56 protein-coding genes (2 of these 56 running past the window's edge) are annotated in these 55,376 nt (G+C 64.5%); 28 read left to right on the top strand and 28 right to left on the bottom strand.

Annotation, left to right across the window (positions count from 1 at the left end):
• From hisG to AB7Z56_RS38255, 4 genes are all read left to right on the top strand, one after another.
• Positions 1–20 carry the final stretch of an ATP phosphoribosyltransferase gene (gene hisG, locus AB7Z56_RS38240; RefSeq protein ID WP_063985620.1) on the top strand. The gene continues 958 nt to the left of window position 1, outside the view, so only the last 20 of its 978 coding nucleotides appear in the window; its start codon lies off the left edge, out of view; the stop codon is at positions 18–20.
• 85 nt (positions 21–105) lie between these two features.
• Positions 106–1,152 (top strand): glycosyltransferase family 2 protein, encoded by a 1,047-nt coding sequence (locus AB7Z56_RS38245; protein WP_063985621.1) that lies wholly within the window; start codon positions 106–108, stop codon positions 1,150–1,152.
• Positions 1,149–1,994, top strand: a complete 846-nt coding sequence (locus AB7Z56_RS38250; RefSeq protein ID WP_063985622.1) for a ChbG/HpnK family deacetylase — start codon at positions 1,149–1,151, stop codon at positions 1,992–1,994. The genes AB7Z56_RS38245 and AB7Z56_RS38250 overlap by 4 nt, the downstream gene beginning before the upstream one ends.
• 125 nt (positions 1,995–2,119) lie before the next feature.
• Positions 2,120–2,995 carry a DUF2076 domain-containing protein gene (locus AB7Z56_RS38255; RefSeq protein WP_063985623.1) on the top strand — a complete coding sequence of 292 codons (876 nt, stop codon included), beginning with the start codon at positions 2,120–2,122 and terminating at the stop codon, positions 2,993–2,995.
• Between the two features lie 73 nt (positions 2,996–3,068).
• Here AB7Z56_RS38255 and AB7Z56_RS38260 read toward each other — a convergent pair whose 3' ends face one another.
• Positions 3,069–3,884: a L,D-transpeptidase gene (locus tag AB7Z56_RS38260; RefSeq protein ID WP_063985624.1), complete on the bottom strand. Its 816-nt coding sequence runs from the start codon at positions 3,882–3,884 to the stop codon at positions 3,069–3,071.
• A 314-nt stretch (positions 3,885–4,198) separates the two neighbouring features.
• Here AB7Z56_RS38260 and AB7Z56_RS38265 point away from each other — a divergent pair, with 314 nt between their 5' ends.
• Complete coding sequence (locus AB7Z56_RS38265; RefSeq protein ID WP_063985625.1) at positions 4,199–4,978, top strand: protein phosphatase CheZ; 780 nt, start codon at positions 4,199–4,201, stop codon at positions 4,976–4,978.
• Between the two features lie 189 nt (positions 4,979–5,167).
• Here the strand turns inward: AB7Z56_RS38265 and AB7Z56_RS38270 are convergent, their stop codons facing one another.
• Positions 5,168–5,689: a hypothetical protein gene (locus tag AB7Z56_RS38270; protein WP_063985626.1), complete on the bottom strand. Its 522-nt coding sequence runs from the start codon at positions 5,687–5,689 to the stop codon at positions 5,168–5,170.
• A 329-nt stretch (positions 5,690–6,018) separates the two neighbouring features.
• On the opposite strand from AB7Z56_RS38270, the gene AB7Z56_RS38275 reads away from it, so the two are divergent.
• From AB7Z56_RS38275 to AB7Z56_RS38285, 3 genes are all read left to right on the top strand, one after another.
• Positions 6,019–6,315, top strand: coding sequence for a co-chaperone GroES (locus AB7Z56_RS38275; RefSeq protein ID WP_014491914.1), 297 nt, complete (start codon positions 6,019–6,021; stop codon positions 6,313–6,315).
• A 108-nt stretch (positions 6,316–6,423) separates the two neighbouring features.
• On the top strand, positions 6,424–8,055 hold the full coding sequence (gene groL, locus AB7Z56_RS38280) for a chaperonin GroEL (RefSeq protein ID WP_063985627.1): 1,632 nt from the start codon (positions 6,424–6,426) through the stop codon (positions 8,053–8,055).
• A 143-nt stretch (positions 8,056–8,198) separates the two neighbouring features.
• Positions 8,199–9,410 carry a hypothetical protein gene (locus tag AB7Z56_RS38285; protein ID WP_063985628.1) on the top strand — a complete coding sequence of 404 codons (1,212 nt, stop codon included), beginning with the start codon at positions 8,199–8,201 and terminating at the stop codon, positions 9,408–9,410.
• A gap of 146 nt (positions 9,411–9,556) precedes the next feature.
• Here the strand turns inward: AB7Z56_RS38285 and AB7Z56_RS38290 are convergent, their stop codons facing one another.
• Positions 9,557–9,955 (bottom strand): META domain-containing protein, encoded by a 399-nt coding sequence (locus tag AB7Z56_RS38290; protein WP_063985629.1) that lies wholly within the window; start codon positions 9,953–9,955, stop codon positions 9,557–9,559.
• Positions 9,956–10,197: 242 nt separating this feature from the next.
• Positions 10,198–11,862, bottom strand: coding sequence for an L-lactate permease (locus AB7Z56_RS38295; RefSeq protein ID WP_063985630.1), 1,665 nt, complete (start codon positions 11,860–11,862; stop codon positions 10,198–10,200).
• A 307-nt stretch (positions 11,863–12,169) separates the two neighbouring features.
• On the opposite strand from AB7Z56_RS38295, the gene AB7Z56_RS38300 reads away from it, so the two are divergent.
• Positions 12,170–13,933, top strand: coding sequence for an ABC transporter ATP-binding protein/permease (locus AB7Z56_RS38300; RefSeq protein WP_063985631.1), 1,764 nt, complete (start codon positions 12,170–12,172; stop codon positions 13,931–13,933).
• A gap of 258 nt (positions 13,934–14,191) precedes the next feature.
• On the opposite strand, the gene AB7Z56_RS38305 is transcribed toward AB7Z56_RS38300, so the two are convergent.
• The 4 genes from AB7Z56_RS38305 to AB7Z56_RS38320 all read right to left on the bottom strand — a co-directional run bounded on the left by AB7Z56_RS38305 (position 14,192) and on the right by AB7Z56_RS38320 (position 18,676).
• The gene (locus AB7Z56_RS38305) at positions 14,192–15,223 is read right to left on the bottom strand and encodes a TorF family putative porin (protein ID WP_063985632.1); all 1,032 of its coding nucleotides are present in this window, start codon (positions 15,221–15,223) and stop codon (positions 14,192–14,194) included.
• A 452-nt stretch (positions 15,224–15,675) separates the two neighbouring features.
• A complete protein-coding gene (locus AB7Z56_RS38310) occupies positions 15,676–16,050 on the bottom strand; it encodes a histone (protein WP_071909499.1) in 375 nt (124 codons plus the stop codon).
• A gap of 68 nt (positions 16,051–16,118) precedes the next feature.
• Positions 16,119–17,441 (bottom strand): glycolate oxidase subunit GlcF, encoded by a 1,323-nt coding sequence (gene glcF / locus AB7Z56_RS38315; RefSeq protein ID WP_063985634.1) that lies wholly within the window; start codon positions 17,439–17,441, stop codon positions 16,119–16,121.
• Positions 17,438–18,676, bottom strand: coding sequence for an FAD-binding protein (locus tag AB7Z56_RS38320; protein ID WP_063985635.1), 1,239 nt, complete (start codon positions 18,674–18,676; stop codon positions 17,438–17,440). Before AB7Z56_RS38320 ends, glcF begins: the two co-directional genes overlap by 4 nt.
• 221 nt (positions 18,677–18,897) lie before the next feature.
• On the opposite strand from AB7Z56_RS38320, the gene AB7Z56_RS38325 reads away from it, so the two are divergent.
• On the top strand, positions 18,898–19,383 hold the full coding sequence (locus tag AB7Z56_RS38325; protein WP_155794877.1) for a putative quinol monooxygenase: 486 nt from the start codon (positions 18,898–18,900) through the stop codon (positions 19,381–19,383).
• Positions 19,384–19,428: 45 nt separating this feature from the next.
• Here AB7Z56_RS38325 and AB7Z56_RS38330 read toward each other — a convergent pair whose 3' ends face one another.
• Positions 19,429–20,592 carry an acyltransferase family protein gene (locus AB7Z56_RS38330; RefSeq protein WP_063985636.1) on the bottom strand — a complete coding sequence of 388 codons (1,164 nt, stop codon included), beginning with the start codon at positions 20,590–20,592 and terminating at the stop codon, positions 19,429–19,431.
• A gap of 26 nt (positions 20,593–20,618) precedes the next feature.
• Complete coding sequence (locus tag AB7Z56_RS38335; protein ID WP_063985637.1) at positions 20,619–22,112, bottom strand: FAD-linked oxidase C-terminal domain-containing protein; 1,494 nt, start codon at positions 22,110–22,112, stop codon at positions 20,619–20,621.
• Positions 22,113–22,376: 264 nt separating this feature from the next.
• Between AB7Z56_RS38335 and cycA the strand changes: the two genes are divergently transcribed.
• On the top strand, positions 22,377–22,772 hold the full coding sequence (gene cycA, locus AB7Z56_RS38340; RefSeq protein WP_063985638.1) for a cytochrome c-550 CycA: 396 nt from the start codon (positions 22,377–22,379) through the stop codon (positions 22,770–22,772).
• A 118-nt stretch (positions 22,773–22,890) separates the two neighbouring features.
• Here the strand turns inward: cycA and AB7Z56_RS38345 are convergent, their stop codons facing one another.
• Entirely contained in the window at positions 22,891–23,847 is a 957-nt protein-coding gene (locus tag AB7Z56_RS38345) for an alpha/beta fold hydrolase (RefSeq protein WP_063985639.1), read from the bottom strand.
• 328 nt (positions 23,848–24,175) lie between these two features.
• Between AB7Z56_RS38345 and AB7Z56_RS38350 the strand changes: the two genes are divergently transcribed.
• The gene (locus tag AB7Z56_RS38350) at positions 24,176–24,358 is read left to right on the top strand and encodes a hypothetical protein (RefSeq protein WP_063986707.1); all 183 of its coding nucleotides are present in this window, start codon (positions 24,176–24,178) and stop codon (positions 24,356–24,358) included.
• Positions 24,359–24,365: 7 nt separating this feature from the next.
• On the opposite strand, the gene AB7Z56_RS38355 is transcribed toward AB7Z56_RS38350, so the two are convergent.
• From AB7Z56_RS38355 to ykgO, 3 genes are all read right to left on the bottom strand, one after another.
• Positions 24,366–24,626: a hypothetical protein gene (locus tag AB7Z56_RS38355; RefSeq protein WP_063986708.1), complete on the bottom strand. Its 261-nt coding sequence runs from the start codon at positions 24,624–24,626 to the stop codon at positions 24,366–24,368.
• A gap of 124 nt (positions 24,627–24,750) precedes the next feature.
• Positions 24,751–25,407 carry a tetratricopeptide repeat protein gene (locus tag AB7Z56_RS38360; protein WP_094184308.1) on the bottom strand — a complete coding sequence of 219 codons (657 nt, stop codon included), beginning with the start codon at positions 25,405–25,407 and terminating at the stop codon, positions 24,751–24,753.
• A 107-nt stretch (positions 25,408–25,514) separates the two neighbouring features.
• Positions 25,515–25,640: a type B 50S ribosomal protein L36 gene (ykgO, locus tag AB7Z56_RS38365; protein WP_006611362.1), complete on the bottom strand. Its 126-nt coding sequence runs from the start codon at positions 25,638–25,640 to the stop codon at positions 25,515–25,517.
• Positions 25,641–25,969: 329 nt separating this feature from the next.
• On the opposite strand from ykgO, the gene AB7Z56_RS38370 reads away from it, so the two are divergent.
• Entirely contained in the window at positions 25,970–26,854 is an 885-nt protein-coding gene (locus AB7Z56_RS38370; protein ID WP_028147972.1) for an amidohydrolase family protein, read from the top strand.
• Between the two features lie 98 nt (positions 26,855–26,952).
• On the opposite strand, the gene AB7Z56_RS38375 is transcribed toward AB7Z56_RS38370, so the two are convergent.
• Genes AB7Z56_RS38375 through AB7Z56_RS38385 form a run of 3 tightly spaced genes read right to left on the bottom strand, consistent with a single transcriptional unit; the run spans position 26,953 to position 28,750 of the window.
• Complete coding sequence (locus AB7Z56_RS38375) at positions 26,953–27,450, bottom strand: GlcG/HbpS family heme-binding protein (RefSeq protein ID WP_063985640.1); 498 nt, start codon at positions 27,448–27,450, stop codon at positions 26,953–26,955.
• Between the two features lie 38 nt (positions 27,451–27,488).
• Positions 27,489–28,139: a hypothetical protein gene (locus tag AB7Z56_RS38380; RefSeq protein WP_063985641.1), complete on the bottom strand. Its 651-nt coding sequence runs from the start codon at positions 28,137–28,139 to the stop codon at positions 27,489–27,491.
• A 14-nt stretch (positions 28,140–28,153) separates the two neighbouring features.
• Complete coding sequence (locus tag AB7Z56_RS38385; RefSeq protein WP_028147969.1) at positions 28,154–28,750, bottom strand: superoxide dismutase; 597 nt, start codon at positions 28,748–28,750, stop codon at positions 28,154–28,156.
• A 533-nt stretch (positions 28,751–29,283) separates the two neighbouring features.
• On the opposite strand from AB7Z56_RS38385, the gene AB7Z56_RS38390 reads away from it, so the two are divergent.
• The 3 genes from AB7Z56_RS38390 (at position 29,284) to AB7Z56_RS38400 (ending at position 31,584) form a co-directional block, all read left to right on the top strand.
• A complete protein-coding gene (locus AB7Z56_RS38390) occupies positions 29,284–30,015 on the top strand; it encodes a haloacid dehalogenase type II (RefSeq protein WP_231143641.1) in 732 nt (243 codons plus the stop codon).
• 41 nt (positions 30,016–30,056) lie between these two features.
• Positions 30,057–30,524: a YbaK/EbsC family protein gene (locus AB7Z56_RS38395; protein WP_014491890.1), complete on the top strand. Its 468-nt coding sequence runs from the start codon at positions 30,057–30,059 to the stop codon at positions 30,522–30,524.
• 193 nt (positions 30,525–30,717) lie between these two features.
• Positions 30,718–31,584: an adenylate/guanylate cyclase domain-containing protein gene (locus tag AB7Z56_RS38400; protein ID WP_063986710.1), complete on the top strand. Its 867-nt coding sequence runs from the start codon at positions 30,718–30,720 to the stop codon at positions 31,582–31,584.
• A gap of 72 nt (positions 31,585–31,656) precedes the next feature.
• Here the strand turns inward: AB7Z56_RS38400 and AB7Z56_RS38405 are convergent, their stop codons facing one another.
• Both AB7Z56_RS38405 and AB7Z56_RS38410 read right to left on the bottom strand, forming a co-directional pair.
• On the bottom strand, positions 31,657–32,010 hold the full coding sequence (locus AB7Z56_RS38405) for a cysteine rich repeat-containing protein (protein WP_063985643.1): 354 nt from the start codon (positions 32,008–32,010) through the stop codon (positions 31,657–31,659).
• A gap of 95 nt (positions 32,011–32,105) precedes the next feature.
• Positions 32,106–33,092, bottom strand: a complete 987-nt coding sequence (locus AB7Z56_RS38410; protein WP_063986711.1) for a tripartite tricarboxylate transporter substrate binding protein — start codon at positions 33,090–33,092, stop codon at positions 32,106–32,108.
• A 150-nt stretch (positions 33,093–33,242) separates the two neighbouring features.
• Between AB7Z56_RS38410 and AB7Z56_RS38415 the strand changes: the two genes are divergently transcribed.
• On the top strand, positions 33,243–33,500 hold the full coding sequence (locus AB7Z56_RS38415) for a hypothetical protein (protein ID WP_063985644.1): 258 nt from the start codon (positions 33,243–33,245) through the stop codon (positions 33,498–33,500).
• Positions 33,501–33,628: 128 nt separating this feature from the next.
• On the opposite strand, the gene AB7Z56_RS38420 is transcribed toward AB7Z56_RS38415, so the two are convergent.
• Both AB7Z56_RS38420 and AB7Z56_RS38425 read right to left on the bottom strand, forming a co-directional pair.
• Complete coding sequence (locus AB7Z56_RS38420) at positions 33,629–34,150, bottom strand: REP-associated tyrosine transposase (RefSeq protein WP_063985645.1); 522 nt, start codon at positions 34,148–34,150, stop codon at positions 33,629–33,631.
• Between the two features lie 129 nt (positions 34,151–34,279).
• Positions 34,280–35,218, bottom strand: a complete 939-nt coding sequence (locus AB7Z56_RS38425) for a LysR family transcriptional regulator (protein WP_028147962.1) — start codon at positions 35,216–35,218, stop codon at positions 34,280–34,282.
• A gap of 117 nt (positions 35,219–35,335) precedes the next feature.
• On the opposite strand from AB7Z56_RS38425, the gene AB7Z56_RS38430 reads away from it, so the two are divergent.
• The 4 genes from AB7Z56_RS38430 (at position 35,336) to AB7Z56_RS38445 (ending at position 37,863) form a co-directional block, all read left to right on the top strand.
• Positions 35,336–36,088: an SDR family NAD(P)-dependent oxidoreductase gene (locus AB7Z56_RS38430; RefSeq protein WP_441256768.1), complete on the top strand. Its 753-nt coding sequence runs from the start codon at positions 35,336–35,338 to the stop codon at positions 36,086–36,088.
• A gap of 50 nt (positions 36,089–36,138) precedes the next feature.
• A complete protein-coding gene (locus AB7Z56_RS38435; RefSeq protein WP_028147960.1) occupies positions 36,139–36,837 on the top strand; it encodes a pirin family protein in 699 nt (232 codons plus the stop codon).
• A gap of 163 nt (positions 36,838–37,000) precedes the next feature.
• On the top strand, positions 37,001–37,600 hold the full coding sequence (gene wrbA, locus AB7Z56_RS38440) for an NAD(P)H:quinone oxidoreductase (protein WP_063985647.1): 600 nt from the start codon (positions 37,001–37,003) through the stop codon (positions 37,598–37,600).
• 44 nt (positions 37,601–37,644) lie between these two features.
• Complete coding sequence (locus tag AB7Z56_RS38445) at positions 37,645–37,863, top strand: hypothetical protein (protein WP_187388105.1); 219 nt, start codon at positions 37,645–37,647, stop codon at positions 37,861–37,863.
• A 15-nt stretch (positions 37,864–37,878) separates the two neighbouring features.
• Here AB7Z56_RS38445 and AB7Z56_RS38450 read toward each other — a convergent pair whose 3' ends face one another.
• Complete coding sequence (locus AB7Z56_RS38450; RefSeq protein WP_063986712.1) at positions 37,879–38,763, bottom strand: protein-L-isoaspartate O-methyltransferase family protein; 885 nt, start codon at positions 38,761–38,763, stop codon at positions 37,879–37,881.
• 113 nt (positions 38,764–38,876) lie between these two features.
• Positions 38,877–39,353, bottom strand: coding sequence for an Lrp/AsnC family transcriptional regulator (locus AB7Z56_RS38455; protein WP_063985648.1), 477 nt, complete (start codon positions 39,351–39,353; stop codon positions 38,877–38,879).
• Between the two features lie 122 nt (positions 39,354–39,475).
• Here AB7Z56_RS38455 and AB7Z56_RS38460 point away from each other — a divergent pair, with 122 nt between their 5' ends.
• The gene (locus AB7Z56_RS38460) at positions 39,476–40,015 is read left to right on the top strand and encodes an RBBP9/YdeN family alpha/beta hydrolase (RefSeq protein ID WP_063985649.1); all 540 of its coding nucleotides are present in this window, start codon (positions 39,476–39,478) and stop codon (positions 40,013–40,015) included.
• A gap of 21 nt (positions 40,016–40,036) precedes the next feature.
• On the opposite strand, the gene AB7Z56_RS38465 is transcribed toward AB7Z56_RS38460, so the two are convergent.
• From AB7Z56_RS38465 to AB7Z56_RS38475, 3 genes are all read right to left on the bottom strand, one after another.
• Positions 40,037–41,179, bottom strand: a complete 1,143-nt coding sequence (locus tag AB7Z56_RS38465; protein WP_231143642.1) for a GNAT family N-acetyltransferase — start codon at positions 41,177–41,179, stop codon at positions 40,037–40,039.
• A 117-nt stretch (positions 41,180–41,296) separates the two neighbouring features.
• Entirely contained in the window at positions 41,297–42,649 is a 1,353-nt protein-coding gene (locus tag AB7Z56_RS38470) for an O-antigen ligase family protein (protein ID WP_283017735.1), read from the bottom strand.
• 50 nt (positions 42,650–42,699) lie between these two features.
• Positions 42,700–43,767: a glycosyltransferase gene (locus AB7Z56_RS38475; protein WP_441256769.1), complete on the bottom strand. Its 1,068-nt coding sequence runs from the start codon at positions 43,765–43,767 to the stop codon at positions 42,700–42,702.
• Positions 43,768–44,015: 248 nt separating this feature from the next.
• On the opposite strand from AB7Z56_RS38475, the gene AB7Z56_RS38480 reads away from it, so the two are divergent.
• Complete coding sequence (locus tag AB7Z56_RS38480; protein WP_038942514.1) at positions 44,016–45,002, top strand: glycosyltransferase; 987 nt, start codon at positions 44,016–44,018, stop codon at positions 45,000–45,002.
• A 6-nt stretch (positions 45,003–45,008) separates the two neighbouring features.
• On the opposite strand, the gene AB7Z56_RS38485 is transcribed toward AB7Z56_RS38480, so the two are convergent.
• On the bottom strand, positions 45,009–46,037 hold the full coding sequence (locus AB7Z56_RS38485) for a glycosyltransferase family 2 protein (protein WP_063985652.1): 1,029 nt from the start codon (positions 46,035–46,037) through the stop codon (positions 45,009–45,011).
• Positions 46,038–46,433: 396 nt separating this feature from the next.
• Here AB7Z56_RS38485 and AB7Z56_RS38490 point away from each other — a divergent pair, with 396 nt between their 5' ends.
• From AB7Z56_RS38490 to AB7Z56_RS38510, 5 genes are all read left to right on the top strand, one after another.
• The gene (locus tag AB7Z56_RS38490; RefSeq protein WP_063985653.1) at positions 46,434–47,234 is read left to right on the top strand and encodes a class I SAM-dependent methyltransferase; all 801 of its coding nucleotides are present in this window, start codon (positions 46,434–46,436) and stop codon (positions 47,232–47,234) included.
• 282 nt (positions 47,235–47,516) lie between these two features.
• Positions 47,517–49,895 carry an exopolysaccharide transport family protein gene (locus AB7Z56_RS38495; protein ID WP_354098018.1) on the top strand — a complete coding sequence of 793 codons (2,379 nt, stop codon included), beginning with the start codon at positions 47,517–47,519 and terminating at the stop codon, positions 49,893–49,895.
• Positions 49,888–50,694: a WecB/TagA/CpsF family glycosyltransferase gene (locus AB7Z56_RS38500; protein WP_063985655.1), complete on the top strand. Its 807-nt coding sequence runs from the start codon at positions 49,888–49,890 to the stop codon at positions 50,692–50,694. The genes AB7Z56_RS38495 and AB7Z56_RS38500 overlap by 8 nt, the downstream gene beginning before the upstream one ends.
• Positions 50,695–50,713: 19 nt before the next feature.
• Complete coding sequence (gene galE, locus AB7Z56_RS38505) at positions 50,714–51,706, top strand: UDP-glucose 4-epimerase GalE (protein WP_441256770.1); 993 nt, start codon at positions 50,714–50,716, stop codon at positions 51,704–51,706.
• Between the two features lie 223 nt (positions 51,707–51,929).
• Entirely contained in the window at positions 51,930–52,271 is a 342-nt protein-coding gene (locus tag AB7Z56_RS38510) for a hypothetical protein (protein ID WP_063985656.1), read from the top strand.
• Here the strand turns inward: AB7Z56_RS38510 and AB7Z56_RS38515 are convergent.
• Positions 52,245–55,376: the 3' portion of a bifunctional diguanylate cyclase/phosphodiesterase gene (locus tag AB7Z56_RS38515; RefSeq protein WP_441256771.1), read on the bottom strand. The gene runs 984 nt beyond the window's last position; only the last 3,132 of its 4,116 coding nucleotides appear in the window; the start codon falls outside the window, past its right edge — the gene reads right to left on this strand; it ends in the stop codon at positions 52,245–52,247. The two genes, AB7Z56_RS38510 and AB7Z56_RS38515, sit on opposite strands and share 27 nt — an antisense overlap.

Consider the following 55,376-nt stretch of genomic DNA (forward strand, 5'->3'; position numbering starts at 1 on the left):
AGGCATTCCTGCGGCAGTGAGCCTCAGGTCCGTTCAGCGTAGCGACAGCAAACGGCAGCTACCATATGCTGTTGAGAACCATGGACGCCTCTGGAACCTTGATCAATGACGCTGGGCTCTGACGTTTCCGGCATGACGACCACCGCGGCCAGTGCCGCCGCGAAGGGGTTGTCGATTGTCGTCCCCGTCTACAACGAGGCGGCGGGCCTCGCCGCCCTGCACCAGCGCATTTGCGATCTCGCCAAGACCTTGCAGCAGCGCTATCGCTTGCGTTGCGAAGTCGTCTATGTCGACGACGGCAGCGCGGACGCGACGCTCTCGATCGCCCGGTCGCTGCCGGCCGACGCGGTCGACGTTCAGGTGGTGTCGCTGTCGCGCAATTTCGGCAAGGAAGCCGCGCTGATGGCCGGCCTCGACCATGCCCGGCTCGGCGCCGTGATGTTCATGGACGGCGACGGCCAGCATCCGCCGGCCCTGGTCGAGCAGCTGGTGCGGCACTGGATCGAGGACGGCTATGACGTCGTCTATACCGCCAAGGCGCATCGCGACAACGAGCCCTTCCTGCGCCGCGTCGCCGTGCGCGGGTTCTATTCGCTGATCAATTGGGGCGCGCGCCAGAAGATCCCCGAAGACGCCGGCGACTTCCGCCTGCTGTCGCCGCGCGCGGTCGCAGCGCTCAGGCAGCTGCCGGAGCGCAACCGCTTCTTCAAGGGCCTCGCGAGCTGGATCGGCTTCCGCCAGATCCGCGTCGATTACGAGCCCGCGCCGCGCACCCATGGCGTGACGACCTTCAGCGCCGCGCGCCTGCTCGGTCTTTCGATCGAAGGGGTGACCTCGTTCTCGGTGGCACCGCTGCGCTTCGCCAGCCTGCTCGGCGTGATCCTCGCCGGCGGCGCCTTCCTGTTCGGCCTCTCGATCCTCTGGGAAGTCTGGACCACGGGCAAGCAGGTGCCCGGCTATCCCTCGCTCGTGATCGGCCTGATGACCATCGGCGGCGTGCAGCTCATCATGATCGGCATCGTCGGCGAATATATCGGCAAGATCCTGTCCGAGCTGAAGGCGCGCCCGATCTACTTCGTCGCCGAGCACAGCGAAAAGCATTTCGAGACCGGGAAGGCCGACGACGCCTCGAAGAGGACGGCCGCCGAATGAGCGCGGCCGCGGGCCTGCGGCGGATCTGGCTCTGCGCCGACGATTACGGCATCAGCCCGGGCGTCAATCGGGCCATCCGCGACCTGATCGAACGCGGGCGTCTCAATGCCACCTCGGTGATGATGGTGGGACCGGCGATCGAGCGCGGCGAGATCGAGGCGCTCCAGACGGCGGCGAAAGCGAGCCCGCGCTGCGCGATCGGCTTGCACGTGACATTGTCGGCGCCGTTCCGGCCGCTCACCATGCATTTCCGACCGCTGGACGGCGACATGTTCGTGCCGTTCCCGAAGCTGCTGCGCGCCGGCCTTGCGCGCCGGCTCGACCGCGAATTCTTTCGCAATGAGGTCAAGGCGCAGCTGGCGGCGTTCGCGGAAGCATTCGGGCGCGCGCCCGACTTCGTCGACGGCCACCAGCATGTGCAGCTGTATCCGCAGGTGCGTGACGGCTTTGTCGATGCGGTCAGCGAAGCCGCGCCGAAAGCCTGGGTCCGCCAGGGCGGGCGCGACCTGCCGCTCGTGCAGCGGCTGGCCTCACCAAAAGCCATGGTGCTCGATATCCTGAGCGCGCAATTCCGCCGCCGCGCCGCCAGCGCCGGCCTCGGCTTCAATCCCGGCTTTGCCGGCGCCTATGATTTTACGCGCGAGGCCGATTTCGGCGCGCTGATGCGGCAGTTTCTGGAAGGCCTCCCCGATGGCGGCCTCGTGATGTGCCACCCCGGCTTCGTCGACGATGTCCTCACCGGCCTCGATCCGATGACCGACGTCCGCGAACGCGAGCATGCTTATCTTTCAGGCGATGGGTTTGCGCGCCTGCTGGCCGACAGCGGCGTCACGCTGGGGTGAAACCGGCGGAAAGCAAGCCGCTGGGCAGCTTGTCGCATACCGAAATTTAATCCGGCCGGCACTGTTGGGGCCACAATGGAACCCTACATCTGCCTCGCGCTTGGTTTGAGCGAGGGAGACTGATCATGACGCCGCAGGAACGCCAGCTCGTCGACGAGCTTTTCGACCGGCTTTCGAAACTGGAAAATGCACCGCGGGATCCCGACGCGATCGCCGCGATCTCCGACGGGCTGCGCAAGGCGCCCGGCGCGGTCTACGCACTGGTGCAGACCACGCTATTGCAGGACGAAGCGCTGAAGCGTGCTCATAACCGCATCCAGGAGCTGGAAGCGGCCCATGCGCCCGAGCAGGCGCAGTCCGGCGGCTTCCTCGATACCATGCGCGACTCGCTGTTCGGCGGAGGCCCCTCGCGCGGCTCGGTTCCGAACGTGCCGCCGCGTGACGCGCGGCCGGTCTGGAACACCGGTCAGGCGATGCCGCAGACGCAGCCCGGTTACGGCGCGCCGCCTCCTTATGGACAGGCCTACGGCCAAGGCCCAGGTCAAGGTCCCGGTCAAGCTCCGGGTCAGGGCTATGGCGCTCCGCCGATGGGCGGTGGCGGCGGCTCGTTCCTCGGCACCGCGGCGGCAGCCGCGGCCGGCGTCGTCGGCGGCTCGCTGCTGCTCTCCAGCATCCGCGGCATGATGGGCGGATCGCACCAGCAGGCCTTCGGCGACACCAACGCGCTCGGCGACCGCAGCGCTGGTGGAAGTCCCTGGGGCGGCAGTGACCAGTCCGGCGGCTCGCTCGCGCGCGATGCCGGTCTCAACGACATCGGCTCCAACCGCGACCGCGACGACGGTTCCCGCCAGGGCTTCACCGACCAGGCGTCGAACGACCGGGACAACAACAACAACGATCAGAACTACGACGACAACGACCACGACAACGGCAATATGGACGTAGCCGACGACGACAGCGATTTCGGCGGCGGAGACGATGGCGGCAGCGACTACGCGTGAGGCTGCCCGATCAGCGCGACAAACAAAAACGGCCGCCCGGGAGGCGGCCGTTTTCATGTCGAGCGTCAGACGATCACATCACCACGACCTTGGTGCCGACATTGACGCGGCCGTAGAGGTCGATGACGTCCTCGTTACGCATGCGGATGCAGCCTGAGGAGACGTTGGTGCCGATGGTCCAGGGCTCGTTGGAGCCGTGGATGCGGTAGAGCGTCGAGCCAAGATACATCGCCCGCGCGCCCAGCGGGTTTTCCGGGCCGCCTTCCATGTGCCGCGGCAGGTCGGGCCGGCGCGCGATCATTTCCGCCGGCGGCGTCCAGTCCGGCCATTCGCGCTTGGCCGTGATCGACTTCACGCCGGACCAGGTGAAGCCGGGACGGCCGACGCCGATGCCGTAGCGCATCGCCCGGCCGTTGCCCTCGATCAGATAGAGGAACTTGTTCGGCGTATCGACCACGATGGTGCCGGCAGTTTCCTTGCCGCTATAGTCGACGGATTGCTTCTCGAATCTCGGATCGAACGGACGCTGGCGCGGATCGACCGCCTCCTGCTGGAGACCTGCGCCTTGCTGATATCCACCCTGCATCTGCGGCTCGCCCATCGGTGGCAGGCGGCGCTGGTCGTAATAGCCGGGCTGCTGCTGATAAACCGGCTGCTGCGGCGCGTAGGCCGGGCCGCGGCCGGGACCGTCACCGAACAGGAACTCGATGAAGCCGCCGCCCATATTCGCATTGGAGGCGACACGCACCGGCGCCGGCTGCACCTGCGGCTGGTAGAGCACCGCGGGCGGATCGTTCGGCACACTATTGTCGAAGGCGCTGGCGCTGTTCGCGCCGGCAATGAAGGTGCAAGCGCTGCCGAGCAGCGCGACAGACATTTTCTTGAACATCGACGTACTCTGTACTGTTTCGTCTAGATCCCATGCGTCGTGCAGAGCCGATGGCTGACCGGCGACCGCGACGTGGTCAATAAAGAGCAAAAGCCGTTTTGTTTGGTAAACGTATCAGCCGTTTCGATTCACCACGTCGCGAGCGAGGGTGCAATTTGGCGATCAGCGTTTATTTTCCATGAACGCCGCAGGCCCATGGTTAATCGCTTCTTTTCGCGCCGTCGCGTGCGGCCGCGCAACAGTTCCCGCTGTGAACCTCGTGTTAAATTGCTTCTGTCTACAAAGACGCGTGAGTGAGGTGGGGGGAGTTCCTGATGGCTATTCACCGCAAACGTTTTCGTGTCGAGGAGGCTATTGTCGGCGAGATGCCCAGCCCCGAAATGATTGAGGAGGCTGCGCCGATGCATAACGAGATCATGGCGGAGCTGCGTGCGATCCGCGCACAGATGGCGAAGGGCACCGTGCCCTTGTCCGGCAGCGCGGCCATGGCGGCGATCGACGCTTCCACCGCCCACGAGCTCTCCGAAGCTCGTACCATGCTCGATACTTACCGGGCGCAGATCGAGCAGTGCGAGAAGCTGAAGGTCGAGCTCGACCTCATCCACGACGCCATCGACCGCACCAAGCGCGAGATCGCGACGCTGCACGGCAAGAGCTTCGACGGCGGCGAGATGGCCAAGGTCAATGGCGAGCTCGGCGCGGTCGTCGGCGGCACCGAGCAGGCGACCCAGCAGATCCTCGAAGCCGCCGAATCGATCGACCAGGCGGCCAGCGCGATGTCCAAGGTGCAATCGGCCGACCAGCAGAAGCGGCTCGCCGACGACATCCAGGAACGCGTCATCTCGATCTTCGAAGCCTGCAACTTCCAGGACCTGACCGGCCAGCGCATCAGCAAGGTCATGACCACGATGAAGTTCATCGAGCAGCACATCAATGCGATGATGGAGATCTGGGGCGGCGTCGACGCGATCAAGGCCCATGTGCCCGCGCCGGCCGACACCCGCAGCGACGACGAAAAGCTCCTCAACGGCCCCAAGCTCGCCGGCGACGTCGGCCACGCCTCGCAGGACGACATCGACGCGCTGTTCGACTGATCGGGCGCGGCATTACGGAAAAACAAAACGCCGGCGAGAGCCGGCGTTTTTGTTTTTGGGGCCATCCCCTCCACTGTCATCGCCCGGCCTTGACCGGGCGATCCAGTATTCCAGAGGCGGCGGTGATTGAGCCGAGAGGCCGCGGCGTACTGGATGCCCCGGTCAAGCCGGGGCATGACGAAGGAGAAACTACGCCCTTGGCGCGCAGCGGACGTAGACCATGTTGCCGTAGCGGGTGGCGGCGTCCTTGTCGATGAAGCGGGTGATCAGGACGCGGCCGTCGAAGGAGACGATCTCGCGGTCCTGCTCGCCGGGGGTGGGACCCGCCGGGCCGATGTAGTTCTTGCCGCTGGGCGAGCCCTTCAGCCGCAGCTCCTGCGGCGTCGCCTGGTCGGCGAGATGCATGATCACGCCGCCGGAGGAACCGGCGGTGATCACGTAGGGATTCTTGCACTGCGCCCGGGCCGCGGCCTCGGTGCGGGCGCGGTCGGCCGGGTTCTGGAACGAGGCGAGACCCCAGCGGCCGACGATCTCGTCGGCGCGGATGCTCGCCGGCATTTCCGGGCCGGTGCCGGGCTCAGCCTCGGGCGGCGGCGAAGACGACGAGAACGACGGCAGGCTCATACCGCCGCCGCAGGCGCCAAGCAGCAGCGCCAGGCAGGAGGCGGCCGCCAGATTGGCAACCGTGCGTGCGTGAGCTGACCTGATCATGACATTCCCCCGAGCAAACCGTCCCCCAAATGAGACCCCGACCGCATCCCTCCTGCAGCCAAGCGCAAAACCGCTGTCGGAGCAATGACGTCCTTTATACGCCAGCGCGACCAATAAGTTTCTCTAGACACGATCCTATATCCGCCTCACCAATCGCTTAACCACCCTTGCTTGACAGGATCGCGGCCAAGCCATATTTCCGGGCGCACTATTAGCACTCGGAAAGCCCGATTGCTAAGCGCGCCGTTCGATCCTCGGCAAGAGGGTGGACGGACGCCGCCCCTACCCACTTCCATTCCTTCCGAAGCGAGCCTCCAAAGGGAAACGTCATGGCTAAATCCAAATTTCGTCCGCTGCATGACCGTGTCGTGGTCAAACGTATCGACGCCGAGGAAAAGACCAAGGGCGGCATCATCATTCCGGACACCGCCAAGGAAAAGCCGTCCCAGGGCGAGGTCGTCGCCGTCGGCCCCGGCGGCCGCGACGAGGCCGGCAAGCTGATCCCGATCGACCTCAAGGTCGGCGACCGCGTGCTGTTCGGCAAGTGGTCGGGCACCGAGGTCAAGATCGACAACGAAGAGCTCCTGATCATGAAGGAGTCGGACATCATGGGCGTCATGGCCTAAGGCCGTCAGCCTGAACAGCCGCTGAATGTCATGCCCGGATCGCGCGATCCGGGCATTCGGTCATTCCGCAAGCGGCAAACACATCACGAAACACGAGGGATTGAAGAAATGGCTGCCAAAGACGTCAAGTTTTCCGGAGACGCGCGCGATCGCATGCTGCGCGGCGTCGACATTCTCGCCAACGCCGTCAAGGTGACGCTCGGTCCGAAGGGCCGCAACGTCGTCATCGAGAAGAGCTTCGGCGCGCCCCGCATCACCAAGGACGGCGTCACCGTCGCCAAGGAGATCGAGCTCGAGGACAAGTTCGAGAACATGGGCGCCCAGATGCTGCGTGAGGTCGCCTCCAAGACCAACGACCTCGCCGGCGACGGCACCACCACCGCGACCGTGCTGGCCCAGGCCATCGTGCGCGAAGGCGCCAAGGCGGTTGCCGCCGGCATGAACCCGATGGACCTCAAGCGCGGCATCGACATCGCGGTTGCAGCGGTGATCAAGGACATTGAAAAGCGCGCCAAGCCGGTCGCCGCCTCCTCCGAGGTCGCCCAGGTCGGCACCATCTCGGCCAACGGCGATGCCGCCATCGGCAAGATGATCGCCCAGGCGATGCAGAAGGTCGGCAACGAGGGCGTCATCACCGTCGAGGAGAACAAGTCACTCGACACCGAGGTCGACATCGTCGAGGGCATGAAGTTCGACCGCGGCTATCTGTCGCCCTACTTCGTCACCAACGCCGAGAAGATGACCGCCGAGCTCGAGGACGCCTACATCCTCCTGCACGAGAAGAAGCTGTCCGGCCTGCAGGCCATGCTGCCGGTGCTGGAAGCCGTGGTGCAGTCGGGCAAGCCGCTCGTCATCATCGCCGAGGACGTCGAGGGCGAGGCGCTGGCCACCCTGGTCGTCAACCGCCTGCGTGGCGGCCTGAAGGTCGCCGCCGTCAAGGCGCCGGGCTTCGGCGACCGCCGCAAGGCCATGCTCGAGGACCTCGCGATCCTCACCGGCGGCCAGCTCATCTCCGAGGACCTCGGCATGAAGCTCGAGAACGTCACGGTGAAGATGCTCGGTCGCGCCGGCAAGGTCGTGATCGACAAGGAGAACACCACGATCGTCAAGGGCGCCGGCAAGAAGCCGGAGATCGAGGCCCGCGTCGGCCAGATCAAGGCCCAGATCGAGGAGACCACCTCGGACTACGACCGTGAGAAGCTCCAGGAGCGCCTCGCCAAGCTCGCCGGCGGCGTCGCGGTGATCCGCGTCGGCGGCGCGACCGAGATCGAGGTCAAGGAGAAGAAGGACCGCGTCGAGGACGCGCTCAACGCCACCCGCGCCGCGGTGCAGGAAGGCATCGTCCCCGGCGGCGGCGTCGCGCTGCTGCGCGCCAAGAAGGCGGTGGGCCGTCTCACCAACGCCAATGCCGACGTCCAGGCCGGCATCAACATCGTGCTGAAGGCGCTGGAAGCCCCGATCCGCCAGATCTCCGAGAACGCGGGCGTGGAAGGCTCGATCGTGGTCGGCAAGATCCTGGAGAACAAGTCCGAGACCTTCGGCTTCGACGCCCAGAACGAGGACTATGTCGACATGGTCGAGAAGGGCATCATCGATCCCGCCAAGGTGGTCCGCACCGCACTGCAGGACGCCTCGTCCGTGGCCGGCCTGCTGGTGACCACCGAGGCCATGGTCGCCGAAACGCCGAAGAAGGAAGCTCCGCCCGCCATGCCGGGCGGCGGCGGCATGGGCGGCTTCTAAGCCTCCGTTCCGTTACAATGTTGCGAAGGCCGCCTCCGGGCGGCCTTCTTTTTTGCCGACCCTGCCCCTTCTGCTTTCCAATTCAACCGGCGGCCAAAACCCACTACGGTGGCGCGCCGATTCGATTGCGCGAGGATTCATCGATGCGTGCGCTTCTGGTTTGTTCGACAGCCCTTTTGGCGGCCCTGCTTGCCGTCTCGCCCGATGTCGCATCGGCCCAGATGAAGCTGTCGCCGAAGGCCGCGGCGCCGGGCGGGACGGAGACCCGCTATTTCACCTCGATCGACGGCCTGATGGACGGCAATGCCGACGTGATCCTGAAGGAGACGCGGCAGGGCAAGACGGTGACGGCGGCCGTGCTCGACGTCTGCTATCCCGTCGCAAAGAATTCCGACCGCAAGGACCGCTTCGTCGTCAATCTCCAGGTCGCGGGCCAGAACCTGACGGGCACGACGCAGAGCCTCGGCGAGAAGGCGCCCGTCACCGTCAAGCTGCTGCGCAAACAGTCCGGCGACACGTTCGAGTTCCGCGGCCAGATCGCGATCGGCCAGGCCGTGACCGAGGTCACCTCGCCCGACAATTCCGATCTCAGCGAGAAGGAATTTCAGGACAACCAGACCTCCGACGACGGCATCACGCCGCAGCCGAAGGATTTCACCGACGTCTCTCCGGAAGCGATCGCGGTCAAGGTCAAGCTGGATGCGGCGACCGAGTTCCTGAAGAGCCTGAAGGGCCAGGACGTCGAGGTGACGCTGGCGAGCCTGACCGTCGGCTGCGACGCGCTGCGTGCCGGCGAGCAGACCATCAACATGTCGGTCGATCCGGAACGCGCCGGCGCGCTGCTGGCGAAGTTCAAGGCGATGCCCGGCGTCACCGCGGCGGGCTGGACCGCGGGCATGACCGAGATGGACCGCACCATCCGCTTTCCCGCAGCCGACTGGCGCGACGGCGACAAGATCAGCCGTGACAAGCTCGCCTCAGCCGTCGCCGGCGTGATGAGCCGGACGCTTGCGGCAAAGCAGGTCTCGCACAGCTTCAACCCGGCCACCGGCAAGCTCAAGCTCGTCTTCAAGCGACCGAACCAGGATTTTCCGGCACTCGAGCTCACCGACACGATCGAGGTTGCAGGCCTCATCTCGCCCGACAAGCCCGGCACGACCGACAAACTGATGCTTTGGATCGGCAGCCCCTCGACCACGACCGCCGATGAGAGCAGCGGCGCCAAGCTCAATCTCTCGGACGACGCTTCGGCCGACGAGGAAGGCGATCAGCCCGACGACAACGGCTCGATCGAGGCCCTCGCGAAAGAGCTGAAAGGCCAGCGCTGGGACGCCGACAAGTCGGTGTGGAAGTAGGCTCTCGTGCCCCGGACGCAGCGCAGCACGTCAGTGATGCGCTGCTGAGCCGGGGCCCAGAGGCCGCAAGCGAAGTCGCCGATCGAGTCTGGGTCCCGGCTCTGCGCAGCAGCGTTGCACGCTGCAGCGCGTCCGGGACACGAGACCTAATTCCCCGTCGTGCGAAAGCGCAGCGGCTTGGGACCGATCAGTGTCAGTACGTCGCCCTGACGCTTCCAGGTCTCGACGCTGCTGAGCGACGCGACGAGTTCGTCGTCGGCCTGCGCCCTGGCCGGCGGACAGGAACGGTCCTGGATCTGGCCGGGGACGAAGATCACCGTGTTGCCGGCGACCGAGAACTGGCCCTTGCCGCCCTTGCACCAGAGCTCCAGCACGACTTCGCCATTGTCGCCGATCTCGATGTTCGGAATCCGCTTCGATCCCGGCTGCGGCAGGGCCTCCAGCGTCATCTCGGTACCGAACGGAAAACCGTCCTCTGCACGCGCCAGCGTGGACATCGCGAGCATTGCAACCGCCAAACACGCCATCTGCTTTAGCGAAACCATGAGACCTCTCGACCGACCTGATTTGCGGCACCTTCTATAAGACGGCGGCGCCGTTGAGAAGGTTCGCGGAGGCTAAAGCGCGATGAGATTGGGACGAATCGTCATCGTGCTTCAGCTTGTTGTTTGAGCATGATTTTTTCGGAAAACCGCTTCGCACTTTTCCGGATCATGCTTTAGATGCAAAAATCCCCGCAAGGCGGCGAAGCCCTGCGGGGATTTGCGTTGAAGCGTGGCGTGGTCTGCTACTTCAGCACCATCGCCGTGAACGGCCAGACATAGGCCTGCAACGTCACGAACAGGCCGACCAGAGAGGCCAGCACGATCGAGTGCCAGAACACGAAGCGCAGGATCGTGCCCTCATGGCCGTACCAGTTGGTGGCAGTGGAGGCGACGACGATCGATTGCGCGTCGATCATCTTGCCCATCACGCCGCCGGACGAGTTGGCCGCGGCCATCAGGATCGGCGACAGGCCGAGTTGCTCGGACGTGATCTTTTGGAGATTGCCGAACAGCACGTTGGAAGCGGTGTCCGACCCCGTCAGCGCCACGCCGAGCCAGCCCAGCAGCGTGCCGAAGAAGGGATAGAGCACGCCGGTTGCGGCAAAGGCGAGGCCGAGCGTTGCGTCGACGCCGGAGAGCCGCGTCAGCGTGCCGATTGCGAGCATCGCCGAGATCGTGATCAGCGAGATCGCGCAGAGCCGTATGGTGCGGCCGTATTGGATCAGCAGCCTGCCGGGACCGACGCCCATCAGGAAGCCTGAGATGATTGCGGCGATCAACATGCCCGTGCCGGTGAACGAGAGATAGGTGAAGCCGAACACCGCGCTCTCTTTGGTCGGCCCTGGCGCGACCGGCGGCATCTTGTTGATCATCTGATGCAGCTCGGGAACGGGATAGTTCCAGGTGAAGATCGAGTTCGCCCAGGTCTTGAAGCCGCCGTTGCCCCAGACCAGCATCACGATGCAGACGATGATCCATGGCAGCAGCGCGCTGAAGAGCTCGCTCTGCGTCAGCGGCGTCTTATCGAGCGGCTTGGCCGCGGCCATCGTGGCGGCCGATTCATCGCGGCCGCGCAGCGCCGGCGACAGCCAGAGCTGCCTCGGTTGCCAGACCTTCAGGAACAGGATCAGCGCGCCCATAGAGATCAGCGACGCCCCGATGTCGACAATCCAGGGATTGATGAAGTTCGAGATCACGAATTGCGGGACCGCAAACGACACACCGGTGACGAGGATCGCCGGCCAGACATCCTTCATGCCCTTCCAACCTGCGAAGGCCCACACCACCCAGAACGGCACGATCAGAGAGAAGATCGGCAACTGCCGTCCGACCATCGCGCCGAGGATGTAGGGATCAAGCCCGGTGACCGAGGCAAGACCCTGGATCGGCGTGCCCAGCGCGCCAAAAGCGACCGGCGCGGTATTGGCGATCAGCGACAGGCCGGAGGCCGCGAGCGGCGAGAAGCCGAGCCCGATCAGCACGGCGCCCGTGATGGCGACCGGCGTGCCGAAGCCCGAGGCTCCCTCGAAGAACGCGCCGAAGGAGAACGCGATCAGCAGCAATTGCAGCCGCCGGTCCTCGGTGACGCCGCCGACCGCGCGCTTGAGCAGCTCGAAGCGCCCGGTGGTCACCGTCACCTGGTAGAGGAAGATGACGTTGAGAACGATCCAGCCGATCGGGAAGAAGCCGGTCACGATGCCGAGGATCGAGGCGCGGATCGACATGTTCGCCGGCATGGTGAACACGAAGATCGTGATCAGGTTGGCCACGATCACGGCGATGATTGCAGCAATATGGGCCTGGACGCGACCGCTCGCGATCAGGATCAGCAGCGTGACGACGGGTATTGCCGCTGCGATCGTCGACAGCACCGGACTGTGCAGCGGGTCATAGACTTGATTCCACATGGTCTTCCTCCCCCACGCCTGTTGCGGCAGGCGGCCCGCGTGGACAGCCGAGCCTGCTTGACGCTGGAAGCGATAACCCCCGAGCTGGACGCGAATTCCTCGCGAGTGCGGCGGTTCCCGTCCGCTCACAAGCCCGCGAAGTCCCGGAGGCCCCCACCCCGCGCCGTTGTACCCATGCTAGGGTTGCAAGCTGCGACAAGCCAACGCAAATTGCTGAACTTGCGACTTTAGTCTAAGCGCTTTCTGCCGTTGCCACAGCCATTTGGCCTATGGGCGTTGTGCACATCCCCTCAGGAGACAGAGCTCTGTGAAGAACATCAGCGCCACGCTCGCGATCGTCTGGCGAATCGCCGCCCCCTATTTCCGATCGGAGGACAAGTGGGTCGGCCGCGGCCTGCTCGCCGCCGTGATCGCGATCGAGCTGGCGCTGGTCGCGATCGACGTGCTGGTGAACCAGTGGCAGAACCGGTTCTACAGCGCGCTCCAGAACAGCGACTGGGACGCCTTCGTCACGCAGATCTGGATCTTCATCGGCCTCGCCTTCACGGCGATCGCGCTGGCGGTCTACAAGCTGTACCTGAACCAGTGGCTCCAGATCCGCTGGCGGCAGTGGCTCACCCAACACTATCTCCGCGAATGGCTCGACGGCTCGACGCATTACCGCATGCAGCTCAAGGGCGATGCGGCCGACAACCCGGACCAGCGCATCACCGACGACGTCAAGAACTTCGTCGAGCAGACCCTGACGATCGGACTGGGCCTGCTCTCGTCGATCGTGACGCTGTTCTCCTTCGTGATCATCCTCTGGGGCCTGTCCAACGCCGCGCCGCTGCACCTGTTCGGCACCGATCTCATGATCCCCGGCTACCTGTGCTGGGGCGCGCTGATCTACGCGATCTTCGGCACCGCGTTGACGCACTGGATCGGCGCCCCGCTGGTCAATCTCAATTTCGAGCAGCAGCGCTATGAGGCCGACTTCCGCTTCAACCTCGTCCGCGTCCGCGAGAATTCCGAGCAGATCGCGCTGCTCAAGGGCGAGGGTGCCGAACGCGGCGGTCTCTTCCGTCGCTTTGGCTTCGTGATCGGCAATTGGTACGCCATCATGAGCCGGACCAAGCGCCTCACTGCGTTCACGGCGAGCTATCAGCAGGCTGCCGTGATCTTTCCCTACGTGCTGGTGGCGCCAGCCTTCTTCGCCAAGAAGATCCAGCTCGGCGACATGATGCAGACGGCATCGGCCTTCTCGAGCGTCCAGGGTGCGCTGTCGTTCTTCGTGGTGGCCTACCGGGCGCTGGCGGAATGGCGCGCGATCGTCGCCCGTCTCGACGGCTTCGAGATGTCGGTGGCCTCGGCCGCACACCCGCCGACGCATGAGCCGACCATCGGCCTTGCACCATCTGGCAGCACGACGGCGATCGCGCTCAAGCAGCTGCTCGTGAAGCTACCGAACGGTGCGCCTCTGGTCGCAGCCGATGCCTTCACGATCCAACCGGCGGAGCGGGTCTTGGTGACCGGGCCGTCGGGCTCCGGCAAGTCGACGCTTTTCCGGGCCATCGCCGGCGTCTGGCCGTTCGGCACCGGCACCATCGCCATACCCGGGAAATCGAAGCTGATGATGCTACCGCAGCGCCCCTACTTCCCGATCGGCCCGCTAGGCGACGCGGTCATCTACCCGGCAGAACATGGCGCCGTCGCATCGGAGAAAATCCGGGACGCACTCATTGCGGTCGGCATGCCGAAGCTGGCCGAGCGACTCGACGAGGACGGTCATTGGAACAGGACGCTCTCGCTCGGCGAGCAGCAGCGCCTGGGGCTCGCGCGCGCCCTGCTGCACGTGCCGGATTATCTGTTCCTCGACGAGGCCACGGCGTCGCTGGACGAACCATCGGAAGCCCGGCTGTACCGGCTGCTGGCGGAGAAGCTGCCGCAGGCCACCATCGTCTCGATCGGCCACCGCTCGACGCTCGACGCCTTCCACACCCGCAAGGTGGCGTTGGTGAAGGACGGCGAGATCCACGTTCTCGGCAAGGACGGCGAGCCGGCCCAGGCGGAGCCGACCGTGGCGAGCTGAGGCGGCACAACCAAGCCTGAGGCTAGCCTCGACAGGACCTTCGTTGCAGCCATCCTTACGAGACGCCCGCCTCCGGCGGGCTCCTCAGGATGAGGTCTGTCTCGCGGCAAGATCCTAGACCCTCATGGTGGGGAGCGCCGCCCTTACGGCGCGTCTCGAACCAATGCAGGCCGAGCGCTCTCACAGACGACCCTACGCCCAAAGCAAAAGGGCGGCAGATTGCTCTGCCGCCCTCGTTAGGTCGTCTCGGGAAGAAACTTACTTCAGGTTGGTCATCGCCGTCAGGTCGACCGAGAGCTTGGCAACGCCGGCCGCGCTGCACCAGTTGGAGCCGAACGCCGTGCCCGCGTTCGCGCCGCCATTGATCGGCGTCACAAAACCGGGGCTGGAGTTGGTGGCCGAGAAGTCGCTGGTGAAGGCGTTGCAGTTACCCTTCGAGAGGTCGGTGTCGTAGTAGCGCAGATCGAGCGTGAACACCTTGTAGGTGAAGCCGACGCCGACGTTCCAGGTGTTGTAGCTCGGCTCCTTGATGCCGTTGGAGTACAGCGGGTCGCCGGCAATGCCGTAGAAGATGTCGGACGTGCCGAGCCACTGACGGCCGAATTCACCCGACACATACATGCCGACGCCACTGGCACCGAACGTGGTGCTCGGCGCGGTCCACTTGGCGGTGATCGAGGCGTAGTTGCCCCAGGCGCCGAGGTTCAGGAAGTTCGGCGAATAGTACTCGTTGAAGCCAACGACCCACTGATCGTTGATATTGAGATTCAGCTTGGCATAGACTTCGTAGAAGCTTGCGTCCTTCTTGGCGAAGTTGCCGTTGATCGGCAGGCCGATCGCGCCCTGCGAATTGTCGAGGCCGGTGCCGCAATTGCCCTGGGCGAGGGTGCCCTGCGAACCGAAGCAGCTTCCGCCCGGATAGAGGTAGCCCCAGATACCGAAGTCGAAGGCGAACATGCCGAAGGTCGGGCGGATACCGCCGTAGATGTCGACTTCAGCCGCGGCGCGGTTCGGGAACGAGATGCTCTCCGCGGACGCACCGACGTAGAGCTGGAGGTCCTTGTTGACGTTGTAGCGCGGCTCGAAATAGGCGGCGACCGACGGATTGTGGTTCGACTGAGTAACGCCGCGGAAGATGTAATCGCTCATGATGCCGGCGCCGAAGGCGACATCCCAGGGGTCAAAGGCGGGCGGCGGCGGGGCCTTCAGAGCCTTGACCGGCATGTCTGCCGCGAAAGCCGAACCCGTCACCATTGCCAGCGCCGTTGCCAACAAAGCCACTTTTTTCATTTCAATCCCCATCACCAGTTCCACCCAGTCGGTTTCCCGGAAGCCCCCCGGGCCGTACGACCTGACTGCAAAATTTCGTTACCGCGACAATCTGGCTGGGAGGATGCGAACCGTGAAGCAAAAATCACGAGCATCTGCCGACTTTTTAGGCGTTCTGACACTTCTACAAAAGGTTGTCCGCCTGTGTTGCTTCTTGATCACATTATTTGCATTCCAAAGTGCACAGAGCCGCCCGGATTAGTACGGGAGCCGCCGGTGCAGTGGTGCCTGTGCCACGAATCGGACTGACGTGAGAAACGACAACCAGACCGCGACCATTGCGACGATACAAAAAGGCCGCAGCGTCACCGCTGCGGCCTTACTGTTGTCGGTCGTTGTCGTCGGGATGGACCCAGCCTTTGCCCTCACCTTGGACCTGACTTTGGGCCTATCCTTGGACCCTACCTCGGGGCCTAACCTTGCCCCTCAGCCGGCGTCGGCTCCGCAGAAGACGAAGGCATCGCCCAGCTTGTCTCGGCGGCGGGCTCCGGAGCCGGAGCCGCCACCGGCGCTGAGGGCTTCGGCGCAGGAGCTGCCTTCGCCTTCTTCGGTGCCGCTTTCTTTGCGGCCTTCTTCGGTGCAGCCGGCTTGGCAGCCTTCTTGGCCGACTTCTTCGCAGCCTTCTTGGCGGCCTTCTTCGGGGCGGCCTTCCTGGCAGATTTCTTCGCAGACTTCTTGGCAGACTTTTTCGCGGACTTCTTGGCTGCCCTCTTCGCGGTCTTCTTCGCCGCTACAGCCTTCTTGGCCTTTTTGGCCTTCTTGCTTTTTTTCTTCTTCGCTTTCGCCATCGTGGTCCTCCTGTTGCCGCCGAACAATGGTCGATCGGGCGTCTTCAGCCGTCACCTCCGGACGAAGGCTAGCTCGAGGCATTCAATGCCGGCCGCGACCCGCCCGTAGCCCAATCGAGAAGCTCAATCGTGTGTACGACCGGAACTGACGTGCCACTGGCAATCTGCACCATGCAGCCGATATTGCCCGCGGCAATCATGTCCGGCTTGACGCTTGCGATGTTGGCGACCTTGCGGTCGCGCAACCGGCCCGCAAGCTCGGGCTGGAGAATGTTGTAGGTCCCCGCCGAGCCGCAACACAAATGGCTCTCCGGCACATCTTTCACCACGAATCCATTCTTGGAAAGCAATTCTTTCGGAAGGCCCGTGATTTTCTGGCCGTGCTGCAACGAACACGCGGAGTGATAGGCGACGACGATGTTGTCCTGTCGCGTAGTGGTCACGAGCTCGAGGCCGGCGACGAATTCGGTGATGTCCTTGGCGAGCGTGGACACCTGCGCCGCATCGGCGGCAAACGCCGTGTCCTCGCGCAGGAGATAGCCGTAGTCCTTGATCACCGTGCCGCAGCCGGAGGCCGTCACCAGGATGGCGTCGAGCCCCTCGCCGGCCGCTTCCTTTCGCCACGCCGCGACGTTGGCGCGGGCCCGCGCCAACGCATCCTGGTCGTTGCCCAGATGATGGGTCAGCGCGCCGCAGCACTGCTCGTCCCGGACCAGGACAACCTCAATGCCGTGGCGGGTGAGGAGGCTGATGGCGGCCTGGTTGATGCGCGGCGCCAGCACCTGCTGGGCACAGCCCTGCAGCAGCGCGACCCGGCCGCGCTTCTTGCCGAGTGCCGCGAATACGCTGCCGGGGAGCGGGCCCGGCGACGGCAGACGGTTCGGCGCCAGCGCCAGCATCGCCTTGAGGCGCTGGATCAGGCCGGGCGTCGCCGACGGCCGCGGCGTCGGCAGGAATACGGCAAGCGGACGGGCGAGCCGCGCCAGCCACATGCTGGTGCGGAAGAGCTGCGGATTCGGCAGGACAAAGGCCAGCACCTGGCGCAACAGCCGCTCGGTCAGCGGCCGCTGGTAGCGCTGCTCGATCCTGACCCGGGCCTGGTCGACGAGATGCATGTAGTTCACCCCTGAGGGACAGGTCGTCATGCAGGACAGACACGACAGGCAGCGGTCGACATGCTTGACCACCTCGGCCGTCGGGGTCTGGTCCTTCTCCAGCATCTCCTTGATCAGGTAGATGCGGCCGCGCGGGCTATCGAGCTCGTCGCCGAGCAGCACATAGGTCGGACAGGTTGCAGTGCAGAAGCCGCAATGGACGCAGGCGCGCAGGATCTTGTCGGCTTCCGCGATGTCGGGGTCGGCGAGCTGCGCCAGTGAGAATTCGGTCTTCATGCCGCAGCGCCCCGCGTCAGCCGCCCCCGGTTGAGAATGGTTTTCGGATCGAAACTGGCGCGGACCCGATCGCTCAGCGCGGCGACGCCGGGCGCCTGCGGATGGAATACGTCCACACCGCGCCTGACGTCCTCGGCCGCCCGGATCAACGTGGCGTGCCCGCCGACCGCATCCGCGCGCTGGCGCACGGCCGGGGCATGCGCGTCGGCCTTCGGCGGCAGCGCGGCCCAGATCAGGCCGCCGCCCCAATCGTAGATGATGTCGCCGCCGGTCTCGCGCGCCAGCTGGGTCCCGAGCGCCGCGCCGGAAGCCGGCGGACAGACGATCCGCCACACCGGCCAGGCCCCAACTGCACCGCCGGCCGCGAACGGCAGGACGTCGCGGATCGTGGCCCACAATGCGGCGGAGGCCACATCCTCGACCAGCGTCGCGGTTCCGAACGGCGCCAGCAATTCGCGCAGCGAGCCGGCGCGGTGCGCGGCGGACGCCGTGATGCCCTCGAGCCGCAGCACGGTCAGCGCTTCGCCCTGGCTGGCGATGTCGCCAAGCCCGTCGGTCTTCGCCCGGAACGCCGATTTCGGCAGATGCGCGGCAGCAGAGACGTCGAAGGGCGAGCCGAGCGCCGCGGTCATCGCCTTGTTGGCGGCGGCATCGTCGAGCCCGCGCAGCAGCAGCGTCCGCTCCGCTTCGGGCTTCGGCATCACCTTGAGCGTGACCTCGGTCATCACCGACAGCGTGCCCCAGGACCCCGCCAGCAGCTTGCAGAGGTCGTAGCCGGTGACGTTCTTCACCACCTTGCCGCCGGTCTTGAAGCTGTCGCCGAAACCGGAGACGGCGTGCGCCCCGAGCAGGTGATCGCGCGCCCCGCCCGCCTTGATCCGCCGCGGACCGGCGAGGCCGGCCGCGATCATGCCGCCGATGGTGCCCAACGCGGGCGTGCCGAGCAGCGGCGCCGTATTCATCGGCTCGAAGGCGAATTGCTGGTTCTTGGCATCGATCAGCGACAGCACGTCGGCCAGCGGGGCGCCGGCCTGGAGCGTGACGATCAGCTCGTTGGGTTCGTAGGAGGTGACGGCATTCAGCGCGGAGAGGTCGAGCACGGCGTTGGTCGCCATCGTGTGGCCAATGCTGCGCTTGCTGCCATGACCGATGATCTCGAGCGGCTGCTCGTTGGCAATCGCCGCGCGCACCACCTCTTCGACGTCTTTGGCGTCTCTGACCCTGAGCGTATCCACGGGAAAAGGCGGTAGCGAAATTCGCCGCCAAAATCAAATGCGGCGTGACGCTGGCGATCAGCGCCGGTGCAGTCGGGGATCCTGCACGGGCGACCACGACGCCTCGATCATGATCGAAGCGTTCACGACATCGACACTTCGACCAGCGGCGAACCAAAGCCGGCAGGCCCTCGCTACAAGCTTGCGCCGATCGCGATCGAGGCCAACCGATGGAGACAAGCATGCGATCGACACATCAGCGGCTGGTGCCGCGCGTCCACGAAGCGTTCAGCCGCAGGTCGGTGATCCGGGCCTTCGGAGCCGTCCTGGCGATCTATCTCTCGCCATGGGCGGCGGCGTCATCTCAAGCCCAGCAGCAAGGAGCAAGGACCATGAACCACTATGCCACGCAGAAATCCCTCAGCGACGCCGTCGACGGCGGCGGCCTGCTCGTCGTCGCGCAATGGGAGGCCAAGCCCGGTGAGGCCGACAAGGTCGCCGCGATCCTCGACCGCTTCCTGCCGGAGGCGCAGCGCGAGGACGGCGTCAAGCTGTTCCTGATCTCGCGCGCCAGGGACAATCCGGCCCAGTTCCTGTTCTACGAGCTGTTCCGCGACGAGGCGGCTTTCAAGGCGCATCAGGAGAGCGCACATTTCAAGACCTGGATCGCCGGCGAAGCCCTGCCGCTGCTGGCGAAGCGGGAACGGGCTCAATACGCACTCATGTAAGCACCAGCTCGTACGCCGCGGTTCGATCCGGACCGCGGCATACGACTATATGATCGCGCGCAGCGGCGATCTGCGCAGGATCAGTGCCGAGACGGCCAAGCTGCCGATCGCGGCCAACATGGTCAGCAGGAGCGCCTTCGTGAGTGCGAAGAGCGGCAGTGCGTGCAGAAGCAGGGCAAAGCCGACCAGGATCGGCGGATGGATCAGGTAGACGCCGAAGGCGTTGTCCGAGAGCCATTTGGCGACCGGCCCTTGCTCGTCGAAATAGCGGCGGTAGACGGCCAGCATCAAGAGACCCATGCCGACGCAGACCAGCGCCTCCCACAGGCACTTCCCGGCACTGACGACGTTGAAGCCGCCTGCATAGAGCGCGGTGTCCCCCTGCAGGCCTCCCCCGAACAGCACGAGCGCTGCAAACAGCGGCACAGAGAGCGACAGCGCGAGCAGTCCCCAGCGGATACAGGAGCGCTCGGCAAGCCCAAGCATCCAATTGCCGCGAGAGCCGACGGCGCCGGCCGCGAACATGAGAGCGTATTGCGGGAGATCGCCGGGGTGAACGTTGAGCACGGAGGTATCGGCGTGGATGGCGATGCGAACGCCGAAGGTGAGTGCCGCCATGGCCGCAACGAACAGAACAATCCCCGTGCCGCACAGCGCAACCTTGGGCTCCCGCCATCCGGTCTGGCGGATCAGGCCATAGAGGAGCGAGACCAACAGCAGCACCGCGCAAAACCACATCGGTCCCGTCTCGGAAAGCCATTCGCCGTCCATCAGATGGGTCAGCCATTGATGGCCGAAACCGCCCTTGCCCCAAGTCCATGACAGAAAATACTGCGTCAGTGGGCCGATCATCAACATGTAGAGCAAAGTCGGCAAGCCGAGCCTGATCAGCCGATCACGTGCAAATTTCGAAAGTCCTTTCCGATCGAAGGCGCCGACAGCGAAATAGCCGGCGATGAAGAATAGCGCGGCCATGAAGAAGGCCTGGAGGAAGCTCTGATAGATGCCGAAGAAGAGGGCCGTGCCGAAGCCGGTCTCCCGCCGGTCGACATAGTACCAATTGCCGAACGGACTGTACGTGTCGGCTGCGTGCATGCTCAGCACGAGAATGATCATCGACCAGCGGATGTTGTCGATAAACAACAGGCGCGACTTCGCCAGCGGCCTGCCCGGCGCTTCTTTCGTCACACTGATCCGAACGTCCGCCATGTCGCCGCCATGCCGGGTATCGACCGTCAGAACCGCGGAATGTCCGGAAACGCCACCTTCCCGGCGTGCACATGCATGCGGCCGAGCTCGGCGCAGCGATGCAAGGTCGGAAACACCTTTCCGGGATTGAGCAGGCCCTGCGCGTCAAAAGCGCATTTCAGGCGCTGCTGCTGGTTGAGGTCGATCTCGGTGAACATCTCCGGCATCAGGTCGCGCTTCTCGATGCCGACGCCGTGCTCGCCGGTGAGCACGCCGCCGAACTCGACGCAGGCGCGCAGGATGTCGGCGCCGAAGGCCTCGGCGCGCTCGATCTCGCCGGGCTTGTTGGCATCGTAGAGGATCAGCGGATGCAGATTGCCGTCGCCGGCGTGGAACACGTTGGCGCAGCCGAGCTGGTACTTTTCCGACAGTTCGCGGATGCGGGCGAGCGCCTTCGGCAGCGCGCCGCGCGGGATCGTGCCGTCCATGCAGAGATAATCGGGCGAGATGCGGCCAACGGCCGGAAACGCCGCTTTGCGGCCGGCCCAGAACAAATTGCGCTCGGCCTCGGAGGTCGAGATCTGGCAGGTGGTCGAGCCGCAAGCATTCGCAATGGTCTCGACGCGCGTGATCAGCTCGTCGACCTCGATCTTGGGACCGTCGAGCTCGATGATGAGCAGCGCTTCGACGTCGAGCGGATAGCCGGCATGAACGAAGGCCTCGGCGGCGTGGATCGCCGGCTTGTCCATCATCTCCATGCCGCCGGGAATGATGCCGGCGCCGATGATGCGCGCCACGCATTCGCCGGCCGCCTCAACCTGCGCGAAGCCGACCATCAGCGCCCGCGCCGTCTCCGGCTTTTGCAGGATGCGCACCGTGATCTCGGTGATGACCCCGAGCAGACCTTCCGAGCCGGTGATGACGCCCATCAGGTCGTAGCCGGTGTTCTCCGCCGACTTGCCGCCGATGCGCAGGATCTCGCCGCTCATCAGGACAATCTCGCAACCGAGCACGTTGTTGGTGGTCATGCCGTATTTCAGGCAGTGCACGCCGCCGGAATTCTCCGCGACATTGCCGCCGATCGAGCAGGCGATCTGCGAGGACGGATCGGGGGCGTAGTAGAAGCCGGCATGCGCGACCGCCTGGCTGATGGCGAGATTGGTGACGCCGGGCTCGGTGACGACGACGCGGTTGTCGAAATCGATCTCGCGGATCCGCTTGAACTTGCCGAGCCCGAGCAGCACGCCGTCTTCCAGCGGCAGCGCGCCCCCGGACAGCGAAGTGCCGGAGCCGCGCGGAACCACCTTGATCCCCTGCCCGGCACAATATTTCAGGACGAGCGAGACCTGCTCGGTGGTGTCGGGCAGCACCACGACCATCGGCGGTTGCCGATAGGCCGTCAGCCCGTCGGATTCGTAGGCCCGCATCTCGGAGGCGCTGTCGATCACGCCCTCGCCGGGCACGATTGCGCGCAATGCAGCCACGATCTCAGCGCGGCGCGCCAGCACGGTCTGGTCGCTCGCGGGCATCATGATGGCCATAACATATCCTTCCGACTCGTAGCCCACGATCAAATTATCGCGGCAAATCAACCACGTCCGCGCCTGTTTGGGTAGGCCATCCGAAAGTCGGAGCGGCCATCTTCGGCGAGTTCGCTCTGGGACAAGTAGGACAGCATGAAACCTGTCATGGTTTCGCGGCTTGTCCAAGCCGGGCGGGCCTGCCAAAACCGGCGGGTCCGTCGTTTGCCGACCAGGCAAGACCGACCAGCCTAGACCCACCAGGGAAGAGACGAAGAGCACCCGATGACAAAACTGACTTTTGGCGCACTGATGATCCTCACCGTGACTGCCACCGCACCCGCCGCGATGGCGCAGGATGTTGCGGCCGGCAAATCGTCGTTCAACAAATGCCTGGCCTGCCACGCCATCGGCGAAGGCGCCAAGAACAAGGTCGGCCCCGAGCTCAACGGCCTCAACGGCCGCAAGTCAGGCACCGCGCCGGACTACAATTATTCGGATGCGAACAAGAATTCCGGCATCACCTGGGACGAAGCCACGTTCAAGGAATACATCAAGGACCCCAAGGCCAAGATCCCCGGCACCAAGATGGCGTTCGCCGGCATCAAGAATGAGAACGAGATCAACAATCTCTGGTCCTTCGTCGCGCAGTTCGACAAGGACGGGAAAATCAAGCAGTAAGCGCGTGAACGGCGGCCGCCCGAGCTTCGGTTCTGATTGAGTCAGAACCGAAGCTCGGGCTTCTTGTTTTGACGCGTTTTCTTCACGCGAACCGGTATCCACTTCGCTCGAAAACGCTTTAATCGGCGGCCGCCTGCGCCGGGACGATTTTCCCGATCATCGTCTCGATCTCCGTCTTCACCAGATCCGGCACAGCGTTCTGCACCATGTGGCCGAGATCGGGCAGCACGATCAGCTTTGCACCCGGCACCATCGCGGCGAAGGGACGCGCGTGGATGCCGGTCTTCACCGTCTTGTCGGGCTCGCCGGCGATGATCGTGACCGGCGCCTTGATCTCGCCGTAACGCGCAGCCTGCGCCGTCACCGCTTCCTTCAGCGTCACCAAATCGTAGGCATTGGCGATGAACTCGCGCGGGCGCAGCAATAGCGGCGTCGCGGAGTCCTGCACGAAGCCATCCGGCATGGTCTGCGGCACGAAGACGCTGCGCGCGCCGGCCTCGGCAACGAAATACCCCATCGGCAGCGTGATGGTGTAGGCGAGCAGCGGGCCGATCACCGGCGTTGCGATGATCTCGTTGTAGCGGCCGACGCCGCCGCGCCAGGGATGGGTCACCGGCGCCAGCATGACGAGACCGGCGACGCGGCCGGGATGATCGAGCGCGATCCGCGCGCCGAGCGCACCGCTCCAGGAATGCACGACGAAGACCGCGCGATCGATCCCGAGCTTACGAAGCGCCTCGTCAATCATCCGGGCCTGGATCTGCGGCGTCGAATCCTGCCGCCGCATCCGCGTGCTCCAGCCGTGACCGGGACGGTCGATCAGGATGACGCGATGGTCTTTGGCCAGGAGGTCGCCGAGCGGACGCCGCATCGCTTCGAGATTGGAGCTCGCGCCGTGCAGCATCACGATCGGCACGCCTGAACCGCGCGGACCGATATCGACGACGTGAAGCACAGCGCCGTCGACCTCGACCATCCGGCCCTGAGGCGGAAAGGCGCGTTGCACGGCAAGGACGCCGGCCTGCGTGGCCAGCGCCAGCAGAACCAGCGCGGTCACGACTGACATCACGATCATGGAGAGAATCCGGGCGATCCAGGGCACCTGGCAGTTACGAGACTAGCGGGCGGCAGTTTCGCTCCGTGGAACCCGGCGCTCCACTTGAAAAGCCGGGGCTGTGGATATGTGCATAATTCGAGTATGAAAAAAGTCAATAAAATCAATGGTATTCCCCACAGCGCGCAAGCCTCGGACCAGCTTCATGCAGTCGTCATCGCGGCTTCCATATAATCGCCACGGTCGGTTCCGCCATCTAGGCGCGGGTGGGCGCCGATCCTCCTCGCAAACTCCAAGGGGATGCGGGAAGGCCGGCAGGATGTGTCCTGATTTGAACCGGAGAATGTCGATGAGCTTCAGATCCAAAGACACTGCGATCGACGAGATCGTGGCGAGCTGCAACGGTGACCTGCGCGGTGCAGTGCGGGCACTGCTTCTGATCAACGAGCATCTCGAGACGGAGCTTGCAAAGGCTTACGCCGCGGCCGCCGATCACGGCCTTGTCGAGCGCGCCGGTAGCGTCCTGCACTAAGTGCAGGCTAGTTCGTTCCGTCCTCGTCCTTTTCCTCGTCGGGTGTGACCGCAGGGCAGGCGCGGATCGTCGAACGGGCAAGCTTGGCATCGGCCCTGGACGTGTAGGGACCGTCGCCGAACCAGATGTCGCCGATGATCACGGGATTGCTGGTTACGATGTTGCATTTGCCGGTGGCGCGATTGCCGACCACCCAGAACAAGCCGTCGGCGAGGCTCATCGAGCCCGACGCGAGCAGCAATACACCTGCAAAGATCAAACGCTTCATGGCCGTGCTCCTGCCATGCAGGTAGGCCTGCGCGCGCTTCAACAATACCCCTGAGAACACCGCACATGTGATCGTGGTTAATCCGCGCACGCCGCAATCACTCGGGAAATGATCAACTTGTCCGCTAGATGTCGCGGCCTTCGACCTTCTCGGTCAGCGCCTTGACCTGCTCGGGGATCTTCTCGAGGTGCGGATTGACGGCCAGCGCCTTGCGGTAGGCCTCAAGCGCACGTTTCTCGTCACCGACCTCCTGCATGATCATGCCGAGGCCTGCGAGCGCGCCGAAATGGCGCGGCTCCCGGATCAGCACCTCGCGGATGTCGGCAAGCGAGCGGCCGTAGTCATTCTGCATGTAGTAGAGCGTGGCGCGCCGGTTCCAGGCCTCGATGTAGTCGGGCCTGAGCTTGATGACCGAATCCAGCAGCTTGATCGCAATGTCGATCTTCTGCGCGTCGACCGCGGTCTTGGCCCGCGCCATCAACAGCGATGCGGTGTCGCTCGGGGTCTGGATCCAGATCGCCCAGATCCGTGCCTCCACATGCTTGGCGCTGGCCTCGTCCGGCGCGGCCTTCAGCGCGCCGAACAGGAAATCGAGATTCTTGCTGCGGTCGACCTTGGGCAGCTTGGCCGGCGCCTCCGGCAGCTTCTTCTGTTCCTTGCCGGGAGGGGCAGGCAGCTCTTTCTGCGCCAGGGCTGGCGTAAGGCCAGTGGCGCCCAGCACAAGGGCCAGACACAGGGTGCGCGCGAAAGGGAAGCTCACTGCCAAGAATCTCACTGCCATGGCCAAAGTCTAGACGCGCAAAGCCGCCCTTGCAAAGCAAAGGCGGCGTCAAACTCGTGTGAGCCGTGGTCTTGCGGGGCGCGCGCGAGGCGACCGCGAGGGCAATATCAGCCCTGGCGAGCCTTGAAGCGGCGCTGCACCTTGTTGATCACATAGACCCGGCCCTTGCGGCGGACCAGGCGGTTGGCGCGATGGCGACCGCGCAGCGATTTCAGCGAGTTACGGACCTTCATGGCAGAATCCTGAACGTTCGAAAGGCCGTGTTCGGCACTACCGTTTCGGCACGCGCGAATGTGGCAAAATGAGATCTTTCCCGCTGGCGGACCGACCGCCCGGGACGGGGCGGTTCTTAAGGCATGGGAGGACCGGATGTCAATGTTAACTGCCCGGTTCCGGACCAGCAAATTCTGGAAAACAACCCCATGCAAAGTAGAAAGCAAGTAGAAACGGCCGGATCGGCCCGATCTACGCATTTGTCGACTTGGGGCTTCGCTTCGACGACGTGCCTTGCCAAATTCGTTATATCATATAATCAATTCGACAACCCGTCGGGAGGAAACCAATGCCGAAGCTGAAGCTGCCCAACATCGACGATGTCGTCGCCATCGACATCCACACCCACGCCGAGGAGCCCTGCGGCACCCATCCCGACGACGGCTATGACGACTTCCAGGCGCAGATGGCGGACTATTTCAAGTCGCCGCACAAGCATCCGCCGACCGTGCCGGAGACCGCGGCCTACTATCGCTCCAAGAACATCGCAGCCGTGATCTTCCCTGTCGATGCCGAGCGCGAGACCGGCTTCCGCCGCTACAAAAATGAGGAGATGCTGGAGATCGCCTCCGACCATCTCGACGTCCTCATCCCCTTCGTCTCGATCGACCCGCACAAGGGCAAGCTCGGCGTGCGCGAGGCGCGCAAGCTGATCGAGGAATACGGCGTCCGCGGGTTCAAATTCCATCCGACCATGCAGGGCTTCTACGCCAACGACCGCATGGCCTATCCGCTCTACGAAGAGATCAACAATGGCGGCGCGATCGCGCTGTTCCACACCGGCCAGACCGGTGTCGGCTCCGGCATGCCCGGCGGCATGGGCATGCGGCTGAAATATTCCAACCCGATGTACATGGACGACGTCGCGGCTGACTTCCCCGACCTCAAGATCATCCTCGCCCACCCCTCCTTCCCCTGGCAGGAGGAAGCGCTCTCGGTCGCGACTCACAAGCCGAACGTCTACATCGACCTCTCGGGCTGGTCGCCAAAGTATTTCCCGCCGATCCTGGTGCGCTACATCAACTCGATCCTTCAGGACAAGATGCTGTTCGGCTCGGACTGGCCGGTGATCACGCCGGACCGTTGGCTGTCGGACTTCGCAAAAATCGAGATCCGCGACGAGATCCGGCCGAAGGTGCTGAAGGCCAACGCGCGCAGGCTGCTGGGGATCTAGCCGCGTACTCATCGCCACGGCGCATTGAGGGCTTCGACCGGTTGCCGAAGCCCTCACGCTCAGGCGCTCGAGGCCTCGCTGAGGCGGGCAAGGCGGCCCTAAAACTCCAGCTTGTCGCGTATGGCGTCGATTCCGGCCCTGGCGCAGGCTTCGTCAGCATCACCGCCGGGCGCCCCAGACACACCGACGGCTCCGACCAGCGAACCGCCCGCTTCGACAATCAATCCGCCACCTATAATGACCGTGCCGGGGAGATTGCGGATACCGGCCTGCATCATGCCAGGTTGGCTGACGGCATTCAGTTCGGTGGTGCTGGTACGGAATGTTGCTGCGGTCCACGCCTTGCCCGAGGCCGTTGAAACGGTGTGAGCACCTGCGAACCTGTCACGAAGGATCACCTGTGTCCCCCCGAAGCGATCGACGACCGCGACGGCGACCTGGTACCCGCGTGATCGGCAATCGGCAAGCGATGCCCGGGCCAGATCAAGCGCCAGCTCAGGACTCAGGGATTTGTAGGTCGCGAGCGGCTCCTGCGCCGTTGCCGGGTGCGCGAGCATCAACAGGACGGTGGCCGCAAGCAGGGTTCGAGCGAGCATGGTTTCTCCGACGTGAGCGGGTCGACGCCGATGTTAACCTAGTTCAGCGCACCGTATGTCAGGTCGTCGAATACGGTGACACTGTCGGCCTTGGTCCACAAGCCGATCATGCCGGCGTCCCTGATCGATTCGTCCTCCACCTCGAACATCGGCTTGCCGTCATACGTCACCTTGAATAGCTTTCCCGCGAATTCGCAACGTAGGGAATGCCATTGACCTGACGGCACCGATACCTTGACGCCATAGCCGCCTTTCCGGCCGACAATATCGAGCGCGCTGCGAACACCCTTGATCGTCTTGTAGAGCACAACATTGTCTTCAAGCGCGTTGGCCCGCACGACATAGTAATTGTCGGCATCCTTTGCGCGCCAGACAATACCGGCCGCACGATCCTCGGAGCCTGCGATCGCCTTGAACTTGACCTCGACAAACCCGTCCAGGATGCTGGTACCGTTCCTGAGCGCCACTGGAAACGTCGCCTGACCGGATTGTTTCAGGACGTTCGGCTTGCTTGGCGCCGTCGACTCCACCTCGACCGTCCATTTGGGCTGGCCACGACCCGTCATCGTCAGAGTCCAGCCTTCGGGCGCTGCGCCGGTTGCTGCGTTGTCAAAATTTACAGTTTCTGCCATCGCGTTTCCTCCCACCAACAATAGGAACAACGCCGCCCCCAAGAGCGCTACGCTCATTTTTTGCACGACGTCTAAGCTTCCCGCCTGTATTGATCGTACAGTGTTGCAGCGTTGTCCCACTTGATCGCTTCCATGTAGATGTCGACATACTTCGCGGCCGCCGCGCCATAATCCATATGATAGGCGTGCTCATACATGTCGAGCACCAGCACGGGGCGTCCGCCGGCCAGCGTCGTCGTGTGGTCGGCGGCCCACTGATTGACCAGCCGCTTGTCGCGCGGTGAGTAGGAAAGAATCACCCAGCCGGAGCCGCCGCCTTCGGCCTTGCCCATGGCGGAGAACTCCGCGCGCCACCGCTCCATGCTGCCGAAGTCGCGCGCGATCGCGTCGGCAAGTGGTGTGCTCGGCTTGCCGGCACCGCCGAGCCCGTCGAAATAGATTTCGTGGAGGATCATCGAGTTTGACGCGACGAGTTCCTCGCGCTTCAGGCCGTTGATGACGAAGTTCGGAGCTTTCGCGAAGTCGAGCTCGGCGAGTTGCGTTCCGATCGCGTTGAGTCGCTTTACGGCACCGACATAGTTGTTCTCGTAGTGGCTGACGAGCACCTTCTCCGAGATGCCGGCAATGGATTTCGGATCGAACGGCATCGGCTTGGGCTGGTATGTCATTGGCCTGGCTCCTGTTGGCTGATTGGCTTGCGCAAGGGCTTGCGTCCCCGCGAGTATTGCGGTCGATGCCGCGGCGGCCCCCACGCCCCTGATGAAGTCTCGGCGGTCGGTATTCGTCGTCATGGAGTCCTCCACGTCATCGTCGTCCCCGACTTGCCCCGTGTGCTCGCTAGCTCTTGGTGCTCGCCGTCTTGTCGAGTGCGCAAATAGACCGCGCGGTCCTTGTCGATACGGACATCGACGAGGGTCGGCGCGCTGGCGGCGCCAATTGACGGGACAATTTCTCTGATGAGATCGAGATGAAAGAAGACATGCGGCGTCCTTGGTGACCAGGACGCGATACTTGGGCATGTCGCCTCGCGGGGAGATCGCAAATCCCCGTACCCTGAATTAAACGCCTGCCGGCGGCAGTGTCAATCTGCTGCGCGAGGTCGACGGGGTGACGATTGTTTGAAGAAGGTTCCGACCTTGTCGAGTACCGGGCCGTTTCGGTATTGTCCGTGCGCCACCGCAAAGTCCCAAAGGAGCGAGCCATGAGCATCAAGGCCGTCGTCTTCGACGCTTACGGAACGCTGTACGACATCCAGTCGGTCGCAGAGATCACCGAGGATGCTTTTCCGGGTTATGGCGAGATCATCACGCAGGTCTGGCGGATCAAGCAGCTCGAATACACCTGGTTGCGCTCGCTGATGCGGCGCTACCAGGATTTTGCCGCCGTCACGCGCGACTCGCTCGCCTATACGCTGCGCCTGCTCGGGCTCGCCTACGAAGGCGAAGCGTTCGAGCGGGTGATCGAGAAATACCTGGATCTCGATCTCTACCCCGATGCAGCCGCCGCGCTTGCCGCGCTGAAGCCGCGAAAGCTCGCCATCCTCTCGAATGGCAGTCCGGACATGCTGAATGCGCTCGTGCGCAATTCCGGGCTCGACCGTCTGCTCGACGCTACCATCAGCGTGGATGCAAAGAAGGTCTTCAAGCCATCTCCAGAGGCCTACACGCTGATCGGCGAGACGTTCGGCACCAAGCCGGATGAGGTTCTGTTCGTCTCGTCCAATCCCTGGGATGTCGCCGGCGCGAAGTCGTTCGGGCTGAACGTCGCCTGGATCGAACGCGTGACGCCCGAGGCGATGGCGCTGGCTTGCGTCGAGAACGAACTCGTGGCACCGCTGACGATGTATAAGGCGATCCGGACCCAGATGGACGAGCTAGGGTTCGCGCCGGATCATCGTGTCCGCGCGCTCTCGGAACTGCCAACGATCGCCTAAGCATCGCCGCCCGCCCATGAGTCTGGAATGAGCTGTTTGGAATGAGCCTTCAATCCGTTCGCGCCTTCTTCGCCGAGAAAGCCCCCGACATCTCCGTCATCGAATCCCCGATCAGCTCGGCCACGGTGCCGCTGGCCGCCGAAGCCTATGGCGTCGAGCCCGGCCGGATCGCCAAGACCCTGTCGTTGCGCATCGGCGAGCGTGTGATCCTGATCGTTGCCGCCGGCACCTCGCGCATGGACAACAAGAAGGTCAAGGCTGCGTTCGGCGGCAAGCCGAAGATGCTGGGGCTGGAGGAGGTTGCCGAGATCACCGGCCACGAGGTCGGCGGCGTCTGCCCGTTCGGACTGAAGTCACCGCTGCCGATTTATTGCGATGTGTCGCTGAAGGCGTTCGACGTGGTGGTGCCGGCCGCAGGCTCGACCCACAGCGCCGTGCGCATCACACCCGAGCGGATGGCGGAGCTCACCGCGGCCGAATGGGTCGACGTCTGCGAGCACAGGCCTTAAGGCGGCTCCGGCCTGTCCTCGTGAACCACGGCGCGGAGGCAGACCTCACGCCAGGTCGGTTTTGGCACCTGGCTGGCTGCATTCGTTGCACGGGTATGACGGTTTCGGGACTGGACGACCGGTCGTTGAGCCGCGATGGGGCCAGATGCGATGCCTGATGCAATTGCCGGTCAGGGAGGCTACCATATGGACCATGACCGACGACAAGGTGAAACGACGATTGACCACCGTCCTGTGCGCTGACGTGCAGGGCTATTCTCGCCTCATGGAGGCAGACGAGACCGGAACGTTGGAGACGCTGCGCCGCTACCGCACTGCCTTTGCGGGACTGGTGGAGCGTCATGACGGCCGGATCGTGAATACCTGGGGCGATGCTGTGATCGCCGAGTTCGCCAGCGTCGTCGAGGCCGTGCAATGTGCGGTCGAAATTCAGCAGGAAATTTCCAACCAGGATTCGGACCCACCTCACGCGAACCCGATGCGGTTTCGCATCGGCATTAACCTCGGCGATGTGATGGTGGACGGGTCCGACATCTACGGCGACGGAGTCAATATCGCGTCGCGGCTGCAAGAGCTCGCCGAACCCGGCGGCGTTGTGATCTCAAGCTCCGTCTACGATCAGGTGCACAACAAATTGTCCGTTGGCTTCGACTGTCTCGGCCAGCGACCAATGAAGAACGTTGCTCCCATGACCAGCTATCGCGTGGCCATGAGCGGCCAAAGCGCTGGGCGACGGAGCTTCCCGGTTGACGAAAGCCTCCCTTCCCAGGGGCGGGCAGTTGCAGATTCGGAAACTGGCGCGCGATGGATTGACAGCAGGCACGAGCCATCCACCTGGATGGGCTTCGTCTCGGATTGGCTGGCGAAGCTGCCCCGCCCGGTTGCAGTGGCCCTCACGGTTTCGGGCTTTCTGATTCTGATCAACGTTTTCACCGGCATGCACAAGATCTGGTTCCATTGGCCAGTCGCAGCATTGCTCTTCGGTGCCCTCTTGCGGACAGCGCTCCGGCAGCGACCCGAGCCGAACAGCAAGCGGGAGCGCCAAACGAGTCGGGAGTGAGACGGTCGCTTCAGGTTATGACTTGAGCATGACCTCTTCGGAAAATCGCATCACACTTTTCCGGATCATGCTCTAGTCGTTGTCATCATCATAGGGACGTGGTGGCGCGGCGACAGGCGGCGGCGCATTGTTGTAGCGCGGCGGCGGCACAGACCGGCCGCGCGGGACCGGCTGCTGCGGCTGGGCCTGGTTGTTCGACTGGAACACCGCCCGGCATGCGCTCGAAAGTTGCGGCGTGTTCTGCTGCAGGCAGGCCACAATGCGGTTCGTATCCGGAATCTGGTCGCTGCACAGGCGCCAGACATCCGGCGTGCACGCCATCTGCTGTTCCATTGTGCCGCGATAGTCCTGGGCTGACGCCGCGCCCTGCGCGACGATGCCGCTGACTGCAAGCGCCAGACCCAGCGCAATCCGCTCTGTTCGCATATCCCGATCCTTCTCGATTCCCTTGATTTGTCTTCAATCAATGAGACGCGGTCAGGTTCTGAACCAACAAAAAAATGTGAAAATGCGGCGGGAACCTATTCCACCTTGCCGATCTTCTTCACCGCCGCGATCAGCCGCGCGCTGTCCGTCGCCACGAATTGCGAGAATGCCGGCGCGTCCTGATAGGCGGCCAGACTGCCCGAGGCCTCGAAGCTCCTGAGCACATCCGGACTCGTCATCACCTTCGCCATCGCTTCGCGCAGGCGGCTCGCGACCGGCGCAGGAAGAGCGCTCTGTGCAAAGAGCCCGGCCCAGATGTACATCTCGACGTCCTTGTAGCCGAGCTCCTGAAAGGTCGGAACGTCGGGGAAGCTCGCGATGCGCTGTGCGCCGCAATTGCCGAGCACGCGCAGCTTGCCGTCGTCGACCTGCGGCTTCAAGGTACCGGGCGCGGCTGCTATCGCCTGCACGGTGCCGCTGAGCAGCGCGGTCAGCGCCGGGCCCGCGCCGCGGAACGGAACATGCAGCAATTTGATGTCGGCGCTGCTCGCGAACATCTCCATCGCGACATGCAGCGTCCCGTAAGGACCGGACGAGCCGTAAGTGATCTGGCCCGGCCGCTTCTTCGCATCCTCGACGAAATCCTGCGCCGTCTTCCACGGCGCCGAGGCCGGCACCGCGAGCAGCGTGGGATCGGCGAGGACGCGCGCGATCGGCATGAACTGCGAGACTTCGTAGGCAACGGGTCGGTCGAACAGACGGTCGGCCTCGGGAAGCACCGCGAGCGAGGACAGCGTCATCAGCAGCGTGTAGCCGTCGGGCTCTGCGCGCGCCGCCGCGGCATTGCCGACCGATCCGCCGGCGCCACCGGCGCGGTTGTCGACGATGACGGGCTTGCCGAGGATCCGCTCCAGCGCCATCGCGACGGGGCGCGCCGCGAGATCGGCCTGGCCGCCGGCCGGAAACGGCACGATCATGGTGATGTTGCGCACCGGATAGGCTTGCGCGAAGGCCTTGTCAGGTAAAGCAGCCCGCAACAACGGCAATGCCGCAGCGGCGCGCAAGAGATCGCGTCGATCCATCATAGTCCCCTCGCCCCCGATTATCTTTGTTTCGCTGGCAGCCTAACCGGCCGAGCGGCAAGAACAAGGCGTTTACGAAGTATTGACCATGTTCGGTCCGGCCCGGAACGCTTCCGTGAACCCGCTGTTGCCCTCTTGAGGGAGTGAGTGATGCGGAATCTTGCGACCATCGACGTCGCCCTGGACGAGATGCTGGTGAATCTCGCAGCGATCGTCTTGCGGCTTTCAAAGCCCGAATTGACGCGAACGCCGGAAGCGCGGCGCGCCCTGGCGCAATCGGTCCATCAATACACCGCCTGCGCGGCGCGCTCGAACGACCCGCGTGTTCATGAACTGAAGTCGCAGCTGGAGGAGACGCTGAAGCCAGCCTTGCGCATTGTCGCGATCAACGGCGTGAAGGTGTCGTGATCGGAAGTCGTAATCTGAAATGGTGGGCACGCTTCGCTTTGCCCACCCTACGATAGTTGTGCGGAGGATCGACGAGCGAGATCTCGTAGGGTGGGCAAAGGCGCGCTCTTCGCGCGCCGTGCCCACCATCATTCTCCGAACTGCCCCGCGATATCCCGCATATCCCCTCCCCAATCCACGGGGAGAGTGCCTTGGTCGACGTAGCGATGGAAGCTGCTGAGCGACCAATCGCGCACACGCGTGACGAGGCCATGCTTCACTGGATTGAAGTGGATGTAATCGACGTGGCGCTCCAAGTCCGCGTCGTCTCGAATCGCGTGCTCCCAGTAGCGGCGCTGCCAAATTCCCTTCTCGCGCTTGAGTGACTTGCTTGCCGAGCGCTCCTGCGCTTCCAATCCTCGCGAGAAACCGCCCTTGATCAAATTCCAACGCGACGAAAAGTCGGAATCATTCTTCGGGAGCGACCAAATGGCATGGAGATGGTCGGGCAGGATACAGATCGCGACGGTCTCGAACGGTCGGCGCTGCTGAACGGTTTGGTAAATTCGTCTTAGGCGATCAACATGATCCGCGAGCAGAGTGCTTGAACGATCGGCGAGCACGACCGTAAAGAAGAATGTGCTGCCTTGTGTGCGCCGATATCGAGACATCTGCGATCCCATCAGGCAAAGGCGTGGGCACGCTTCGCTTTGCCCACCCTACGATAGCCGTTTGCAGGATAGACTAGCGAGATCACGTAGGGTGGGCAAAGGCGCAACGCGCCGTGCCCACCAAGGGATCTACCCCGCTTTGTTGACACCTTTCTTCGGCCGCCGCTTGCACGTGCCCGGCAGCTTCGCCGCGAGAAAATCGCCGAGCGCCTCGACGCGTGCGGGGCGCGGGCCGCCGGGTGGCGTGACCAGATGCACGGCGCCTTCGGCCTGCTTCCAGTCTTTCAGGATCACCTCGACTTCGCCGGACGAAATCGCCTCGCCGACGATGAACTCGGGCAGCTCGGCGATGCCGAGACCGGCGATCAGCGCCGGCATCACCGCTTCACCGTTGTTGACGCGAAGCTGTCCGCCCGGACGGACGCTGGCCTGCTCGCCTGCCGAATTGGTGTAGTTCCAGACATTGGGCGTGGAGAGATAGGCGTAGCTGAAGCATTTGTGTTCGGCGAGATGCATCGGATGCGTCGGCCGGCCATGTTTCTTGAGGTAGGACGGCGCCGCCACCGTGAAGCGCGGCATGGTGAAGAGCCGCCGTGCGATCAGCGAAGAGTCCGGCAGCCGCGCGATCCGCACCGCCATGTCAAAACCCTCGCCGATCAGATCGATCGTCGCATCGCTCAGATGCAGATCGACCGAGACCTCCGGATAGGTTTCGAAGAACTCCGGCAGCAACGGCGCCACCGCCTTGATCCCGAACGTCATGGGCACAGCGAGCCGGACCAGGCCGCGCGGCGCCACCGATTGCGCCAGCGCCTCGTTCTCGGCCGCCTCGCCGTCGACGAGCAGGCGCGTGGCGCGTTCGGCGAGCTTGTGCCCGGCATCGGTCAGCGCCAGCCGCCGCGAGGTGCGGTTGAACAGCCGGGCACCGAGTCGTTCCTCCAGCCGCGTGACCGCCTTGGACACCGTTGCCTTGGACATCGCGAGCTCGCTCGCGGCCCCCGCAAACGACCGTAATTCCACGACTTTTGCGAAAATCGCGAGCGCCTCGAAATCGGGGAGTTTTGCCATGTGCGCCGGTCCAATTGGGGTATTTCAGGAAACAATGCGTTTCAACAGTTTCTATTTCTATACCACAGACGGAGGCTTATCCAAGGGTCATCAGACATTCAGGAATGGAGAAATCCAATGACCAAGAAGCTCTCAGGCAAGGTTGCCCTCGTCACCGCCGGCTCGCGCGGCATCGGCGCGGCCTCGGCCCGCGCTCTCGCCGATGAAGGCGCGGATGTCGCCATCAGCTATGTCGCCTCGCCGGAAAAGGCCGAGGCGGTCGTTACCGAGCTCAAGGCCCGCGGCGTCAAGGCGCGCGCTTTCAAGGCAGACCAAGCCTCGGCCAAGGACGTGACGCAGCTCGTCAACGACGTCGCCAAGGAATTCGGCCATCTCGACATCCTCGTCAACAATGCCGGCGTTGCCGCGGGCGGAGCTATCGATGATGCGAAGGCTGACACGGCCGCGCTTGAGCGGCAGGATTCCATCAACGTACACGGCGTGATCGCGGCGATCCGCGCTGCTTCGCAATTGATGGGCGAAGGCGGCCGCATCGTCACCGTCGGCTCCATGCTCGCCGACCGCGCCTCGTTCCCGGGGCTTGCCGACTACGTCGCCACCAAGGCGGCCGTCGTCGGCTACACCAAGGGCGCGGCACGCGACCTCGGCCCGCGCGGCATCACCGTGAACGTGGTGCAGCCCGGCTCGATCGACACCGACATGAACCCGAAGGACGGCGGCGAGTTCGCCGAGACGCAGCGCAAGCAGCACGCGCTGCAGCGCTTCGGCCGCCCCGAGGAAGTCGCCGCCGGCGTCGTGTTCCTCGCAAGCCCGGAAGCCTCCTTCGTCACCGGCACAGTGCTCAACGTCGACGGCGGGTTCGGCGCCTGATCAAGGCGCCACCCGTTCAACCCAAAGGATCACACAAAGGAATTACGCAGATGATCGAACTCAGACCTTTCGCAAAGCTCGGCGGCGCCGATCACGGCTGGCTCAAGGCCAAGCACCATTTCTCCTTCGCCAGCCACTACGACCCAAACAACATGGGTCATGGCGCCCTGCGGGTGTGGAACGACGACGAGATCGCGCCGAACACCGGCTTTCCCGCCCATCCTCACGCCAACATGGAAATCATTACCTATGTGCGCGAAGGCGCGATCACCCATCAGGACAGCCTCGGCAACGAGGGCCGCACCGAAGCGGGCGACGTGCAGGTGATGAGCGCGGGCAGCGGTGTCCGCCACTCCGAGTACAATCTGGAGCCGACCAAGACCCGCATCTTCCAGATCTGGATCGAGCCTGTGGCGCGCGGGGGCCAGCCGACCTGGGGCTCGAAGCCGTTTCCGAAGGCGGACCGTTCCGGCAAGCTCGTCACCATCGCCAGCGGCGACGAGAACGACAAGGACGCCTTGCCGATCCGCGCCGACGCGCGGGTGCTGGCGACCACGCTCAAGGCCGGCGAAACGGCTGAGTATTCAGCTCAGAAGTCGCGCCACCTTTATCTCGTGCCAGCGGCAGGCGCGGTCGAAATCAACGGCGTGCGCGTCAATGCCCGCGACGGCGCCGCGATCCGCGACGAGGACAGGCTGAAGATCACGGCTCTGGAAGATTCCGAGCTCGTGCTCGTCGACGCGGCTTAAGCGCTATCCGTCATGGCCGGGCTTGTCCCGGCCATCCACGCCCCACCATGGGCGCACAAGAACGTGGATGCCCGGGACATCTAGCGCGAAGACGCGCTTCGCGCTTCTGCCCGGACATGACGTCCCCCACAAACAGTCAACATCGATCCCAACGGAGACCACCATGACCAAAGTTCTCGTCCTCTATTATTCCGCCTATGGCCACATCGAAGCGATGGCCCATGCCGTCGCCGAAGGCGCGCGCGAGGCCGGCGCCACCGTCGACATCAAGCGCGTGCCTGAGCTGGTGCCGGCCGAGGTCGCCAAGGCCTCGTACTACAAGGTCGACCAGGCTGCGCCCGTCGCCAAGATCGAGGACCTCGCCAATTACGATGCGATCATCGTCGGCACCGGCACCCGCTTCGGCCGCATGGCCTCGCAGATGGCGAACTTCTTGGACCAGGCCGGCGGGCTCTGGGCCAAGGGCGCGCTGCACGGCAAGGTCGGTGGCGCCTTCACCGCGAGCGCGACCCAGCATGGCGGCCAGGAGACGACGCTGTTCTCGATCATCACCAACCTCTTGCATTTCGGCATGGTCGTGGTCGGTCTGAACTATGGCTTTGCCGGCCAGATGAAGCTCGACGAGGTCACCGGCGGCGCCCCCTACGGCGCCACCACGATCACCGGCGGTGACGGCAGCCGCCAGCCCAGCGCCAACGAGCTCGCCGGCGCGCGCTATCAGGGCCGCCAGATCGCGGAGACCGCCAAGAAACTTCATGGCTGAACTTCATGGCTGAGCGCAGTTAGGCTTTATGCACGAACGACTGCATGGCTGATGCGACGCGGGCGGCGTTCTCATTCGGGAACGCCGCCCCATTTACGTGGTCGGGATATTTGACCAAAGCGATACGAATGGCTTTCGAACTCTTGTTGATCGCGCAGATGATCCGCAGGCCTGCGCAAGCATTGGCGCGGCGCTGGTATTGCCGCAGCCTGTTCCGCGCCTCGCGCGGCCGGTTGCATTGCGCCGGGTGCGCGAAATCGTAAGGCGCGAGCGGTCCGTCACGCCTGCGTGAGGTCGGCGTGGGGCTTGATTGAATCCGTCGGAACGGGTGCTGCAGCCGTCGAAAGCCACCAGCCCTCACCGGCAAACCAGCACGTCTCGTCCGGAGCGCCGCCTCTGCGCAGCGACTGTACGCTCTCCCATCCTTTCGCGAACGCCTCGGCCAATCGCCGGCCGGCATCCGCGTCCTGCAGTCCCGCGCAGCCGATGAACTGGGCTCGACTCAGGAATTTCGCCGGCCAGACCGTGCCCTCGTCCGGGCGCGTGATCATCAACATGCCACCGAGCATGCCCTCCGGCGCCAACGGAAACACCAGCCGGCCGCCGGGCCGCAGCGCATCGAGCCATTCCGTGGCCGGCTGCGCCGCACCCGCACAGACATAGATCACATCCGCTCCCGGTAAATCGGACGCGATGCCCGAGCGATCTTCCAGCTCGACATGCGGGATGTCCTTCAGATTTTCGCGCGCGAGCGCCGCCAGGCCTTCGTCGATCTCATAGGCATGGACACGGCCCGAAGGTCCCGTGAGCTCGGCGAGAAGGGCCGTGTAGTAGCCGCTGCCCGCACCGATCTGGATCACCGTCTCGCCTTCCCGCACACCGCAGCCGCTGAGCCAATAGGCGTGCGCGCCCGGCATCCCGATATTGAGGCCGCGCGCCGGATCCAGCGCCAGAAGCGTGTTCTGATAGAGGAAGGCGGGATCATCGTCGGGCGTCACGACATAGGGATGGCCACCGACGGAGATCGACCACGGTCCGGGTCCGGCGAAGGGTTCGCGCCTGACCGTGCTAAAGGCCTGCTCGATACGGGGATCCGTCGTCTTGGCCGCAGCGCAGATCAACTGCGCATAGAATGCGCGATATTTCGCCGAACGATCTTCCATGTCGCCTCCGGAAAGCGGGGGCGACGATAGCACAACGCGCGCGATCATCGAAGCTCGGCGCAATCGAAGGCTTTGTGACAGCCCGGTGACGTGTCGATCGCGCGGGCCACGCCTCAACCGCGTTCGGTCTTCTTCCTGATGAGGTCTTTACCGATCGGTCGCGCCGGCTCGCTCCGCAGCACGAGCGAGGTCGTCACAGTGCCGAAGCCGGCGATACGATCCACGATCGTCTCCAGATCTTCCGGCGCCGGAACCAGCACCTTGAGCACGAAGCAATCATCGCCGGTCACGCGATGGACTTCGACGATGTGCGGAATCTCGCCGAACCGTTTGAGGCAGGTCTTGATGTGCTCATGCGAGGTGCGCAGGCGGACCAGCGCCATCAGGCCGAGCCCTAGCGCGCGCGGATTGATGCGGGCGCCGTAGCCTTCGATAATCCCGGCTTCCTCGAGCCGCTTCACGCGCTCGGAGATGGCCGGCTGAGACAGCCCGACGGAACGGCCGAGCTCGGACAGCGGCACGCGCGCATTGACCTGCAATGCCTCCAGGATCTTCAGATCCTTGGTGTCAATGCTTCCGAAGCGATCCAAGACAATTCTCCATTCCACCTTGAGATCATCGGCAGATGATCTCTTTCGCCGATGACTTGCCATGTGACGCAGCGCCAAGACCGGCCACACTGCACGTGCATCTCAGATATCACGGGACGATCATGCACGACATCATCACCTTGCCCGGCCTCGGCGGCTCCGCAGAAACTCATTGGCAGACACTCTGGGAGCGCAACGATACACGTTTCACGCGGTTTCAGCCGGCGAGCTGGGACCGGCCGGAGCTCGCCGATTGGGAGCAATCCCTGGAGCAGGCGGTCGGGCGCTGCGCGAAACCGCCGGTGCTGGTCGCACACAGCCTCGCTTGCCTGCTGGTGGCGCACTGGGCCACGCGCTTCCCATCCACGATCGCGGGTGCTTTTCTGGTCGCGGTGCCCGATCCCGATGGCGCCAATTTTCCCGCGGAGGCGGCTGCGTTCAAGCCGGTGCCGGACCGCACGCTGCGCTTCCCCTCGCTCATCATCGCCAGCACCGACGATCCCTTTGGCAGGCTCGATAAGACGCAGCAGCGGGCGCGTGCCTGGAAGTCCGGTCTGATCGTGCTGGGCGCCCTTGGCCACATCAATGCGTCGAGCGGGCTCGGCGACTGGCCGCAGGGTCGCGCGCTGCTGGACGCCTTCAGTGCCGGCCTTTCGAGATGACGCGCGTACTGACGGCCTCCGTCACCGCATCTTGCGTATCGCCCTGCTGGCGAAGGCGGCGAGCCTGGGATAGCGACGCAGGTTCTGCGCGGTATGGTCGCGCCATGCATAGGGAGCGCCGCGCCAGGACAGCGCGATGCTGACATCGGTCAACGCGACCTTCTCGGCGCCGAAGCGGCGCTTGTAGTCCTGGTTGCCGATGCTCAGATCGAAACGGCGCACGCCCTCTGCATGCAGCGCCGCCATGGTCCGTTCGGTGACGAGCAGCCCCGGCGAGCAGTTCGGCCATGAATCGGCGGCGTGGCTGATACGCAGAAGGAAATAGCTCGCACCAAACCTGACACCGAACGTGGTGGCGACGACGGCCTCGTCGCAGACCAGCGCCGAGATGACGGCATAGCCCTCCGCGATACCCTGGCGGGTGACCTCGCGATAGAACCGGGCATGAGCGTCGTCGTTGAGGACGAAGCGCGAGCCGAGCTTTCGCATGCGGGCCTGCTGCTGGACATCCATCACGTCCAGCATCTCGCGCGCACGCGCGACATCCGTGGCGATCTCGAACCGCGCGCCGGCATGACGGCTGAAGACCCGCCAGCAGCGCGGCATCTGCATGCGCTTGATCGAGGCCCGATAGGCTTCATAGTCGTCGCCCGTCAGCACGAGGTTGCCGTTGAGCGAGCAGGATCCGATCCGTCCGAGCGACACCAGCGGGTTCGGCTTGTCGCCAACATGGGCCGGCATCTTCTTCAGCCGCAGCAGATCGAAGCAGTCGGGCAAGGCGCGCACCGCGTCGACCAGCGCCCTGCCGATCGCATCCGTCGCCGCAGCGTCCAACGCGGCATCGAGCGCCAGGATCGGCGCGTTGTTGTCGGAGACGCCGAGGTCGGCGAATTCGACGATGCGGATGCCGCGCCTGATGTGGCTGATCATCGGCACCACCGCGATGTCCTTGCCGGTCGCGGCATCGGAGATCAATGCGATCAGCGGTGCAAAGCCGTGAAACGCCTCGTACCATGCGCCGAGCCAGTAACCGTGCTGGAATGCGGTGCGATGCCCCACGCTCAGGCGCGATGCGGCCTGCCGCCAGTCACGCACGAAATCGACAGCGATTCCCGACGTGCTGGACACAAGACCATCTGATTGCTCGACGCTGAGAAACGTCATCCGCGGGACATGCGATTACTGAATGTTTCCAGATAGATTATGTTTGTCGCAGACCACAAGTGACGTAACGGCTTATCGTTAAGCCAACATCACTATCGCTCCGGCTGCGACAAGCTGTCAGCGCTCCGGTTCCGTCTGTTCGACGCACTGGAACCTGGCGAGGAAATGCAGGCCAGCCACTGCAAGCGCGAACATGAACCAGATCGGATTCTGCCGTTCGAGCAGGAACGTCTCGGTGGCCCCGTAATACAGGCCGAACAGCCATACGGTGAGGAACAGTTTTGCCAGCGCGCGACTACGGTTGTGAGCCTGGGCCGACTGGAAATTGCCGAGCGGTGCGAGCACGAAGACGAGGATCACGAGCATCAGCCCCGGCAGGCCGATGGTGACCGCGAGGTCGAGATAGCTGTTGTGGCTGTGCGCCGCGGACGTCGCCCATTCGGCCCCCTGGGCGGTCTGCCGCGCGGTCACGTCGTCCCAGAACGCCGCATAGCCGTGACCGATGATCGGCTTCTCGGCGACGGCCGCGAGCGCGAATTCCCAGATGGCGGACCGGCCGGTGAAGGTGGGATCGAGGGGAAGCAGCCGCGTCAGCGCCCCGAGCGCCGGGCTCAAGACGCTGCCGACCGTCAGCAGGTTCATCACGATCAGCGGCACGAAGCAGATGAGCCGCTTCAGCCACAGGCCTGGCGTGGCATAGACCAGCGAGGCGAGCGCGTAGATCGCAAGGCACAGCACCGTCGACGTCTTGCCGCCGGTGTAGATCAGGAAGATGCCGGCAAGCGCGGCGATCGCGGGCCCCATCACGAACGAGCCGACGCCGCAGAGATAAATACCGACATAGACCAGGATGGTCATCACCGGCGAAGCGATGTTCTTGTGGCCGAAGCTGCCGCGCCAGTCGCCGGCAAGCTGCGGCTCGGTGAGATCGAGCGCGGTGTGCATCGAATATTGCGGCGCGAGGAAGACGCCGAGATAGCACAGCACCAGCAGCACGAGCGCGGCGCCGCCTAGACACAGGTTGAAAGCCCGCTGTGTCGGCGGCAGCAATGGCAACAGCATGGCGAGCGACGTCACGCTGACCGCCAGCACGAAGCGCTGGATCGAAACGCCGCGGCTCTCGGAGAAGACGATGTTGATCAACAGCCAGCCGACGAGGCAAAGATGCAGCGGCGTCACCAGGCTCTTCAGCGCAGGCGCATCGGTGGCGGCGACGAACAACATCGCGACCGCAGCCAGCAGACCCCAGGAGATATAGGTGAGCGCCATGCGCCCGCCGACGACCGTGGTCACATCCTCGTTGCGAAGGTCAGGAAACGGATCGAGCGTGATCAGCACCAGCAGCAGCGCCGCAACCGCGACGAGGCAGCGCGCCGCCCGCGCGGCATTCAGCCCCGCGAGCCCATCGTGCAGGACGCGGCCCAGCGTTCGGGTCTCCACGTCGGTCATGTCAGCGGCGCTGCGATCCATGCTTCGATCCATGGCTCAAGGCAGGTGGTGAAGCCGGGGACGCTTTGAGTCTAGCCCATCCTTGTTAAGCATCCGTCAACCAATAGGGCCGAGGCCTGCGTTGCCGCCTGCGGCCGCACGATGCTGCGCGCGATCTCGTAATATTGCAGCGCCCGCTGCTCCAGCGTGAGATTGTCGAGCACGAAGCCGCGCGGATCGAACGCATCAGCGGTGCAGCCGGCCCAGAAACGGTCCCAGCCAGCCTCGAACCCCCCGATGTCGATGAACTTGGCGCCGCAGCGGTTGTCCCAATACGGCACCGACGACACCGGTGCGAACCGGACGCGGTGCGGATAATAATCCGGGTCACGCCACGGGCCGCCGGGATCCCAGGCGAATACCGGCACGCCGCAGGACAGAGCCTGCTGATAGGCGATGCCCTGACTCTCGTTCTGGCACAGGAAGATCATCGCGCGCGAGCACGCCAGCGCGGCCTGATAGTCTTCTTCCTTGTAGCTGCCGTAGCGCAATTCCGTGAACGAGCGGCCCTCCTTGAGGAGCCGGGCGCGGACGGGCTCGATCAGCTCCGGCGCATAGCGCTCGCGGTCCCAATGGACCTTGTCGTAGATCAGGACGTCGACGGTCTTTTGCGACGGCGCCGACGGCGCCCAGAGATCCGTGTCGATGCCGATCGGCCAGGCCTCCGTGTCGGGCCAGTACGGCCGGTACATGTCGACGTACCAAGGGCCGGGCACCACGACCTTCTTCACCGGCAGCCGCTTGAACAGATCAGGATCGTCCAGCGGATGATTGTGGGCGGCGACGCCGAGCAGGATCGGATTCTTCCACGCGAACTTGTCGAGCAGGAAGGTGCGACCGATGATGCAGGCGAGTTCGTCGGGATGCTGCGCGATGTAGCCGTAATCGTTAACGCGGTAGCGGATGCCGAGCCGGTCGAGCCCTGCGCAGAGATTGAGGAACACGCGAAGCTGCCCGCTCATGCGCGGCTCACCGAGCAGCATCCGGCGCGCCATGCGCCGCAGATGCCGGTCGCCGGGAAACCAGCGATCGTCCTTGTCCTCGTAGAAGAGGTTGAGGACCATGGCATCGGGGTCGTGTTCGAACGTCTTTGCGGGCACTAGATCCATCCGCGGCAAACAGGTCCGCATTCTCGCATGGGACCCGCTGTCGCACTCTTCCAAATTTGCGACAGGCTTAATGCCCGCGGCTTAACGCTAATCTACGAAACCAGAAACACGCAGGCCTTCGCGACAACGATTTGGCCGTAATGCGAGTATCATTCGCGGCGGGCCAATGTCGCGATTGATCGCAATGCCAGTCGGCAGATGCGCCCTGGTTAACAGACCCTTAAAGGCGAGCCGTGGCCCTGATCACTGCCGAAGATGTTCTCGATTTGCCGGCTACCTCGCGCGTCGTTCCGGCGCCGCGTCTCCCGCTGCCGGCCGGCTCAACCACATCGGTGTCCGTCGTCATTCCCGCCAAGAACGTTGCGGCCTATATCGGCGAAACCCTCGCCAGCGCACTGGCGCAAGGCGAGATCACCGAAGTGATCGTCGTCGACGACGGCTCGAGCGACACCACCACGGCCATTGTCCGCGCCATTCGTGACCCGCGGCTGCGCCTGATGACCAACGACTCCGCCGGCGTATCCGCCGCGCGCAATCTCGGCGCACGATATGCGAGCGGCGAATGGCTGCTCTTCCTCGATGCCGACGACCGCCTGCGCCCCGGCGCGGTGGCGGCGCTGCTGGCGGCGGCCCGCGGTGCTCCGCGCGCGGTTCTCGTCTACGGCGACTACAACACGATCGACAGCGAAGGACGGCAGATTGGCCGGCGGGGCCTGCTGAAGGGACGCCGCAAGCCGTCAGGCGACGTGCTGGCGCGGCTCGCGGCCGGCAATTTCATCGTCAATGGCGGCATCGCGCTCGCACGTGCGGAGGCGTTCCGCGCCATCGGCGGCTTCGACACGTCCCTCAGATATTGCGAGGACTGGCATTGCTGGTGCCGCCTCGCCGCTATCGGCGAGTTCGAGTTCGCACCAAAGCTCCTGCTCGACTATCGCCTGCACACCGCCAACACCATGAATGCGGCGGTGCGGACGCCGAAGGACTTCTTCCCTGCGATCGCGCGGGTGTTCGACGATGGGCTGATCCTGGCGAGACTGCCCGAGGGTACGGCGGCCGGGCTGCGCCAGGCCGCCGAGGTCCATCTCGTCACCTATTCGGCGATGCAGGCGGTCCGCTTCGGCAGATATCGCGACGCCTTGGCTTATCTCGGGATGGTCGGCCGGCGCTCGCTCAAATCGCTGCCCCGCGCCGCGGTCAGGGTCGCCCTCGCCCGTTTGGGCATCTAACCCGCGTCACGACACGATTTTCGAGGCCTCATAGGGCTTCGGAGCGAAGCCGAGCGCCGCGAGCATTGAGCCAAGCGCGACCAGCGCGGGATGCATGGCGACGACGGCCTTCGATGTCGCGAGCAGACGGGCCGAGCGCACCAGCGACAGCGGCAGCCGTCCTAGCATCTGCGCGAACACCCGCGCCCGCGCGCCTGCGCTCTGTGCGGCCTTGTACTGCACGCGATAATTGATAGCGCCAATACGCAGGCTGCGCTTGGCGATCCAGCCGAGGCTGGTGCGGCTTTGCGGCACGGTCTCGGTGATGACCGCCTCTGCCGTCCAGTGGAAGATCATGCCGGCATCGCGGCACCGCACGAAGAAATCGCAATCGCCGCCGCCGAGGAAATTGAAGCGCAGGTCGAAGGCGGGACGATCGAACCGCTCGAACGCCGCGCGCGTGATCAGGCAGTTGCCACAGCCATAGATCAGCGGCACCGCGCCGCTGTAATCATATGCGGGGCAGAAGGCGGGATGACGTGCCAGCCAGGGCTTGCTGTCGTCGTCGAAGACCGGCAGCACCGGCCCGCCGACCACGTCGGCGCCGGTCGCCTCCGCGGTGCGAACCATCAGCTCGAGCCAGTCGGGCGAGGCGATCTCGTCGTCGTCGATCATCAGGAAGCGGGTCGCGGCCGGAAACAGCGCCTGGGCCGTCTCGAAGGCGGCGTTGATCGCCTGGCAATTGCCCTGCCGTTTCTCGACCAGGCAAACGCCCTGGAGCCGGTCGTCGGCCAGATACTCCGCGGCAACCGGCGTGCTTTCGCGCCCCACCGCGTCGTTCTCGACCATGACCACCGCGAAGGAGCGCGGCGTGCGCTGGCTCGCGAGCGAGTCCAGCGTCAGCCGCAGATGGTGCGGGCGGCGGAAGCATGGAATGCAGACGACGATGCCGACCGACAGGTCGATGACGCGGGAGCTCGCCGCGATCTCCCGGTTGGGATCGCGCACGGCATCCGAGATCCGGCTGGCGGAAAGGTCTGTCGGGATCAGCGTCATGGCATCCTAGATGTCCGATATGTATTGAAAAAGCCCTGCGTCAATCGCGCAGCAATCGGCGCTGTCCTGCGACGGCACATCGCCGCGGGACATATCAGCCCCAAAATGAACGGCGGGCCCGAGGCTCGCGACGGCGCAACGCCGCCGATCTCCCGCCCTCCATACACTTAACCGCTTTTGCGCGTTTCTCCTGCAAGTCCCTGCATACGTGATAGTGCAATTCGCAGTCCATCACGCGCACAACAGCGCAACATGGACAATGCCGTAGTTAACGCCTGCCCGCATTAACCCGACCGTAAGCACCGCGACCGGTGAAGCGGCCCGGCACCGGATTTGCTCTTCGGGCATGCGAGATTTTTCCTGTAAATTTGAGTCGAACAAGCGCGGTCAGAAAAAATGAACAAGCCAGCCTCGATCGATTTCGCGACAGCCACGGCGATCCAAATCCCAACGGCCACGGCACGCACCCAGGCGCTGCACGATCTGGTCCCCGGCGAAGCCCGCGACAGCCTGCTCGCCGTCCACGACGTGCTCCGCCGCGAGCTGCCGCAGGGCCAGCTCGCCACCTATGAGGCCGGCGGCGGCTCGTGCAGTGTTCTGCCACCGGAGCTGCTCAACCGCAGCAAGGTCACCGTCGTCGACATCGACGAGGATCAGGTCCGCAACAACACTTACGCCGACGAGGCGATCCTAGGCGACGTGCAGACTTACAGCTTTGGACGCGAAACCTTCGATCTGGTGATCTGCTACAACGTGATCGAGCATCTGCCCCATGTCGATGCCGCGCTCCTGAATTTCCGCGACGCACTCAAGCCCGGTGGAATGATCCTGATCGGCGCACCCAATCCGCGCTCGCTGTCGGGCGTCGTCACCAAATACTCGCCGCACTGGTTTCATGTCTGGTTCTACCGGAATATCCGAGGCATCAAGGATGCCGGCCTGCCCGGCGAGCCGCCGTTCCCGACCTTCTTCCATCCGCTGGTGACGCTGCCGCGGCTCGAAACATTCGCCGCGGCCAACGGCCTCGAGATGATCTACCGCCGCGAGGTCGAGAGTCCGCGCTATCCCGAGATGCGCCGGCGCAAGCCGCTGTTCGCCGCTCTGGTCGATGCCGGCGCCGCCGTGATGAACGCCGTGCTGCCGGGCAGGATCGACGTTCGCCGCGGTGATTACCACGTCATTCTGAGGAAGCGCTGACGATCATGGCACGCGCGCGGTCCATCGCGGGACGAGCGAAGCCTTGCGGCATCGCTGCGCGCGGTAACGAACCGTTAATTCCTTGGGGACCTCAGCGTCATCGCGACGCGTCGAAGAGTGGCATGCGCTTAAACGCTTTGTTTGCCATTTCGGTGAATAGTCCCTCAATGAGTATGGTTAATTTTCCCTGTTGCGTTGATTGGGCATCTATATCCCGGGTGCGTGGCGTAAAGCGAAGAGTAACCCCTCAGCCCGCGGTCGTTGGAATGAAAGCTGGGGACTATGCTTGACTACAACCAGCCGATAGATCGGGCCGGACCGGAGGCCCCGCAGCAGAGGCCTCAAGCCGGCTTCAACGTGCTGGAGCTCGTCAATCTGCTCTGGCGGCGAAAGATCGCGATTGCCGCTGCCGCGCTCCTCGGCGCGACGCTTGCCGTCACCGCGGGCAAGAGCGTGACGCCCCGCTACACCGCCACCGCCCAGCTCTATGTCGACCCGCGCGAGCTTCAGCTCGTCGATCGCGAGCTCACGCCGCGCGCGCAGGACGTCTCCGGCATGGCCATGGTGGTGGAGAGCCAGGCGCGCCTGATTACCTCGAACAGCGTGCTGCTCCAGGTGATCCAGCAGGCCAATCTGGACAAGGATCCCGAATTCGGCGGCGGCGGTGACGCCAGGAGCCTGATGTCGTCGCTGCTCGGCCTGATCGGCCTTCAGCCCCGCGCGCCCTCCGCCGCGGAGACGAAGGAAGTGCAGCTCGCGGCGCTCGACGCGCTGAACAGGCACATCACGGTCCGCAAGACCGAGAAGAGCTTCATCGTCGACATCGAGGTCTGGTCGACCGATCCGGCGAAAGCGGCGATGCTCGCCAACACGCTGACAAATGCCTACCTCGCCGAATCCCGCAACTCGCAGGCTTCGGCCGCGCGACGCGCCACCAACGATCTCTCCGGCCGCCTCAAGGAGTTGCGCGAGCGGCTGCGCAGTGCCGAGACCGCGCTCGCCACCTACAAGGCCCAGAACAATTTCGTCGGCACCCAGGACGCGCTGATCAGCGACCAGCAGCTCTCCGCCAGCAACCAGCGGCTTTCCGCGGCCCGCGCGGCGACGATGGACGCACAGGCGCGGCTCGACCAGATCGAAGCGAGCCGGCGCACCGCTGCCGATGCCGGCGCGAATTCGGAAGCGCTGCAATCGCCTACCATCGCAAACCTGCGCGCGCAATATGCCGACGCCCGCAAGAAATATGCGGAGCAGGCCGGCGAGCTCGGCCCGCGGCATCCGGCGCTGCGCCAGACCGAGAAGCAGGTCGAGGATCTCAAGCGCACCATCAACGAAGAGATCGATCGCTTCGCGCAGTCCGCCAAGAACGATCTGACACGCGCCCGCGACTTTGAAGCCTCGCTCAACCGGGCCCTGGAAGCGCAGAAGCGGCAGAGCGTTCAGCTCAGCCAGGCCGCCGTGCGCCTGCGCGAGCTCGAACGCGAGGCCGATGCAAGCCGCGACGTCTATCAGTCCTTCCTCAAGCGCTCGCGCGAGACCGAGGAGCAGGAGACCCTGAACACCTCGGCGGCCCGCGTCATCGGCGAAGCCACCGTGCCGCAGCGGCGCTCGTTCCCGCCGGCGATGAGCATGTTTGCCATGATCGGCTTCATCTTCGGTGCGCTCGCTGCTGCAAGCTGGTTCGTCGCGGCCGAGCTGCTGTCCGCCGGTGCGACCGCGCCGGCAGCGCCCACACCGGCCCGTCGTGAGCGCACGCCGGCACCGCGGGCTCCGCGAGCGCCGGAGATTTCGCGGACACCGGAAGCAGCCCAGCCGCAGCCGGCTCCGCGAGCTCCGGAAATTGCGCAATCTCTACCGGAGCTAGCCGCGCCATCGCTGCAGCCTGAGATGGACGAAAACACGCTGATCGGAAAGCCGCTGATCGCGCGCCTCCAGGAGGCCGACGTCATTCACACGCTCGGCGCCATCCTCGCCACCGGTGGCGGCGTCGATCTGACCCGGCTGGGCTGGCCGACGCTCCGCCCCGGCTTTCCGCTGACGACGCTGCTCAACGCCTGGCGCGACATGCGCACTGCCGTGGCCGGGCGTGCCGGCGGCAAGGCCATGCCGGTCATCGCGCTGGTCGGCGCGGGCGAGACCACCGGGCGCAGCGTGACCGCGCTGAATTTCGCACTCGCGGCCGCGCGCGACGGCGCCCGCGTGCTGATGATCGATGCCGACCATCAGGCACACTCGCTCTCGAACAAGGTGAGCCGCCCCGGCAAGAGCGAGCCAAGCCGGCTCGGCTGGCTCTCGATCGGCAGCAAGGCCTCGCGCGAGATCAAGACGGTCAACGGCATCTCGGTGCTGCCGGCCGCCGACGGCGATGCCGGCAAGGCGACTGAGGCCATGCGCAAGGCCATCGAGCAGGCGCGCGCCGCCGGCGGCTACGATCTCGTGATCCTCGACGGCCCCGTGACGCCGCTTGGTGCAGCCAGCCGCAAGCTGCTCGACGACGCCGACGCGCTGGTGGCAGTGCTGCCGACCAGCCTCGACATCAACGACGGCCTGGAAGAAATCCTGAACACGCTCGGCCGCGCCGAGCGCAAGCTCGTCGGCGTCGTGCTCGACGAGCTCACCCCCGCAACTCAAGCGCGCCAGCGAGGCAGACAATATGCTTGAGCGCCGCGTCAATCTGGACGGCCGGGCCGCAACCGCCGACGTGCCGCGGATCACTATCGGCGGCCTTCGCATGGCCGCGCTCGACCTGGAAGCAACTGCCGATTTCATGATCGAGGCCACCGATCCCAGACATCGCATCGGCCGTCCGCTGCACCTGACCTCGGCCAATGGCGAGGTGTTGGCGCGCTGCTCGACCGAACCGGAGACCGAACGCCTGTTCCGCGGCGCCGACCTCATCAACGCCGATGGCCAGCCGCTGGTCGCGGCGTCAAAGCTGCAATCCTGGTTTCCGCTGCCGGAGCGCGTCGCCACCACCGATTTGTTCCACGTGGTCGCGCGCAAGGCCGAAGCCGTCGGCCGCACTTTCTACATGTTCGGTGCCAGCGAGGAAGAGAACGCCGCGGCGGTCGCGAATGTCCAGCGGCTGTATCCGAACCTCAAGATCGTCGGGTACAGCCACGGCTATCTGCGCGGCGACGCCCTGCGCGCGAAAGTCGAGGAGATCAACGCGCTCGCGCCGGATTACCTCTGGGTCGCGCTCGGCGTGCCCAACGAGCAGGCATTCGTCGAGCAATACACGCCGCTGCTGACCAATGTTGGCGTTATCAAGACATCCGGCGGCTTGTTCAACTTTTTATCGGGCAGCCGGTCCCGCGCGCCGCAGTGGATGCAGAAGATCGGACTCGAATGGGCCTGGCGCACATGGCTCGAGCCGCGCCGCCTGCTCTGGCGCTATTTGACCACCAACCCTCGTGCGCTCTATCTTCTCTTCAGCCGCAAACGGCCTTCCAATCGCTGAGAGAAGAGTAGAAGACGACATGACCGACCGACCGACCGTCCTCGTCACAGGGGGCGCGGGCTATATTGGCTCGCATGCCTGCCGCGCACTGTCTGCCGCCGGCTATCAGCCCGTCGTTTATGACAATCTCTCGACAGGTCATCGCAGCTTCGTCGCCGGTCCGCTGGTGACGGGCGACCTGCTCGACGGCGCCGCGCTGGCGCGCGCCTTCGCCGACCACAAGGTCACGGCGGTGATGCATTTCGCGGCGGCAAGCCTCGTCGGCGAGTCCATGACCGACCCGCAGAAATACTACATCAACAACGTCCAGGGCACGCTGTCGCTGCTGCAGGCGATGCGCAACGCAGGCTGCCAGCGCATCGTGTTCTCCTCGACCGGCGCCGTCTACGGCAACGCCGATTCCAAGGAGCTGCCGGAGGACTTCCCCTGCGCGCCGATCAATCCCTACGGCGCGTCGAAATGGATGATCGAGCGCATGCTCGCCGATTATCGCGCAGCCTATGGCTTCGGCGCATTCTGCCTGCGCTATTTCAACGCCAGCGGCGCCGACCCGGCCGGCGGCATCGGCGAATTGCGTGACAACGAAACGCATCTCATTCCGCGCGCCATGATGGCGCTCCAGGGCCATGTCGACTTCGCCGTGTTCGGCGACGACTACGACACGCCGGACGGCACCGCGATCCGCGACTACATCCACGTCACCGACCTCGCTGCGGCGCATGTCGCAGCACTGAAGCTCCTGGAAACGGGACATGCCGGCGGCACCTTCAATCTGGGCACCGGCTCCGGCTTTTCGGTCCGCGAGATCCTGAACGCCATCAGGCAGGAGACCGGGCGCGAGGTGCCGCACACCATGAAGCCGCGTCGCGCCGGCGATCCCACTTATCTGGTCGCCGATGCCTCTGCCGCGCGAAAAGTGCTGAACTTCGTGCCGCGCCATTCCGACCTGCCGACGGTGATCCGGACTGCCTGGGCCTGGCACCAGACAGCGCATCCGCTCAGGACGCGCTAGACACCCGTATTACGGCTTGCCGGTCGGGCCCCCGAGCGGCTAAAGAGATGATCACAGCCGGCGGCGGCGCATGTCCCGACCGCCGCATGTTGCTCTTATGGCCGCCAATGGAAGCGGCATGTGAGGCTCCGCCAATAGCGCGAGCCTGTTCTTCACAGCGAAGGCCACGATCGAGTCCGGGCATCGGCCTGCTTTCAGGCGCGGCCCAGGGAGCACGGAGCGAATGCATCAGGCCGCAAGCCTGCAATTCGAGCGCGTGATGGACGAGCTCGTCCTATGGCACGCCGTGCCGGAGGACGAACGCTCGCCCGCACCGGCCTGGTGGTGGGGACCGGCGATGGCGGTGGTCGACGCGCACGAGCCGATGCGACAGGTTTGGTGTTGTGAGCTGGGCCTCGGCGACGGCTCAAGCTTTGCCGAAGGTGCGCATGCCCTCCTTGAGCTGTTCGCCGAGCAAACCTCGCAGCCCTGGCCGGATGATTTTCCGCGCAAAGCGGACATCAAGCAAGACAACGTCCGCGAACTGCACCCGCAGCCGTCAGATGACAGCGCGTTTCAGCCGTAACGCCGCGGCTTCGGTCGCAGCGAGGTCAGGCTCCGGCTGGAGCGGCGGCGCGACAGGCAGCTCCATCGGCCGCAGCAGCTCGGCCATCTGCCGCGCCGGCACCGGCTTGGAGATGAGGAAGCCCTGCATCTCGTCGCAGCCATGGGCGCGCAGGAACGCTTCCTGCTCGGCGTTCTCGACGCCTTCGGCGACCACGGTCATGCCGAGCGCCTTGCCCATGCTGATGATCGCCTGCGCGATCGCCTGGTCCTCCGAATCCTGCGGCAGGTCGCGCACGAAGGAGCGGTCGATCTTGATGGTGTCGATCGGAAAATGCTTCATCAGCGACATCGACGAATAGCCGGTGCCGAAATCGTCGATGGCGAGGCGGATGCCGCGGCTCTGGATGGCGTCGAGCACCTTCAGCGCACGACCGACATTGCGCATCATCATGCTCTCGGTGACCTCGAGCTGGAGCAGTACCGGCGACATGCCGGACGCCGCCAGCGCCTCGTCGACGTCCTGCAACAGATGTTCGTCGACAAACTGCCGCGGCGACAGGTTGACCGCCATCGACACCGGCAACAGGCCACGACGCTGCCAGGCCATGGCCTGCGCGCAGGCCTCTTTCACCACCCAGCGGCCGATCGGCACGATCAGCCCGGTCTCTTCCGCAAGCGGAATGAATTGGGCCGGCGAGATGCTGCCGAGATCCGGGTGCGTCCAGCGCAGCAGCGCTTCCACGCCGGTGATCTGGCCGGTCTCCATGTCCACCTTGGGCTGGTAGTTCAGCGAGAACTGCTCGCGCTCCAACGCCCGGCGCAACGCGCTCTCGAGCGACAGCCGCTCGATCGACTGCGTCTTCACCTCCTTGGAGAAGAAGCGATAGCCGTTCTTGCCGTCCTCCTTGGCGAGATACATCGCCATGTCGGCGTTCTTGGTCAGCGTCTGAACGTCGGAGCCGTTGGCCGGATACATCGCGATGCCGATCGAGGCCGTGGTGTGGCATTCGTGGCCGGCCAGCTCCATGGGCTCGGCGAGCGCCACGAGAAGCCCGGTCGCGATGCGCTGGACATCGTCGATCTCACCGCACTGGTCGAGGATCACCACGAACTCGTCGCCGCCAAGGCGTGCGACAACGTCGGTTTCCCGCAGCGCGCCGCGCAGTCGGCTCCCCACTTCGAGCAGGAGCAGATCGCCGGCCTCATGGCCGAGCGAATCGTTGATGACCTTGAAGCGGTCGAGATCGATGAACAACACCGCGAAACGATGATCGTGGCGCTGAGCTTCGTCGATCGCCTCCCGCAACAGCCCGTTGAAGGTCTCGCGGTTCGGCAGGTCGGTCAGGCCGTCATGCGAGGCGAGGTATTCGATCCGCTCGTCGGCCTCGTTCTTCTCGTCGGCGCGATCGAAATTCTCCATCGCGAAGGAGACGTTGTCGGCGAGGCGCTGCAACAGCTCGACGAACTCGGCCGTGAAGGTCTCCTGCTCGGTCGACATGTAGATCATGACGCCGACGGGCTGGCCGTGCGTGATCAGCGGGAACGCCGCGCCGGAGCGCGCGCCGTCGCCTTGCAGGACGGCGTGGAAGGCGCTCACACGGCTGTCGTTGACATAGTCGTTGCTGACACAGGGCTGCCGGGTGCGGAACGCGGTGCCGCTCATGCCGCGCCCCTCGGGCCGGTCGGCGTCGATGGAGAGGCGAACGTTCCTCGTGGTTTCGGCAGACGGCCCTGCGGCCGCGACGATCGCGAGCTGGTCGCTGTCGGCTTTGGCCAGCGCAATGGTCGTCGATGTGAACTTGCCGCCGGTGGACGCGGCCTGACACACCAGCTCGAACAGCTCGGTGCGCGACTTGGCCCGCACGATCGCCTCATTGGTGGCGCTCAGCGCGGCGAACATGCGCGTCAGGCGCTCCTTCTGCGCCTCGGCCCGTGACCGCTCCTCGGCCCGGGCGAAATTGTCGAGCGCAAAGGAGACGTTCTCCGCGAGGCGCCCCAGCAACTGGATGAGGTCAGGCGTGAAGGTGCCTTCGTCCGGCGAAAGGAACAGAAGGACGCCGACGGCATCGGTGCCGTTCTTCAGCAGCGGGAAGCAGCCGCCGGATTTCGTCCCTTGATCCCGCGCGATTCGACGCCAGTGCGTCGCACGAACGTCCGTGAGGAGCTCGTTCGCGACGCAGGGTGCCTTGGTGCGAAATGCGGTGCCGGCGAGCCCCCGTCCTTCGGGCTCATCGGCGGACGTCGCGAAACGCCAGTTCTCGACGTGACTGCGACACTCGCCCTTGGTGACGACGATGTCGAGAAAGCGCGCCGTCGGATCGACCAAGGCGATGGTGGCAGATGAGAACGTTCCGCCGAGCACGGCGGCCTCGCACACGGCTTCGAACAACTCGGCGCGGGATTTCACGCGCATGATCGCTTCGTTGGTCGCGCTCAGCGCCTCCAACATGCCCCGAAGACGGTTGCGCTGCATCTCGGCCTTCGCCTTCTCGTCGGCGCGATCGAAGTTCTCGAGCGCGAAGGCGACATTGGCCTGGAGCCGTTGCAGCAGCTCGACGAATTCTGGCGTGAACGTGCCGCGTTCCGGCGAGTTGAAGAGGAAGACGCCTTCGACCCTGTCGCCATTGAACAGCGGCAGCGCCGCGGAGGAGCCGATGCCGTTGCGGCGGGCATTGGCCTGCCAGGGCTTGATCCTGTCGTCGGACAGCACGTCGTTGCTGAGGCAGGGCTGGCGCGTGCGGAAAGCGGTTCCCGTCAGCCCTCGGCCTTCAGGCACCTGGTCGGACGTGGAGAATTTGAAATTTCGGACCATATCCGCGTTCGGCCCGTAGCAAGCAACGACGCGAAGCAGCTCGGCATCGTGATCGACGAGCGCGATGTTGGCCGAGGTGAACTTGGCGCCTTTCGCCGTCGCTTCGCAAACGAGGTCGAAGAGCTCGGCCCGCGAGCGTGCGCGCAGGATCGCCTCATTGGTCGCGCTCAGTGCCGCGTACATGCGCGCCAGGCGGTCTTCCTCCTCGGCGATCCGCGCCTTCTCGGCCTCACGGTCGAAATTGTCGATCGCGAAGCAGACGTTCTCGGCGATGCGCAGCATGAGCGCGACGACCCCCTCATCCTTCGCCCA

The organism is Bradyrhizobium sp. 482_C4_N1_8 (assembly GCF_052075965.1).
In the GTDB taxonomy this organism is placed as follows: domain Bacteria; phylum Pseudomonadota; class Alphaproteobacteria; order Rhizobiales; family Xanthobacteraceae; genus Bradyrhizobium; species Bradyrhizobium barranii.

Coding starts and splice junctions, on each gene's coding strand:
- AB7Z56_RS38245 (WP_063985621.1), top strand. CDS start 106: ATGACGCTGGGCTCTGACGTTTCCGGCATGACGACCACCGCGGCCAGT.
- AB7Z56_RS38250 (WP_063985622.1), top strand. CDS start 1,149: ATGAGCGCGGCCGCGGGCCTGCGGCGGATCTGGCTCTGCGCCGACGAT.
- AB7Z56_RS38255 (WP_063985623.1), top strand. CDS start 2,120: ATGACGCCGCAGGAACGCCAGCTCGTCGACGAGCTTTTCGACCGGCTT.
- AB7Z56_RS38260 (WP_063985624.1), bottom strand. CDS start 3,884: ATGTTCAAGAAAATGTCTGTCGCGCTGCTCGGCAGCGCTTGCACCTTC.
- AB7Z56_RS38265 (WP_063985625.1), top strand. CDS start 4,199: ATGGCTATTCACCGCAAACGTTTTCGTGTCGAGGAGGCTATTGTCGGC.
- AB7Z56_RS38270 (WP_063985626.1), bottom strand. CDS start 5,689: ATGATCAGGTCAGCTCACGCACGCACGGTTGCCAATCTGGCGGCCGCC.
- AB7Z56_RS38275 (WP_014491914.1), top strand. CDS start 6,019: ATGGCTAAATCCAAATTTCGTCCGCTGCATGACCGTGTCGTGGTCAAA.
- groL (WP_063985627.1), top strand. CDS start 6,424: ATGGCTGCCAAAGACGTCAAGTTTTCCGGAGACGCGCGCGATCGCATG.
- AB7Z56_RS38285 (WP_063985628.1), top strand. CDS start 8,199: ATGCGTGCGCTTCTGGTTTGTTCGACAGCCCTTTTGGCGGCCCTGCTT.
- AB7Z56_RS38290 (WP_063985629.1), bottom strand. CDS start 9,955: ATGGTTTCGCTAAAGCAGATGGCGTGTTTGGCGGTTGCAATGCTCGCG.
- AB7Z56_RS38295 (WP_063985630.1), bottom strand. CDS start 11,862: ATGTGGAATCAAGTCTATGACCCGCTGCACAGTCCGGTGCTGTCGACG.
- AB7Z56_RS38305 (WP_063985632.1), bottom strand. CDS start 15,223: ATGAAAAAAGTGGCTTTGTTGGCAACGGCGCTGGCAATGGTGACGGGT.
- AB7Z56_RS38310 (WP_071909499.1), bottom strand. CDS start 16,050: ATGGCGAAAGCGAAGAAGAAAAAAAGCAAGAAGGCCAAAAAGGCCAAG.
- glcF (WP_063985634.1), bottom strand. CDS start 17,441: ATGAAGACCGAATTCTCACTGGCGCAGCTCGCCGACCCCGACATCGCG.
- AB7Z56_RS38325 (WP_155794877.1), top strand. CDS start 18,898: ATGCGATCGACACATCAGCGGCTGGTGCCGCGCGTCCACGAAGCGTTC.
- AB7Z56_RS38330 (WP_063985636.1), bottom strand. CDS start 20,592: ATGGCGGACGTTCGGATCAGTGTGACGAAAGAAGCGCCGGGCAGGCCG.
- AB7Z56_RS38335 (WP_063985637.1), bottom strand. CDS start 22,112: ATGGCCATCATGATGCCCGCGAGCGACCAGACCGTGCTGGCGCGCCGC.
- cycA (WP_063985638.1), top strand. CDS start 22,377: ATGACAAAACTGACTTTTGGCGCACTGATGATCCTCACCGTGACTGCC.
- AB7Z56_RS38345 (WP_063985639.1), bottom strand. CDS start 23,847: ATGATCGTGATGTCAGTCGTGACCGCGCTGGTTCTGCTGGCGCTGGCC.
- AB7Z56_RS38350 (WP_063986707.1), top strand. CDS start 24,176: ATGAGCTTCAGATCCAAAGACACTGCGATCGACGAGATCGTGGCGAGC.
- AB7Z56_RS38355 (WP_063986708.1), bottom strand. CDS start 24,626: ATGAAGCGTTTGATCTTTGCAGGTGTATTGCTGCTCGCGTCGGGCTCG.
- AB7Z56_RS38360 (WP_094184308.1), bottom strand. CDS start 25,407: ATGGCAGTGAGATTCTTGGCAGTGAGCTTCCCTTTCGCGCGCACCCTG.
- ykgO (WP_006611362.1), bottom strand. CDS start 25,640: ATGAAGGTCCGTAACTCGCTGAAATCGCTGCGCGGTCGCCATCGCGCC.
- AB7Z56_RS38370 (WP_028147972.1), top strand. CDS start 25,970: ATGCCGAAGCTGAAGCTGCCCAACATCGACGATGTCGTCGCCATCGAC.
- AB7Z56_RS38375 (WP_063985640.1), bottom strand. CDS start 27,450: ATGCTCGCTCGAACCCTGCTTGCGGCCACCGTCCTGTTGATGCTCGCG.
- AB7Z56_RS38380 (WP_063985641.1), bottom strand. CDS start 28,139: ATGAGCGTAGCGCTCTTGGGGGCGGCGTTGTTCCTATTGTTGGTGGGA.
- AB7Z56_RS38385 (WP_028147969.1), bottom strand. CDS start 28,750: ATGACATACCAGCCCAAGCCGATGCCGTTCGATCCGAAATCCATTGCC.
- AB7Z56_RS38390 (WP_231143641.1), top strand. CDS start 29,284: ATGAGCATCAAGGCCGTCGTCTTCGACGCTTACGGAACGCTGTACGAC.
- AB7Z56_RS38395 (WP_014491890.1), top strand. CDS start 30,057: ATGAGCCTTCAATCCGTTCGCGCCTTCTTCGCCGAGAAAGCCCCCGAC.
- AB7Z56_RS38400 (WP_063986710.1), top strand. CDS start 30,718: ATGACCGACGACAAGGTGAAACGACGATTGACCACCGTCCTGTGCGCT.
- AB7Z56_RS38405 (WP_063985643.1), bottom strand. CDS start 32,010: ATGCGAACAGAGCGGATTGCGCTGGGTCTGGCGCTTGCAGTCAGCGGC.
- AB7Z56_RS38410 (WP_063986711.1), bottom strand. CDS start 33,092: ATGGATCGACGCGATCTCTTGCGCGCCGCTGCGGCATTGCCGTTGTTG.
- AB7Z56_RS38415 (WP_063985644.1), top strand. CDS start 33,243: ATGCGGAATCTTGCGACCATCGACGTCGCCCTGGACGAGATGCTGGTG.
- AB7Z56_RS38420 (WP_063985645.1), bottom strand. CDS start 34,150: ATGTCTCGATATCGGCGCACACAAGGCAGCACATTCTTCTTTACGGTC.
- AB7Z56_RS38425 (WP_028147962.1), bottom strand. CDS start 35,218: ATGGCAAAACTCCCCGATTTCGAGGCGCTCGCGATTTTCGCAAAAGTC.
- AB7Z56_RS38430 (WP_441256768.1), top strand. CDS start 35,336: ATGACCAAGAAGCTCTCAGGCAAGGTTGCCCTCGTCACCGCCGGCTCG.
- AB7Z56_RS38435 (WP_028147960.1), top strand. CDS start 36,139: ATGATCGAACTCAGACCTTTCGCAAAGCTCGGCGGCGCCGATCACGGC.
- wrbA (WP_063985647.1), top strand. CDS start 37,001: ATGACCAAAGTTCTCGTCCTCTATTATTCCGCCTATGGCCACATCGAA.
- AB7Z56_RS38445 (WP_187388105.1), top strand. CDS start 37,645: ATGGCTGATGCGACGCGGGCGGCGTTCTCATTCGGGAACGCCGCCCCA.
- AB7Z56_RS38450 (WP_063986712.1), bottom strand. CDS start 38,763: ATGGAAGATCGTTCGGCGAAATATCGCGCATTCTATGCGCAGTTGATC.
- AB7Z56_RS38460 (WP_063985649.1), top strand. CDS start 39,476: ATGCACGACATCATCACCTTGCCCGGCCTCGGCGGCTCCGCAGAAACT.
- AB7Z56_RS38465 (WP_231143642.1), bottom strand. CDS start 41,179: ATGACGTTTCTCAGCGTCGAGCAATCAGATGGTCTTGTGTCCAGCACG.
- AB7Z56_RS38470 (WP_283017735.1), bottom strand. CDS start 42,649: ATGGATCGCAGCGCCGCTGACATGACCGACGTGGAGACCCGAACGCTG.
- AB7Z56_RS38485 (WP_063985652.1), bottom strand. CDS start 46,037: ATGACGCTGATCCCGACAGACCTTTCCGCCAGCCGGATCTCGGATGCC.
- AB7Z56_RS38490 (WP_063985653.1), top strand. CDS start 46,434: ATGAACAAGCCAGCCTCGATCGATTTCGCGACAGCCACGGCGATCCAA.
- AB7Z56_RS38495 (WP_354098018.1), top strand. CDS start 47,517: ATGCTTGACTACAACCAGCCGATAGATCGGGCCGGACCGGAGGCCCCG.
- AB7Z56_RS38500 (WP_063985655.1), top strand. CDS start 49,888: ATGCTTGAGCGCCGCGTCAATCTGGACGGCCGGGCCGCAACCGCCGAC.
- galE (WP_441256770.1), top strand. CDS start 50,714: ATGACCGACCGACCGACCGTCCTCGTCACAGGGGGCGCGGGCTATATT.
- AB7Z56_RS38510 (WP_063985656.1), top strand. CDS start 51,930: ATGCATCAGGCCGCAAGCCTGCAATTCGAGCGCGTGATGGACGAGCTC.